The 57,671-nt window shown below is 32.3% G+C and carries 54 protein-coding genes (2 of these 54 cut by a window edge); 32 read left to right on the top strand and 22 right to left on the bottom strand.

Going from position 1 to position 57,671, the window contains the following annotated elements; translation table 11 throughout:
* Positions 1-1,133 carry the 3' portion of a threonine/serine exporter family protein gene (locus tag C3L50_RS11655; RefSeq protein ID WP_103806357.1) on the top strand. 244 nt of this gene lie to the left of the window's left edge, so 1,133 of the gene's 1,377 nt are visible here — the last part of the coding sequence; its start codon lies beyond the left edge, outside the window; the stop codon is at positions 1,131-1,133.
* Between the two features lie 91 nt (positions 1,134-1,224).
* Positions 1,225-2,877 carry a putative transporter gene (locus C3L50_RS11650; RefSeq protein WP_165784006.1) on the top strand — a complete coding sequence of 551 codons (1,653 nt, stop codon included), beginning with the start codon at positions 1,225-1,227 and terminating at the stop codon, positions 2,875-2,877.
* A 122-nt stretch (positions 2,878-2,999) separates the two neighbouring features.
* On the opposite strand, the gene C3L50_RS11645 is transcribed toward C3L50_RS11650, so the two are convergent.
* Genes C3L50_RS11645 through C3L50_RS11635 form a run of 3 tightly spaced genes read right to left on the bottom strand, consistent with a single transcriptional unit; the run spans position 3,000 to position 8,690 of the window.
* On the bottom strand, positions 3,000-4,367 hold the full coding sequence (locus tag C3L50_RS11645; protein WP_103806483.1) for an efflux transporter outer membrane subunit: 1,368 nt from the start codon (positions 4,365-4,367) through the stop codon (positions 3,000-3,002).
* A complete protein-coding gene (locus tag C3L50_RS11640; RefSeq protein WP_103806355.1) occupies positions 4,357-7,524 on the bottom strand; it encodes an efflux RND transporter permease subunit in 3,168 nt (1,055 codons plus the stop codon). The genes C3L50_RS11645 and C3L50_RS11640 overlap by 11 nt, the downstream gene beginning before the upstream one ends.
* A gap of 17 nt (positions 7,525-7,541) precedes the next feature.
* Entirely contained in the window at positions 7,542-8,690 is a 1,149-nt protein-coding gene (locus tag C3L50_RS11635; RefSeq protein WP_103806354.1) for an efflux RND transporter periplasmic adaptor subunit, read from the bottom strand.
* Positions 8,691-9,321: 631 nt separating this feature from the next.
* Between C3L50_RS11635 and C3L50_RS11630 the strand changes: the two genes are divergently transcribed.
* Positions 9,322-10,290 (top strand): polyphosphate kinase 2 family protein, encoded by a 969-nt coding sequence (locus tag C3L50_RS11630; protein ID WP_103806353.1) that lies wholly within the window; start codon positions 9,322-9,324, stop codon positions 10,288-10,290.
* Between the two features lie 17 nt (positions 10,291-10,307).
* Entirely contained in the window at positions 10,308-11,987 is a 1,680-nt protein-coding gene (locus C3L50_RS11625; RefSeq protein ID WP_103806352.1) for a SulP family inorganic anion transporter, read from the top strand.
* A 26-nt stretch (positions 11,988-12,013) separates the two neighbouring features.
* Here the strand turns inward: C3L50_RS11625 and C3L50_RS11620 are convergent, their stop codons facing one another.
* From C3L50_RS11620 to C3L50_RS11560, 13 genes are all read right to left on the bottom strand, one after another.
* On the bottom strand, positions 12,014-12,721 hold the full coding sequence (locus C3L50_RS11620) for an ion channel (protein ID WP_103806351.1): 708 nt from the start codon (positions 12,719-12,721) through the stop codon (positions 12,014-12,016).
* Positions 12,722-12,740: 19 nt separating this feature from the next.
* A complete protein-coding gene (locus C3L50_RS11615) occupies positions 12,741-13,190 on the bottom strand; it encodes a copper resistance protein NlpE (protein ID WP_103806350.1) in 450 nt (149 codons plus the stop codon).
* A gap of 19 nt (positions 13,191-13,209) precedes the next feature.
* The gene (locus C3L50_RS11610) at positions 13,210-13,641 is read right to left on the bottom strand and encodes an META domain-containing protein (protein WP_103806349.1); all 432 of its coding nucleotides are present in this window, start codon (positions 13,639-13,641) and stop codon (positions 13,210-13,212) included.
* Between the two features lie 111 nt (positions 13,642-13,752).
* Positions 13,753-14,235, bottom strand: a complete 483-nt coding sequence (locus C3L50_RS11605; RefSeq protein ID WP_103806348.1) for a hypothetical protein — start codon at positions 14,233-14,235, stop codon at positions 13,753-13,755.
* A gap of 160 nt (positions 14,236-14,395) precedes the next feature.
* Positions 14,396-15,646, bottom strand: coding sequence for a BamA/TamA family outer membrane protein (locus C3L50_RS11600; protein ID WP_103806347.1), 1,251 nt, complete (start codon positions 15,644-15,646; stop codon positions 14,396-14,398).
* Positions 15,647-15,817: 171 nt separating this feature from the next.
* Positions 15,818-16,459, bottom strand: a complete 642-nt coding sequence (locus tag C3L50_RS11595) for a DUF4136 domain-containing protein (RefSeq protein ID WP_103806346.1) — start codon at positions 16,457-16,459, stop codon at positions 15,818-15,820.
* Positions 16,460-16,504: 45 nt separating this feature from the next.
* Positions 16,505-17,290, bottom strand: a complete 786-nt coding sequence (locus C3L50_RS11590; protein WP_103806345.1) for a hypothetical protein — start codon at positions 17,288-17,290, stop codon at positions 16,505-16,507.
* Between the two features lie 147 nt (positions 17,291-17,437).
* Positions 17,438-19,675, bottom strand: coding sequence for a cytochrome c3 family protein (locus C3L50_RS11585; protein ID WP_103806344.1), 2,238 nt, complete (start codon positions 19,673-19,675; stop codon positions 17,438-17,440).
* Positions 19,676-19,736: 61 nt separating this feature from the next.
* Positions 19,737-20,273 carry a DUF4251 domain-containing protein gene (locus C3L50_RS11580; protein ID WP_103806343.1) on the bottom strand — a complete coding sequence of 179 codons (537 nt, stop codon included), beginning with the start codon at positions 20,271-20,273 and terminating at the stop codon, positions 19,737-19,739.
* A 157-nt stretch (positions 20,274-20,430) separates the two neighbouring features.
* On the bottom strand, positions 20,431-21,261 hold the full coding sequence (locus C3L50_RS11575) for a transporter (protein WP_165784005.1): 831 nt from the start codon (positions 21,259-21,261) through the stop codon (positions 20,431-20,433).
* 118 nt (positions 21,262-21,379) lie between these two features.
* Complete coding sequence (locus C3L50_RS11570) at positions 21,380-21,667, bottom strand: hypothetical protein (protein ID WP_103806341.1); 288 nt, start codon at positions 21,665-21,667, stop codon at positions 21,380-21,382.
* 90 nt (positions 21,668-21,757) lie between these two features.
* Positions 21,758-22,378: an outer membrane protein gene (locus C3L50_RS11565; RefSeq protein WP_103806340.1), complete on the bottom strand. Its 621-nt coding sequence runs from the start codon at positions 22,376-22,378 to the stop codon at positions 21,758-21,760.
* Positions 22,379-22,557: 179 nt separating this feature from the next.
* On the bottom strand, positions 22,558-24,813 hold the full coding sequence (locus tag C3L50_RS11560) for a patatin-like phospholipase family protein (RefSeq protein WP_103806339.1): 2,256 nt from the start codon (positions 24,811-24,813) through the stop codon (positions 22,558-22,560).
* A 486-nt stretch (positions 24,814-25,299) separates the two neighbouring features.
* Here C3L50_RS11560 and cobA point away from each other — a divergent pair, with 486 nt between their 5' ends.
* The 9 genes from cobA (at position 25,300) to C3L50_RS11515 (ending at position 35,967) form a co-directional block, all read left to right on the top strand.
* Positions 25,300-26,106, top strand: a complete 807-nt coding sequence (gene cobA, locus C3L50_RS11555; protein ID WP_103806338.1) for a uroporphyrinogen-III C-methyltransferase — start codon at positions 25,300-25,302, stop codon at positions 26,104-26,106.
* Positions 26,107-26,288: 182 nt separating this feature from the next.
* Positions 26,289-27,980, top strand: a complete 1,692-nt coding sequence (gene ilvD / locus C3L50_RS11550; RefSeq protein WP_103806337.1) for a dihydroxy-acid dehydratase — start codon at positions 26,289-26,291, stop codon at positions 27,978-27,980.
* 336 nt (positions 27,981-28,316) lie between these two features.
* Positions 28,317-28,973, top strand: a complete 657-nt coding sequence (locus C3L50_RS11545; RefSeq protein ID WP_103806336.1) for an HAD family hydrolase — start codon at positions 28,317-28,319, stop codon at positions 28,971-28,973.
* Positions 28,974-29,088: 115 nt separating this feature from the next.
* Complete coding sequence (locus C3L50_RS11540) at positions 29,089-29,958, top strand: DUF808 domain-containing protein (protein WP_103806335.1); 870 nt, start codon at positions 29,089-29,091, stop codon at positions 29,956-29,958.
* 182 nt (positions 29,959-30,140) lie between these two features.
* Positions 30,141-30,818, top strand: a complete 678-nt coding sequence (locus tag C3L50_RS11535) for a LamG domain-containing protein (protein WP_103806334.1) — start codon at positions 30,141-30,143, stop codon at positions 30,816-30,818.
* 155 nt (positions 30,819-30,973) lie between these two features.
* On the top strand, positions 30,974-32,662 hold the full coding sequence (locus tag C3L50_RS11530) for a glycoside hydrolase family 28 protein (protein ID WP_103806333.1): 1,689 nt from the start codon (positions 30,974-30,976) through the stop codon (positions 32,660-32,662).
* Between the two features lie 17 nt (positions 32,663-32,679).
* Entirely contained in the window at positions 32,680-33,864 is a 1,185-nt protein-coding gene (pelA, locus tag C3L50_RS11525) for a pectate lyase (protein ID WP_103806332.1), read from the top strand.
* A 171-nt stretch (positions 33,865-34,035) separates the two neighbouring features.
* Positions 34,036-34,923 carry a carbon-nitrogen hydrolase gene (locus tag C3L50_RS11520; RefSeq protein WP_103806331.1) on the top strand — a complete coding sequence of 296 codons (888 nt, stop codon included), beginning with the start codon at positions 34,036-34,038 and terminating at the stop codon, positions 34,921-34,923.
* 3 nt (positions 34,924-34,926) lie between these two features.
* Positions 34,927-35,967, top strand: coding sequence for an agmatine deiminase family protein (locus C3L50_RS11515; RefSeq protein ID WP_103806330.1), 1,041 nt, complete (start codon positions 34,927-34,929; stop codon positions 35,965-35,967).
* A 79-nt stretch (positions 35,968-36,046) separates the two neighbouring features.
* Here the strand turns inward: C3L50_RS11515 and C3L50_RS11510 are convergent, their stop codons facing one another.
* Positions 36,047-38,044: a M1 family metallopeptidase gene (locus tag C3L50_RS11510; RefSeq protein ID WP_165784004.1), complete on the bottom strand. Its 1,998-nt coding sequence runs from the start codon at positions 38,042-38,044 to the stop codon at positions 36,047-36,049.
* A gap of 174 nt (positions 38,045-38,218) precedes the next feature.
* Here C3L50_RS11510 and C3L50_RS11505 point away from each other — a divergent pair, with 174 nt between their 5' ends.
* The 3 genes from C3L50_RS11505 to C3L50_RS11495 all read left to right on the top strand — a co-directional run bounded on the left by C3L50_RS11505 (position 38,219) and on the right by C3L50_RS11495 (position 40,264).
* Positions 38,219-39,070, top strand: coding sequence for an aldose 1-epimerase family protein (locus C3L50_RS11505; protein ID WP_103806482.1), 852 nt, complete (start codon positions 38,219-38,221; stop codon positions 39,068-39,070).
* A 3-nt stretch (positions 39,071-39,073) separates the two neighbouring features.
* Positions 39,074-39,625 carry a GNAT family N-acetyltransferase gene (locus tag C3L50_RS11500; RefSeq protein WP_103806329.1) on the top strand — a complete coding sequence of 184 codons (552 nt, stop codon included), beginning with the start codon at positions 39,074-39,076 and terminating at the stop codon, positions 39,623-39,625.
* 81 nt (positions 39,626-39,706) lie between these two features.
* Positions 39,707-40,264, top strand: coding sequence for a DUF3575 domain-containing protein (locus tag C3L50_RS11495; protein WP_103806328.1), 558 nt, complete (start codon positions 39,707-39,709; stop codon positions 40,262-40,264).
* Here C3L50_RS11495 and C3L50_RS11490 read toward each other — a convergent pair.
* A complete protein-coding gene (locus C3L50_RS11490) occupies positions 40,261-40,491 on the bottom strand; it encodes a VF530 family protein (protein ID WP_103806327.1) in 231 nt (76 codons plus the stop codon). The two genes, C3L50_RS11495 and C3L50_RS11490, sit on opposite strands and share 4 nt — an antisense overlap.
* Before the next feature lie 70 nt (positions 40,492-40,561).
* Between C3L50_RS11490 and smpB the strand changes: the two genes are divergently transcribed.
* The 3 genes from smpB to C3L50_RS11475 all read left to right on the top strand — a co-directional run bounded on the left by smpB (position 40,562) and on the right by C3L50_RS11475 (position 42,913).
* Entirely contained in the window at positions 40,562-41,014 is a 453-nt protein-coding gene (smpB, locus tag C3L50_RS11485; RefSeq protein ID WP_103806326.1) for an SsrA-binding protein SmpB, read from the top strand.
* 87 nt (positions 41,015-41,101) lie between these two features.
* Complete coding sequence (locus C3L50_RS11480) at positions 41,102-41,743, top strand: hypothetical protein (RefSeq protein WP_103806325.1); 642 nt, start codon at positions 41,102-41,104, stop codon at positions 41,741-41,743.
* A gap of 120 nt (positions 41,744-41,863) precedes the next feature.
* Positions 41,864-42,913 (top strand): Fic family protein, encoded by a 1,050-nt coding sequence (locus C3L50_RS11475; RefSeq protein WP_103806481.1) that lies wholly within the window; start codon positions 41,864-41,866, stop codon positions 42,911-42,913.
* A 35-nt stretch (positions 42,914-42,948) separates the two neighbouring features.
* Here the strand turns inward: C3L50_RS11475 and C3L50_RS11470 are convergent, their stop codons facing one another.
* Positions 42,949-46,695 (bottom strand): transglutaminase domain-containing protein, encoded by a 3,747-nt coding sequence (locus C3L50_RS11470; protein WP_103806324.1) that lies wholly within the window; start codon positions 46,693-46,695, stop codon positions 42,949-42,951.
* Positions 46,696-46,781: 86 nt separating this feature from the next.
* Positions 46,782-47,423, bottom strand: coding sequence for a protein-L-isoaspartate(D-aspartate) O-methyltransferase (locus C3L50_RS11465; protein ID WP_103806323.1), 642 nt, complete (start codon positions 47,421-47,423; stop codon positions 46,782-46,784).
* 131 nt (positions 47,424-47,554) lie between these two features.
* Here C3L50_RS11465 and C3L50_RS11460 point away from each other — a divergent pair, with 131 nt between their 5' ends.
* The 7 genes from C3L50_RS11460 to C3L50_RS11430 all read left to right on the top strand — a co-directional run bounded on the left by C3L50_RS11460 (position 47,555) and on the right by C3L50_RS11430 (position 51,167).
* Positions 47,555-48,520, top strand: a complete 966-nt coding sequence (locus C3L50_RS11460; protein WP_103806322.1) for a Gfo/Idh/MocA family protein — start codon at positions 47,555-47,557, stop codon at positions 48,518-48,520.
* 6 nt (positions 48,521-48,526) lie between these two features.
* On the top strand, positions 48,527-49,129 hold the full coding sequence (locus tag C3L50_RS11455) for a hypothetical protein (RefSeq protein WP_103806321.1): 603 nt from the start codon (positions 48,527-48,529) through the stop codon (positions 49,127-49,129).
* An 85-nt stretch (positions 49,130-49,214) separates the two neighbouring features.
* A complete protein-coding gene (locus C3L50_RS11450) occupies positions 49,215-49,826 on the top strand; it encodes a hypothetical protein (protein WP_103806320.1) in 612 nt (203 codons plus the stop codon).
* 6 nt (positions 49,827-49,832) lie between these two features.
* Complete coding sequence (locus C3L50_RS11445) at positions 49,833-50,054, top strand: DNA adenine methylase (RefSeq protein ID WP_103806319.1); 222 nt, start codon at positions 49,833-49,835, stop codon at positions 50,052-50,054.
* Complete coding sequence (locus C3L50_RS11440) at positions 50,051-50,377, top strand: helix-turn-helix domain-containing protein (protein WP_103806318.1); 327 nt, start codon at positions 50,051-50,053, stop codon at positions 50,375-50,377. Before C3L50_RS11445 ends, C3L50_RS11440 begins: the two co-directional genes overlap by 4 nt.
* A complete protein-coding gene (gene dcm / locus C3L50_RS11435) occupies positions 50,367-50,846 on the top strand; it encodes a DNA (cytosine-5-)-methyltransferase (RefSeq protein WP_243400373.1) in 480 nt (159 codons plus the stop codon). The genes C3L50_RS11440 and dcm overlap by 11 nt, the downstream gene beginning before the upstream one ends.
* A 54-nt stretch (positions 50,847-50,900) precedes the next feature.
* Entirely contained in the window at positions 50,901-51,167 is a 267-nt protein-coding gene (locus tag C3L50_RS11430; protein ID WP_103806317.1) for a hypothetical protein, read from the top strand.
* On the opposite strand, the gene C3L50_RS11425 is transcribed toward C3L50_RS11430, so the two are convergent.
* Entirely contained in the window at positions 51,162-51,608 is a 447-nt protein-coding gene (locus tag C3L50_RS11425; RefSeq protein WP_133158880.1) for a hypothetical protein, read from the bottom strand. The genes C3L50_RS11430 and C3L50_RS11425 overlap by 6 nt on opposite strands.
* Positions 51,609-51,631: 23 nt before the next feature.
* Entirely contained in the window at positions 51,632-51,901 is a 270-nt protein-coding gene (locus tag C3L50_RS11420; protein ID WP_103806315.1) for a helix-turn-helix domain-containing protein, read from the bottom strand.
* A 167-nt stretch (positions 51,902-52,068) separates the two neighbouring features.
* On the opposite strand from C3L50_RS11420, the gene C3L50_RS11415 reads away from it, so the two are divergent.
* The 6 genes from C3L50_RS11415 to C3L50_RS11390 form a co-directional block, all read left to right on the top strand.
* Positions 52,069-52,632 (top strand): hypothetical protein, encoded by a 564-nt coding sequence (locus C3L50_RS11415; protein WP_207764328.1) that lies wholly within the window; start codon positions 52,069-52,071, stop codon positions 52,630-52,632.
* Positions 52,633-52,737: 105 nt separating this feature from the next.
* A complete protein-coding gene (locus C3L50_RS11410; protein ID WP_103806314.1) occupies positions 52,738-53,733 on the top strand; it encodes a DNA adenine methylase in 996 nt (331 codons plus the stop codon).
* Between the two features lie 13 nt (positions 53,734-53,746).
* Entirely contained in the window at positions 53,747-54,643 is an 897-nt protein-coding gene (locus C3L50_RS11405) for a 3-hydroxyacyl-CoA dehydrogenase family protein (RefSeq protein WP_103806313.1), read from the top strand.
* Positions 54,644-54,677: 34 nt separating this feature from the next.
* Positions 54,678-55,730, top strand: coding sequence for a DUF4062 domain-containing protein (locus C3L50_RS11400; RefSeq protein ID WP_207764327.1), 1,053 nt, complete (start codon positions 54,678-54,680; stop codon positions 55,728-55,730).
* Between the two features lie 2 nt (positions 55,731-55,732).
* A complete protein-coding gene (locus C3L50_RS11395) occupies positions 55,733-56,401 on the top strand; it encodes a YggS family pyridoxal phosphate-dependent enzyme (protein ID WP_103806312.1) in 669 nt (222 codons plus the stop codon).
* Positions 56,402-56,484: 83 nt separating this feature from the next.
* A protein-coding gene (locus C3L50_RS11390) for an exonuclease domain-containing protein (RefSeq protein WP_103806311.1) crosses the window boundary here: on the top strand, positions 56,485-57,671 show its 5' portion. The gene runs 175 nt beyond the window's last position; 1,187 of the gene's 1,362 nt are visible here — the first part of the coding sequence; its start codon is at positions 56,485-56,487; the stop codon falls past the right edge of the window.

Raw genomic sequence — 57,671 nt, 5'->3', positions numbered from 1 at the left:
AGGCTAAAGGATTGAATTTTGAAACTGTTTCAGAAATCAGCATTTTATCGTGGGATGTTTTTGAAAATAAAATTTCAATTGCCGAAATTAAAGCCATTTTAAAACAAATAAAAGCAAAGAAAGTCTATTCAAGTTTACAGTTATATGCTTTGGCTCCACTTGCTAGCGTTGCTCTTTGTTTGTTATTTGATGGAGATTGGCTGCAATCTTTAATAGTTTATTTTTCGACATTATTTGGCTATTATGTCAGAAGGGAGTTGATGTTAAAGCATCACAATCACATGGTTGCTTTTTTCATTGGCGCTACGATTTCTACATTATTTATTCATTTAACAGGTGTAATATTTAATATACAGATAAAAGAAGCTATGGTGGTATCAGTCTTATATCTTATTCCTGGCGCAGTAATGATTAATGCCTTTATTGATTATCTCGAAGGGTATTTTGAATCTGGAACATCGCGATTTATATACAGTTTTATGCTTGTATTGATGATTGCCTTTGGATTTTATGTTTCGAATTTAATTTTTAGCAATCCTTTTATTAATGATTTAAATGTATTTGATATGTCTCAACTACAAATTCAAATTAAAGAGGGATTAGAAATAACCAGTATGGGAGGCATTTATCTTTCTAAAATATTACTTGGAGGAGTAACTTCTGTTGGGTTTGCTTTGATGTTCAATACTCCTCGAAGAGCTCTTTGGACTGTATTTATTCTTGGTGGACTTGGTTATTTTATAAAATTTCTTTTGTTTAAGGAATTAGACGTCAATCTAATTTTATCCATTTTTGTTGCTTCATGTTTTGTAGGTCTCTCTGGAATGTATTTTGCACACAGAGCACATACTCCTCCTATCATTTTTATGATTCCAGCTGTAATTAATATGATTCCAGGTTTGATAAGTTATGAATTTATGATGGGAATGATTGATTGGATTAGTGGAGACAAAGGTCAAAAACCATCTGTTGAAGAAGTAATTCAAACTTTTTCTTATGGAATTTCTACCGTATTTATCCTATTTGCATTAGCCCTTGGAGTAGCATTTCCAGTTGTGGTTTTCAAATCATACACCGTTAAAGGAAAAGACTTGAATGTGATGATAAAAAAACTGTTTGCAAGAAATTCCTAAATATTAACTTTAACTCTTTTTCTAATTACTAAATATAAATATTATGTTCGAATGGTTTAGATTTTTATTCACTCCGACTGATGAGCCGGAGATGACACAGTCACTAATTGTATTATTTTTGGCTATAAGTGTCGGTTTTTTTGTTGGTAAAGTAAAGTTTGGAAATATTTCATTAGGAGTTTCTGCTGTAATGTTTGTTGGTCTTTTCTTAGGTCATTTAGGTTTTACAATGAATTCTGAATTGATTCAATTTGTTCGTGAATTTGGATTGATATTATTTGTTTATGGAATTGGTATTCAAGTAGGACCTACTTTCTTTTCATCCTTTAAAAAAGAAGGTTTGGTGTTTAATGCTTTAGGTGTTGGAACTGTATTTTTAGGGGGAATTATCACCTATCTTATTCATTTGTTGGCAAACATTAAAGTAGAAAATGCTGTTGGATTAATGTCAGGTTCGGTAACAAACACACCTGGTTTGGGGGCTGCAAAATCTACTCTTATTGAAATTCAGAAACAGTTAAACCTCCCAGCCGATCACTTTTCGGATCCAGCCATTGCTTATGCGATTACATATCCTGTTGGGGTTTTTGGAATTATTCTTATAATCATTTTAGCCAAAAACTTTTTGAAAATTGATTTAAATAAAGAAGTTAAGTTACTCCAAGAGAAAAATAAAGATTCTGAAAATAAAATTGTTCGTCAAAAATGTAGAGTGACAAATCCTGCTGTTTTTGGAAAAACTATTAAACAAATTTTGAAAGAATTCAAAATTGAAAATGTAATTATTTCGAGACAGAAACATAGCGGAACTACCATTGTATATTCTCCATCATTAGATGCTATTGTCAATCACAAAGACGTTTTGATGGTTGTAGCAAAACAAAAAGATATTGATAATTTTATTGAAAATGTTGGTAAAGTTTCAACCGATTTATTTATTGAGTCTGAAGATGATATTACAACAAAAATCATAAGTGTAACCCAAAAAACAGCTACTCATAAAACATTGGCACAATTGGATTTATATAATCAATATGATGTTAGAGTCACTCGTGTTATTCGTTCAGGATTAGAACTTCTAGCACAACCTTCACTAGAGTTGTTTTATGGAGATACTTTAATGGTTGTTGGAAATAGACAAGCCATTGAAGAAGCAGAAAAATTGATTGGAAATTCTAAAAAAATACTTTTGGAACCTGATTTTCTCTCTCTTTTTGGAGGTTTGATTTTTGGTGTGGTCATTGGTTCTATTCCATTTTTTATTCCTTCTTTGCCAGTTCCTCTAAAATTAGGATTGGCTGCAGGACCACTTTTAGCTGCTTTATTTATTAGTAGATATGGCGGTGTTGGGGTCATTCACTCTTATATCAATAATGGTGCTATTCACTTTATGAAAGATTTTGGTATCTGTTTATTTTTTGCTGCAGTAGGAATTAAAGCAGGTCATGGTTTTTATGATAGTTTTATTGAAAATAATGGCTGGATGTGGATTTATTATGGCTGTTTTATCACTTTCATTCCATTGACGATATTAGTATTGATTAGCCGATTTGTTTTTAAATTAAATTTCTATCAAATGGTCGGAATTATGAGTGGTTCTTATACCGATCCAGCTGCCTTAGCTTTTAGTACAAAATATTTGGATTCTGATATACCTAATCAATCCTATGCAACAGTTTACCCATTAGTGACTATCAGTAGAATTTTAGTGGCCCAATTACTCATCTTGCTTTTTGCGAGTTGATACTCTATATATTTCAACCCAAAGGGCTATTTCACTATTGGTGAGTAGCCCTTTTTTATTTGGATCACAAAAAAAACTTGCCAATAGAAGACAAGTTTTTAAAATATATTTTTGAAAATGAACTAATTCCAACCACCACCTAAAGCTCTATACAATTCGATAGTAGAACTTAATTGATTTTGTGCTAATTCCGAAAGTTTTAATTCAGCATCAAACAAAGAACGTTCAATATCAATAACTTCAAGATAAGAAACATAACCGTTATAATATCTGGCATTTGATAATTCTAAGTTCTTTCTGGCAGCGATTACTTGACGGTTTCGAGCTGTCCATTCTTCTTTGTAAGTTCTTACGTTTTGCAAAGCTTGCTCCACTTCGGCAACCGCCGTAATACAAGTTTTTTGGTAAGAAAGTCTTGATTCTTCAGCAATTTGACGGTAGATTTCTACTCTTCTTTTGTTTTTTCCAAAATTAAAAATCGGTCCAGTTACACCTGCACTAGCATTTTGCAAATAGGAAGAACCATCAAATAAATTGCTGACAGAACTATTAGCAAAACCAGCTAATGCTGCAATGTTAAACGATGGAAAACGCATTGCTTGCGCCACACCTATTCGCTCGTTGGCAGCCATATACAATCGTTCGGCTTGATTCACATCCGGTCTGTTTTTTAACAAAATAGATGGAATTGAAACCGGAATAGTACTAGCTATTTGAAGTTCTGAATTGGTTTTACCTCGTTCTATTGGTGCTGGTGCTTGACCAATTAGAATTGAAATTTTGTTTTCAAGAACAGTTATTTGGCGTTTAATAGCGGGAATAGTTGCTTCGGCAATGGCAACTTGTTGTTCAATTTGTACCAAATCAACTTCTGAAACATACCCTGATTTAAATCTTTGATTGATGATATCATAACCTTTTTGTCTTGATTCCAAGGTTTTCTCGGCAATCAACAATCGATTGTCAAAATCACGAAGTTGAAAATAGGAAACAGCAATATCACTTACAAGATTCGAAAGAATTACTTTTCGACCTTCTTCGCTAGCCAACAATTCATTTTGAACAGCTCTATTCTCGTGACGAATTTTCCCCCAAAAGTCCAATTCCCAAGAAAGTGAAGCCGAAGCATTAGAAACTGGAAATGCTTTTTCATTGCTGTTCACTTTTGCTCCATATCCAATAGCTGGCAACAAATCAGCTTTAGTATAACCAAGTTCTGCTCTGCTACGTTCAATACGAGCCATCGCAATTCTCATATCATAGTTATTAGCCAAGCCTTTGTTTATTAAGCCTTTTAGAACATCATCATTAAAAAGATCAAACCATTTTACATTGACAACAGAAGCTAATGTATCAATATTAGCAGCACCGTTTCTAAAATTCGTAGCATTTTGGTCTTCTGGTTTTTTATATTTAGATCCTACCAAACAACCAACTGGAAGAATGGCAAGTACAAGAATAATAACAACTATTTTTAATTTATTCCTCATGACTTGTTGTATTTGAATTAATTTCGTCATTTGTAACTACTTCTTTCTTTTTGCCAATATTTTCGATCATTACATAAAGTCCAGGTACAATTAATACCCCAAGAACTGTGGCTATTAACATTCCGCTAAATACTGCCATTCCCATTACAATACGTGCTTGAGATCCTGCTCCAGTAGCTGTAAGCAACGGAACAACTCCAAGAATGAAGGCAAATGCCGTCATCAAAATGGGTCGAAAACGAAGTTTGGCCGCTACCATTGCGGCTTCATAAAGTGGCACTCCTTTTTCATATTCTTCTTTGGCAAATTCTACAATAAGAATTGCATTTTTGGCGACGAGTCCAATTAGCAATACGAGTCCAATTTGCGCAAATACATTGTTGACATAAGCATCACTTCCTATTCGTGCTAAGAATAAGCCTAAAAATGCGCCAAATACGGCTAAAGGTGCGCCAAGCAATACACTAAATGGTAATTTCCAGCTTTCGTATTGTGCAGCAAGAATTAAAAAGACAAATATTAACGCCATTAAAAACACAGTTCCACCTCCTGGCGAGTGTTTTTCTTGGTAAGACAAGTTGATATAATCATAACTCATATCAGCTGGTAAGGTCTCTTTGGCAACTTCTTCCAAAGCTGTCAATGCTTGTGCACTACTATATCCATCATTTGGACTTCCTCCTATTTCGGCAGCACGAAATAAATTCAATCTATTAGTAAAATCAGGTCCTGTCACTTTTGTTGCTGTAACTAATGTTGATATAGGCAACATATCACCATTGCTGTTTTTTACATAAATCAGGTTCAAGTTTTCAGGCTTCACACGATCAACTGCTTCTCCTTGCAAATACACTTTGTACTGACGCCCAAAACGGTTAAAATCATTGACATAACTACCTCCTAAGAAAGCGCCTAAGGCTTCGGTAACTTTAGAAACAGGCACACCTAATTTCATTGCTTTGTCGTTATCAATCTCTAATTTTACTTGAGGAGTTCCGGCATTAAAAGTCGTGTAAATCCTTTTTATTTCAGGACGTTTTTGAGCTGCTGCAATAAAGGCTTGGGTTTGTTGTGCCAGATATTGTGGCGAATTTCCACCTCTATCCTGCAACATCAAACTGAAACCCGCAGATGCTCCCAATCCTTGAATAGCAGGTGGACCAAATGAAAATGCTGTAGCATTGGTAATTTGAGTTGATAGTTTTTTGTTTAACTTATCAATAAATTGTTTGGCCGTTTCTGATCTTTCTTCCCAAGGTTTTAAGGATATAAATATAAATGCGCTGTTGGGTTGATACGAACTGGTAAGCATACTAAATCCGTTGATTGTGGTGTAAGAAAGTATTGATTCCTCTTCCTTTAAGAAACCATCTACTTTCTTCGAGATTTCATTAGTTCGTTGTAGTGAAGATGCAGGAGGTAATGAAATATTAACCAATGCATATCCTTGATCTTCTTCAGGAATAAATCCTGGTGGTATTTTCTTTCCTAACAATACAACAGCCACTAAGATGATTCCAAGTAAGGCTACAATTCGCATTGATTTTTTGGCAAAAAAAGTAGCTCCTTTTAAATAACCACCCGTAACATTATTGAAAATTCTATTGAAACCAGCAAAAAATTTCGCCAGCCATCCTGTTTGTTCTTCAACTGGTTTTGTGGGTTTCAACAACATTGCACAAAGAGCGGGACTCAACGACAAGGCACTAAATGCCGAGAACGCTACAGAAACGGCAATGGTTATGGCAAATTGTTGGTAAAAACGGCCTGTAATTCCAGGAGTCATAGCAACAGGAATAAATACGGCACACAAAATTAAAGCAATGGCAATTACTGGACCTGAAACTTCTTTCATCGCTTGAATTGTGGCTTCTTTGGGTGTTTTTCCGTGTTCAATATGATGGATAACGGCCTCCACCACCACAATGGCATCATCAACCACAATACCAATAGCTAATACTAATCCCAATAAAGACAATGTATTGATTGAGAAACCTAACATTGGAAAAACAGCAATTGTTCCAATTAATGATACGGGGACTGTTATCAAAGGAATTAATGTCGCACGCCAATTTTGAAGAAAGATAAACACCACTAATATTACTAAAATAATGGCTTCAAAAAGAGTGTGAACAATATCTTCAACACCTGCTGTAATAGCGAGAGTTGTATCTAATGACTCTTGATATTCTATGTCTTTAGGAAATTTTTCAGCCATTTCCTTCATAGCCTTTTTTGCTATTTCGGCTACTTCAAGCGCATTACTGCCCGGCATTTGATACAAAGCAATTACAGCACTAGGCGACCCATTTCTTCTAGCGGTTGAACTGTAATTTTCTGTCCCTAATTCAATACGAGAGATGTCGCTTAACAAAACCTGAGCGCCATCGTCTTTACTTCGAACAACGATATTGGCAAATTGTTTTTCGGTAACCAATCGATCTTGTAACGTAACTCCATAGGTAAAATCAGTTCCCATTGGTGCTGGTTCTGCTCCAAATTTTCCTCCAGGACTAATCATATTTTGGGCATTCAAGGCATTTTTTACATCCTCAACTGTTACACCAAGTTTAGACATTACATCTGCCTTTAACCAAACACGCATCGAATAATCGCTTCCTCCAAATAAAGAAACTTCTCCAACTCCTTTGATTCGCGCCAATTGATCCACAATATTGATACTGGCATAGTTATTCAAAAACTTAGCATCGTATTTTGGATTTGTTGAAGTAACAGTAAACAACATCATCGGGAATGACAATGATTTTTTCACCACTACCCCTTGTTGTTTTACACTCGCTGGCATAAATGGTGACGATTGATTTTGCCTGTTTTGCGTCAACATATTGGCGTTATCCAAATTGGTTCCTACATCAAAAGTTACCTCAATTGTACAGGCTCCATCAGATGTATTGGTAGATTTCATATAAAGCATTTGCTCTACCCCATTTACTTTTTGCTCAATAGGAGTTGCAACGGCTTGCTCCACATTCAACGCATTGGCACCAGTGAAACTAGTAGTAATTTTTACAACTGGTGGGTTAATATCTGGATATTGTGAAACAGGTGTTTTCTGTAATGCTAACAATCCAAGTATCACAATGATGATACTGATTACCATAGCAACAATCGGTCTTCGAACGAAAAATTCTCCCATAATGATTATTCTCTAAATTATTTAGTTGCTGAAGTTGCTACCTGACCGGGTTGCCAAGGTGTGATTTTTGGAACGATAACACTTCCGTTTTTCAATAATGAAGTACCTCCCATAGCGATTTTGTCACCAGTTTTCAGACCATCTTCTATAACATAACCATCTTTATAAGAAGGACCTGGTTTGATAATTTGCATCTGTACTTTGCTGCTGTCTCCCAAAACATAGACTTGATAAATTCCTTGCATTTCGATTACAGCACGTTGAGGAATTACTAATGCGTCTTTGCGAACATCTGTAACCACGCCCACTTTTACATATTGTCCAGGTCGTAATAACTTATCAGGATTTGGAAATGCGGCTTCAAATGTAATCGCACCAGTAGTTGGATCAATTTGTCTGTCGGCAAAACTTACTTTTCCTATCTGCGGATATTGGGATCCATCGGATAATTTTAATGTAACGGACTGTCCAATTCCTTTTAAGTTTGAATCTGGTTTATTTATTTCTCTATAAATTCTAAGAAATTCTTGTTCGCTCAAAGTAAAACGAACCCTTACATCTCCCAAATCTGAAACTGTATTTAAAACCGATCCTGCTCCAGGTCGCACATAATCGCCGACTCTCACTTTAGAAATCCCAATCATTCCTGTAATTGGAGATACAATCCTACAATAGCCTAATTGTATTCTTGCAGCTTCTAAATTAGCTTTAGATGCTTTTATTGAAGCTATAGAAGCGTTGTAAGCTTCTTTGGCTGCAATCAATTCTCTTTGGCTTACAGCGTTCATTTTGGCCAAGGGTGCCATCATATCATAATCAGATTTAGTTCTGGCTAATTTGGCTTCCACCTCTGCCAATGCTCCTTCGGCTTGATGTACTTTTTCACGAAAAGGTAAGGGATCAATAGTGTATAGTAATTGTCCTTTGGTAACAACACTACCTTCTTTAAAATTTAAACTTTCTATCAAACCATCCACTCTTGGATTAATTTGAATGTCAGATTGCCCGAAGGTTTGCCCAGTATATTCAGATTCTAGTCGAACATCTTGTTCTACCACTTGAGTGACAGCAATTTCAAGAGGCTTCATCTCTGGAGCGGCTTCTTTTTTGCAGGATGACATTATAAAAACTGATAATAATGCTGGTAAAAAGTATGCTTGTTTCATATTCAATTTTTAATTTTGATGTATAAATAGTTTACTTATAATGGTTAGAATATTAGATTTAATTTACTAAGTATGCTCTTACTTTCTGTAAAAACAAATCTAATTAAATTTTTCTTAACATTCTTTATTTAACTTAATAAATTCAATTTTCAAACTAATATCTATCAAAATAAATTAGCTAGTCTTCAAATACATGTAAAATTCCCCACTATTACTGCAACAAAAAACACCAAGCACCATAACCCCTTTTCATCATCGTATAATTCAGTAATTACTAATTTACAAAGCATCTTCAAGATTGTACTATTCGCAAAATACTGTATAAGAGAGTTCGATCAAATTTATTTTTAACAATATATCGTCACTTGTCATATTTTTTTCTGATTCATTCCAAAACTAAAATTAAAAAACAATCTTAGATTATTGATATTAAGTATCACTAATTGCATTTTATGAGCAACAATAATGCACAAGGAACTTCGTTAAATTTATAAAAAAAATCACTATTTTTGAAGTAACAATTCGTAATACATTGGCTTTTCATACATTAAAATTACAGCATATCTGATTCGTGTTTACACATTTTTTATAACGAAATATTTCACTCAAAAAAATAAAAAATTTTAAAATTATGGCAAAATCAAATAACAAAAAATCAAACAACTTTGAGAAAAATGCCAAAGAATTAAACACTTTAAGCAAAAAGGAACTCATAAAAAGAGCTAAAAATTTCTCCAAACAATATTGTGTAGGAAAAGGCGAAGATTTTAAACTGAAAGAATACGAAACCAAAGCTAGTTTTGATTTGGGTGAAGAAGGTAAAACATTGGTAAACGAAACTTTACAACTAGGAGTTGATGCATTAGCAGCAATGCAAGATATTTTGTATGCTCAAGACAAATGGTCTCTTTTACTTATTTTTCAAGCGATGGATGCTGCAGGCAAAGATGGTGCTATCAAACATGTGATGTCTGGAGTAAATCCTCAGGGGTGTCAAGTATCCTCATTCAAAGCGCCAAGTTCTGAAGAATTGGATCACGATTTTTTATGGCGTTGTCAAAAACATTTGCCAGAACGAGGTCGCATCGGTATTTTTAATCGTTCCTACTATGAAGAAGTATTAGTGGTTAGAGTTCACGAACAAATTTTGAAAGGACAAAAACTTCCCGAAAAATTAATTACCAAGGACATATGGGAAGATCGGTTTCAGGATATTCGTAATTTCGAAAAATATTTAAATAGAAATGGAACTGTTGTCATCAAATTTTTTCTAAATGTATCCAAAAAAGAACAAAAAGAACGCTTTATAGAACGCGTTGATGATCCAGATAAAAATTGGAAATTTAGTGCCGCCGATGCCAAAGAACGAGGTTTTTGGGATGATTACATGTTTGCCTATGAAGAGTTAATCAAAAATACCTCGACCGAAAAATCGCCTTGGTATGTGATTCCAGCCGATAACAAATCCTATGCTAGAATTGCTATCGCATCGGCTATTATTAACGCATTAGACGAAATGGAATTAGAGTATCCTACTGTGAGTGCTGAAAAATTAGCTGAATTACAAACTGTAAAAAAAGCTTTATTAGAGGAAAAATAATTTTACTCATTTCATTTATGAAATTATCAAGTGATCTATTCCCTCCTATTGACTGGCTCAAAGGATATTCTAAATCATTAGCAAAAAAAGATTTAATCGCTGGAATAACTTTAGCGGCCTATGGAATTCCTGTCTCATTGGCCTATGCAACACTAGCAGGATTGCCCCCACAATATGGAGTTTACGGCTACCTTATTGGTGGACTAATTTATGCGATGCTGGGCACTAGTAAACAATTGGCGATTGGTCCCACTTCGGCAATTTCTTTAGTTATTGGAACTACAATTGCTGGTATGGCAAACGGAGATGTGCAGCGATGGGCTGATATTGCTTCATTAACGGCATTAGTCTTTGCGGGTCTAGCCATTCTTGCTTATTTATTGAGATTGAATGGCATAATTAATTTTATTAGCGAAACCGTTTTGGTAGGCTTCAAAGCGGGTGCAGCATTGACCATTGGATTAACCCAATTACCCAAATTATTTGGTGTGAAAGGTGGAGGCGAAAATTTCATAGACCGCATTATTACACTCCTACAGCAACTTTCAGAAACCAATATTACTGTGCTAATTTTTGGAATTGTTGCCATTATAATTCTAATTTTTGGCGAAAAAATGATGCCTGGAAAACCCATTGCTATTTTGATAGTAATTGTTTCTATAGTACTCATACTTTCAACATCATTGGGTGCTCAAAACATTACAACCGTTGGAATAATCCCTTCTGGCCTTCCCGAATTTCATTTACCTACCCTTCGTATTAGAGATGTTGATGGCGTACTTCCCCTTGCGACTGCTTGTTTTCTTTTGTCTTATATCGAAAGTGTTTCGGCAGCAAGAACACTGGCGCAAAAAAATGGTTATTTCATTAACAACCGACAGGAATTACTAGCTCTTGGTGTTGCCAATGCAGCCGTTGCCTTAGGTCAAGGATACCCTGTTGCAGGAGGATTATCACAATCTGCTGTTAATGATGCAGCAGGAGCCAAAACGCCTTTATCCTTAGTATTTGCATCAGCCACAATTGCTTGTTGCCTTCTGTTTTTGACTGAAATGTTGCAATACTTGCCATCAGTAATTCTTGCCTCAATTGTGCTCGTGGCCATTCGAGGATTATTCGATTTAAAAGAAATGAAGCATTTATATAAAATCAATAAACAAGAATTTTATATTGCAATGATTGCTCTTGTTGGTGTACTCATTTGGGGAATCTTGACAGGAGTATTACTAGCAGCAATATTCACTTTATTGATATTGCTAAAAGCTACTTCAAAACCCAATGTGGCCTTTTTAGGAAGAATACCAGGAACCAAACGGTATTCTGATTTAGAACGCCACCCAGATAATGAAAACATCAAGGGGGTTTTGATTGTTAGAATTGAATCTTCTATCCTTTATTTTAATGTTGAAAACATCAAAGAACAGATTTGGGCAAAAATTAATGGAGAAACTAATGCTATAAAAACTGTAATAATAGATTTGAATTCCTCTCCGCTTGTTGATATTTCAGGAACACGGTTTTTAAAAAATCTATTTAACGATTTGAAAGCAAAAAACATAGCTTTGAAAATTGCCGAAGCCCGTTCTGAAGTACGTGATATAATACGCTCTGAGAATTTAGAAGAGCTACTCGGACACATTAGTCGCTTTATTTCGGTTGATGATTTGGTGACGGAATCCACAAAAAATAATTCTTAAAACTGTCAGAAATTAGAAAGAACTCATTATTTTGACTTTGAAGGAGCACTAGCATACTTCCCTATTAACATCGCAATGATTATAGCAACATAAAGTTGTCCAGAAGCACTAATCAAAACAGCTAATGATTTTGACACAGGATGAGTAGGAACAACATCGCCATAGCCTGTTGTGGTAAAAGTCATAAAAGTATAATAAATATTATCCTGTATGGGCTCTACCATTCCTGAATCTAATCGTTCAGAAAAACTCACATTATAAGCATTTGGAAAAGTAACTGAAACAAGTACTACAACAAGACTAAAAGCAAAACCTAATAAAAAATAACCCGTTATAGAATCTACAATTACTTTGACAGTTACCGTAGCTGTAGATGAAATTTGACCTATTAAACTAGCAACAAGGAATAACAGAAATATGAAATTGAGAAATCGAAATCCAATTTTCAATAAATTGTAATTACTAATGAATGAAATCCAAACCAAAAAAGAGAGAAAAAAAGCACTATATACAAAAAAAAGATGATGTTTTTTAAGCGCAAAAACAGCAAATACAAAAATTCCAGTTATAGTCACATTGTAAAAAAAGTTGATACTTTCTCTAGGAAAAATAGGGAGTATAAAAATGGCAATTAAGGTAAAAACCAAAAGAATACCATTAGCTACAGCTGATTTATTTTTTCTACCATCCGCAGAGAATACATCTTTTAACTTGGATAAAAAAGGTTTTTTCATAATTTTAAATAAAAGGTTCTTATTTTTTTAAAATATATTTCTCAGCCAAACTTCCACTTATCACATGTCCTTCCATATCCAGTTGAATTAGTTGATTTTCTCCAACTTTGTACTGATTTGGTCTGTTTTTCAAACCATCCAAATAAATTATTCCTCCTGTTTTGTCCCAAGAAAAAACACCTTTTTCCTCAAATACTTTTCCATCATCTTTGCCAAGATATTTGGTTTTGAGTGTAAATGTTAAGTCAGCATTCAAAACTATTTCTGTTTCAATTCCTTCACAATCGGCACAAGGAGTTACGCCTTTGTAAGTTCCTTGCCAGTCTAAAGAATTTTGAGAATTATGAGAATCTGCTGGAACTTTTACAGGAACATTTGCAATTTTATCGGTATTGATTTCTGATTGTTTTACTTCTTTTTTACAAGAAAGAAAGAGTAAAGAAGCACAAAGTAATAGCACTATTTTCATTTTAAAATTGAATTATATGTTATTTTTTTTCAAAGCGCATCATGGCAATGTCTCCCATAATAAAATTTAATATTTTCCCATCTTCAGAAATAGAATAGGAATCAATTTTTTCTAAAGTATTCATAAAAACCTGATCGCCATTGCCTTGACAAGCCATCATTGACATTCCCATTTTTGAATGTTTAAAATTAATCTTATTACCATCAACTTGAAGTGTTCCAAAATATTGATTACATCCATTGTTCCCAGAAACTTTATTTTCTTTCAAATCGAAAGAAATTGTGGGCTTTTTATTGGGATATAATCCATTAAAGGCTATTCTTGGCCCCGAAATATAATTCAATTCCCAATTTCCTTCTAAAGATTTTGAGGTTTTCATTGCTGATTGATTTGATTTGCAAGCTATAAAAGTCAAGCCTGTAAGGATTAGAATTGAAACTATTTTTTTCATAATAAAAATGTTTTGTGGTTTGAATAATAATGAAATACCAAATATTCAATTACTATATAAAAAAAACGTAGTAAACTAAATTCACTACGTTTTATATTTATTGAAATCTAATTATTTTGTTTTTATTGCTTCCATTTCACCAATAAATGGAATTGCTTCCTGCATTTCAGAATTAACTGTGGTTTGCATGTAATTTTCAAACTGAATTATTTTTGCAGCACTAACAGCTCCAACTACTTTTTTGTATTTACCATAATATTTTGATAGTAATTTTTGGTAGTCAGCATTGTTTTTTAGGCTTTCCTTTGCAATTTTATCAGCACTTTCATCAGTAAGTCCCGCATAATTGCTCGCATAATCATTGATGATGGCTACTTTAGCTTTACCTAATGCTTTGCGTTCCATTTCGAATTCATCATATGTTTTCCAAAATGCAACACTTTGTGCTTCTGGAATTGCCATATAAGCTACAGCTAATTCTTTTTTAGATTTTCCGTAAATGCCTTGAATTACTTCAAGATCTTCTTTGTCAGATGTTTGAGAAAAAACACCCGTTGTAACAGCCACTAATAAGATTAAAAATACTTTTTTCATAATGATATCTTTTGTAATTATTATTTTGTTAATTTACTTCAAAAATAATTATTTTTTCTATACAAATATACAATTTAGCCTTTATATTTATCAACTATTAGTATTTATAATTAGAAGTAACCGGAGTGTTTAAATCACTAAAAACAAGAATGTTTTAATTTTAAAAAGATTCACCAGCATTTAGATAAAAAGCTTTAGAATGGCGTCCCCAAGCATAGTTAAAAATTAGATTGGTTCTAGTGGCTTTGTCAATTAAAATTCGCAGCCCAACTCCAACGGCAGGCTGAATATATTGAAACAATTTAATGTCACGATCTTTATCGCTAGCCGAAGTGAAATTGGCAAATAAAGTTCCACTAATTAGCTGATTGCAAGTGATTGGAAAACGATATTCGGTTTCAAGATACACCATTTTTTGTCCACGAAATAGTCCTTGAGTATAACCTTTTCCGCTCCTACTCCTTTGATCCCAGCCGATTGATGGTAAATTTAAATAAGGGACATTGCCCGTGGTTACAAACTGACCTGTGGCCCATAAACTAAAGACATGTTGCTCATTATACTTGCTTAAAGGCAAAAAATAGCGATATTCCATAAACAACACACTACTAGCATATTGACTTTTGGTTAATGCAGGATTAAATCTATAATTGATATTGGCAAACATACCTCGATTGGTATTTATTTGATTGTCTCTAGAGTCGTATAATAAATTCAAGCTTGCTCCATTTACTACATATTCTTTATCATTAAATCCATATTTTTGACTGTAATTATAATGATTGGTAAACTGACCGTTTGCAATATCTAAGTTTTCGTCAGTAATAGTGGTGTACCAGTCTAAATGAACTCCGGCTCCAACATAATAATTATTTTTAACCTCCCAAGAGGCAGTTTGATGGAACTTAAAATAATTATAATTCATAGGCTCTTTCAGCGCATTCAAATCAAAATCGTCATCTTTTGAAGCGCGAGGAATAATATCTGTTCCTAAACCATAATTGGGTTGTGAAAAAATATAAAAACGCCAATCACCACTAAGATAAATATTATTATTTTTTAGCATCACACTATTTTTGAAATTGAGAAGCAGCTGCTTTTTTTCGGTGAATGTTGCTCCGAGATTAATAGACGAATATTTGTCATCTATTTTTTTTCCTTTGAAAGTATATTGAGTCACAAATCCGTATGAAAATCCCGTTGCAGGTTGCGAACCAATTATTGGAATAATAAGAAAAAAGTTGTTTTTTTGAGGTTTTACTATAAGAACCGAATCTTTTTTTTTAAAAAGTTCGGGTAATGATTTTATAGGGCATGGTTTTATTGAATCACCAAAATTTTGGGCTTTGATGCTAAATTGTGCCCAAACAATAAATATTAGACTAAAACTAATTATTCCTTTTTTATTCATACTGCAAATTTATAATTTTAAAGCTAAAAAACAGGTATAGTTCATAAAGGAAAGTTTCTTTATTTTTTCATAAAATACTTTTGAAAATTGAATGAATTATTACAAAAGAAAACAGATTATAAAGCAACAATTGTTGCTTTATAATCTGTTTATTCAAGTTAGAAAAGGGAATTATTTTTTAACTTCTTCCTTTTTAATAAGTCCTTTGTTATTCAATTCCGTTTTAACTGCAGCAATAATTCCGTCTATAGCTTCATTTGTTTTACTAGGATTCAGTGTTGAAGTTGTTCCTGACCATAGTAATTTATTCGATTTTACGTCATAAATATTGGTTTCAACATAATACGTTTTATTTTCTTCATAATATCCTGGAGTACCATAAATACTACCTCCGTATCCCCAGCCTCTATAACCTCCATAATATCCACCACCATAGCCCCAACCACCATAATAAGCGGTGCCTTGAACATAATCAGTAGTTTTAGTAATATCTGTCAAACGCATTAAAATAATGGCTTCAATACCATCTTTCAATAAATCAGCAACTACTAATTTTTGGTCTTGTTGATCTGGTTTTAAATAATTGTAGGAAGCTATAAAGTTACCTTTAGGCGAAGAGGCAACAATTTTATCTTCGGCAATTCTTCTAGAAGAATCATCTTTTAATTGAGCAATTACTAAAACTTTGTCATATGCCTTAACAGATCCTGCATTCAAGGATGGATCAGACCAAGTTTTAACAATTTGAGTTGATGGACTACATCCAACTAATAAACTAATTGCCAATGCGGATAATAATAATTTGATTTTCATAATTGTTTTAATGTTTGTTAGTAACTATTTATTGTTTCTATTTATTTAAAATCTATACCCTATTTGAATCATATATCTATAACCAAAACTTGTGGTCGAAACAGTTCCTTTCTTTTGAAATTCACCATCTAAATCAAGACCATCATAGCCTGGAAATTTATCTTTTAATGCTTCATTCAATTTATCTAAGAATTTTTGTCGGTCTTCGTCTGATAAATTTCCTCCAATATCTGCTTTAATTTTATAGGTTGCAATTCCTGGGCCAATTAGAATCATATCGACTGAAAATCGTTTCCAAAAAACAAATTGATATCCTAATTGAAAACCAATTTGATTTATTTTAATATTCATATCTGATTCAACCGTTGTAAGACTTGCAGCATCATCAGGTTGATATTGCCAAGAATGCTTTTTATCAAATGTATTGTGCGAAATATAAGGGCCAATATAAACGCCTCTTGGAGCATTATATTTGTTTAATTTAGACAAATAAAAACGATAATCTCCTGAAAGATGAAATCCTCCTTCGCTTAGAATTGTATTGGATTTGAACTCAGCATCGTTAACAAAATTAAATGATGGAAGCCCAGCCTGACCAATATTAATAGAAAAAGTTTGATTGTTTTTCAACACTCTTTCGTAACCAAAAATTAACGATTTACCCCCAAAAATTAATGGGTTTGTTATGTTGAAATGTATCGTGTTTTTAAACTCTTTTTCTGGTTTTTCAATGCTTTCCGATGTTTGTGCATTTGCGTTTAATGAAAATAGTACAAAAACAAACGAAAAAAATAATAGCCTTTTAATCTGTTGTAAGTAAGTTTTTTTCATAAGAGTTTATTTATGTTAATAATGAATAAATGTATAAATCCAAATTCACAAAAAAAAACTATCCTTTTGAAATTCAGAAAAAAAATAGTCAACACTGCCTCTTTGGCATTGATTATCATAAAATTAATAAAAAAAATCAACTTTCTATTATATTCCAAAGTTTTTAAACATTTCTTGGTAATTTGGATTATTAGGATCTAACTGTTTCAATTTCATACCTGTTTGCAGCGCTTTCAGCTTATTATTAGTTTGTATATAGACATAAGTTAGCGCATAATACAAATCAGGAAATGATGGGTTTATAGCGATTCCTTTAAGCAAAACAGCTTCAGCTTCTTTATTTTTTTTGCTTTGGCTCAATAGTAATCCATAATTATAATAGACTCTTGGATTTGATGATTTCAATTCAACTGCTTTTGAAAAAGCCTTTTCAGCAGCTGGAATATTATTCATTTCATTCTGCAACAAAGCCATATTGTAATATATTCGATCATTTTTAGAATCATTTTTCAAAGCTAATTCTAATGTTTGCAATGCTTGTATATTTTTACCTTGCGAATTATATGCAGCCGATAAATTGAGCAAAGCATAATTCATATTGCTGTCTTTTTTTAGACCTCGCAAATAAAATTTTTCGGCATTATCGTAATCTTTCAATTTTAAATAATAATCAGCTAACATCACATTTCCAGTCGAAAAATCGGTTTGATACCGCAATGATTTTTCTAATTCGATTTGCGCTAACGAAAATGCTTTTTCATATTGTGAGGGCAGTTGTTCTTTTGGAATTATAATATAAAGATCGGCAGCAGCAATTCGAACTGATCTCACTTTGTCTGAAAGTAACGGACCAACTGCTTCAATCCAACGATCTGAAGGAAAGGATGCTAAACTTCTTAGAGCACGATACCTAATTTGAGCTTCCTTACTTGCTAATCGAGCCAAAAGTGTATTCAAACTTGTTTCTGTTTGAATATTGGCTAAATAAAAAGTGGCTGTAGCTTTGATTATTTTAGGTACAAATTTATTGTTAATCAGTTTGGTTAAATGTTTTTCACTATTGGCATCCAACTTACTTCCAGGAATCAAATCTTCGGCAAAATGATATTTTCTTTTAGGACCATACCATTTTACAATTGCATCGGCCAAAACTTTCTCTGATTTGTCTTTATGACAGTTGCTACAAGCATTTGGAGTTCCATATTTTACAGACAAATCGGGTCTAGGCACTCTAAAACTATGATCGTGACGATAATCATTTCCCATATAATATTTGCCTGGCATATGACAGTTTTTACATTCGGCAGCTGGAGTTCCTTTTTTGTGAAAAGTATGCTTAGGAACATCATATTTTGTAGGAACATGGCACAGCGTACAAGTTTGATTACCCGTGCGTTTCAGTTTTGCAGAATGTGGATTATGACAAGTGCTGCAAGTAACACCTTTGTGAAACATTCTACTTTGCAAAAAAGAGGTATAAATATAATCTTCATCATCTACCTGGCCATCAGCATGATAGTTTTCGGTGTCAGGAATTTGGGGGATATAATTATCCATAATTTCCTTACTATCAATGTGAGAACCACTCAATTCTGAAACTCTTGCATGACAAGGTGCGCAAGTATTTAGCTCTTCTGTTTGTTTGGAATTTTTGGCCAATTTCATGAAACTTCCAGCTACTTTCGTTCCAGTTTTATAATCACCATTTATAAAATCGATATGGTTTTTTCCGCCTCCGTGACAGCTTTCGCAACTTACATTGATGATGCTGTAACTTGTTTTATACGTATCGGTTTTAATATCATAATTCTTCCTAAGATTTGTAGAATGGCAAGAAGCACACATTGTATTCCAGTTTTGTGCATTTCCAGTCCAATGCAACCAATCGTGCGAAGGAATTTTTTGTCCTGCATATTGGTTGAACCATTTCTTTTTATTGACATCCCAACTCAATCTCGGAACTTGCATTTTACCTCCCGGAAATTGAACTAAATATTGCTGTAAGGGTTTGTAACCAAAAATGTATTTTACTTCAAAATCGTGATTTTTACCATCATCACCTTCGGTATTGATATAGAATTTAGCTCCTTTTTTATAGAAACGACTATTGACTCCGTCTGCTGAAAAAGTAACATTGTTAAAATCTCCTTTAACGGTCGAATCGTTTGGAGGCAACATAGACATATAATGGTCTGAATGTTTCCAATCTTTAAATTCAACAGCGTGACATTTCTTGCAAGATTGATCGCCAACATAAGCTGAAGATTGCGATGTGATGTCTGAATATTTAATATATTTTGAGGTGCAACTATCTACAATAAATACTCTAAATACAACAAGTAGTACTATGGAGATCAATACTAAAACAAAGGATTTTTTATACATTTTAATTCTTTTATGCCAAAATTTTAATTAGTATTTACTGTCTTATTAATAAAAATTTAAATTATTTTTCTGTATTTGTGACTTTCTTAAACACCTGAATATCTCCATCATAAGATATTGAACTTCTATGATTACTGTTGATAGACAGAGTTGCTGAGCCCTCAAAATAAACAGTCAACATCATAGAAAACGAATCCTGTTTTCCTTTAACATCTGTTTTAATGACATAGGCTTTTTTTGTTTTTTCGACAGTATAAACGGTAGGTTTCCCTTCAAATTTCATTCCATCATCTCCTCCATATCCAATTCCACCATAGCCTCTACCTGCAAAAGGTAAATAACTCTTAATTAAATCAGGATGATATTCAACAGTATAATCTGATGTTAAATTTACGATCCTCGCTCCTTGTGGAGACATTTTAGTAGCCGAAAAAACAAATTCTTTAGATTCGATTAAAAGCGCAATTTGCTTTTGCTTTTCTAATTTTTGTTCTTCCTTTATTTGTTTTTTAGTTTTCTCTTGTGTAAATCCAGTGGCAAAAGAAAATAGAGTAATACATAAAATACTAATTAAGCTGCAATTGAATTTAGTTTTCATATTCTATAATATTTAAAATTGTTAACAGTACTTTTTAATCATTTAACAAATGTAAAAATAGTATCTAAAATTGAATTCAAGTTATAATATAAAATCAAACTGAAAATTATTTTTTTAAAAGAATATATATTGATAAGCTAGTGTAATTGAATCATAATTAAGTCCTAAAATTAGACATTAGCCCTGTGTGAAATTGCAATCTCAAAGCGTGAGCTTTTGCAATTGGAACCGAATAAGTTGCACCAACTCTCCAATCATTCAATACATCATTTGAAACTTGTCCGTCAATGGTTGTTTTTCCAACTTTATACCAATTGGTGTTTAAACCAACCCACATTTGGTTTTTAAAATAATAGCTAGCATGGGCTTGTAAAGTTAGGGTCGGGTTTTGTTTTAATACTTTATTGGTCAAATATTCTGTATTATTAGCATAAAACCAAGTACCTAAATAAGCTTCTGCATAGACATTTTTGAACTTTCTTGAAACACCAATTTCGGGTTTAAATGCCCAACGATTACTGCCAAGATTAATTTTTTTATCTTCATAGTAACGTCCTGTTGGAATAGAAGTTACAAAACTTACTCCTAAAACAGCTTTTTCCTTATTGGGTTTAAAATCTTTTCTTTCTTGAGCTGGCAGCCCCGTTAAATTAATTCCAAAACGAATGCGCATATCCGCCATACCAGACCTAGAGCCAGTGATTTCTTCTCCATTTTGCATCATTCTTCCCCTCATATCAGCAAACGGTAGTGATACTTGCACTCTGGCTAGTTTTTTTGAAATAGCAAAACTGTGAATATAATTTACCCCTAAACTTTGAGTATTAATTATAAAATCATTAATTGGCAATGATGGATCTGTAAGTACATTTCCTTTAATAAAACCATATCCAACAGCTAAGACATTCATTCCTTTAGGAACGCTGGCATATGCTCGTGGTTCTAGATCTTGGCTAAAAACAGAAATACAATAAAAACTGATGAACATTGTCAGCCAATTTTTGGTATTACTAAAGAATTGATTTGTATTTTTTATCCCCATTTATTTTACTATTTGATACTATTCATTTTTAAAATCAAAAAAAAACTCTAATAATTGAACCTATTTACTTAACCCAATTTGTTCCAAAAACGATATAATATGCCCATTCCTCTGGACCTCTGGCAACATCAATTCCTGCTCTAAGTTTCAGTTTTCTAGCTAATAAATACCTCCAACCAGCTCCGCCTGAAACTCTCCAAGATGAATTTCTAAATGTATCACCACTATCAAATGCTTTGGCTGTACCCGAAAATGTAACTAAACTATGACGATTGGTAAAATCCCATCTCCACTCTGTTTCTGCCAAAGCAGTAATATCGCCCTGATATCGCATGGTTGGAATTTCCCTCATTGAAATAATAAATTCTACAGCAGAAGAAACTAGGAACAAAAAAAAACCGCATATCAAGTAGATAATGCGGTTTTAATTTGTTTGATTATATTAGTGTTTGAAATCAAAAGAAATGGCAGCTCCCAATCCGAATTGGTAAAGTGAAGCATCGCTAGGATAATAAACCGTTCCATAACCTGGATAGAAAACAGCATCAGAACCATAGCTAGCCCAGATTGTTTGGAAATAAGCTTGTAATTTTAAAGAAACTGAATCCGAAGTTTTAATTTTAACACCTGCTTTTAAATCCCAAGCAAATCGTGCAGAAGTACTTTGATCTCCAGATGCCCATCCTACTCCTAAACCTAAACCTGCAAAAGGAAGAACTTTAGGATTTCCTGTTGGAAAATAATTATTTCCAGCAATCAAAACATAATTTATAGCTGAACTATCATCACCTGAATTGAGTTGTGTTTCATTAAATCTATAGATAGGCGTTTTAGTGTCCATTCTAAGATATTTCAATTCAATTGATTTAGTACTTCTTGCATAAAACTCAATACCAGCACCATATTGAAAAGCATCCTTAACTGCTACATAAGCTGCATCTGCATAAATCTTGTCTTGAAAAGTATAACCACCATACAAATCTAGACTAATATCTCCTTGGTTTTGGGCTTTTGCTCCAAACGCACATAAAAAGATTCCAGCAATAAGTACTAATTTTTTCATAATTTTTGTTTTTAGGTTAAAGTTAGTTTTTTATAAAAAATATATCAAAAGTAAGAAATTTTGTTTAACAAAATACAATTTAAGTTCCTTTTTCATAACAAATGAAATGTTTTTCGTAAATTATATTGGACAAAATACATAATTTAATTATAATAAAAATAGTTAAAAATCCTTAGTTTTTAAAACACGAATCCCATTTTTATGTGAGTATAAAATTTTCCGATTTCTGGAGAATACATGGCATTTAATTCTATAGGCATCATACTTAAATTATACCCTATTCCCAAAGAAAAACCATTAATATTTTTCACAGCATTAGAATCCCATGTTTTATTTTTATTACTAAAATCATAGATACCTGTATTTGCTCTTCCTGTTAAAAACAAATTACTAACAAAATTATATTGCAATCCGAGTAATGCAGTTGCTATAGATGTTGAATTTATTTGCTCTTCTTTTAGTCCAGTAAAAGCTACCTGCTGTCTAAATAATTGTTGAATCCCTCCTAGATAAAAATTATCAACAATAAAACCATTAGATTCAGGTGCAATACTAGTTTGCAGATTGTAAAACAACACCATTTTTTTGCTTAAAGAATTAAACTTTGAAAAATTTATAATAAATCTGTAAAACTGTTGCTGTCTTATAAGAAAAGAAACATCCTGAGAGGAACCATCTAGATTTGTCAAATCTACATTTGCTTTTCTATCAAAAACAATTCCTGCTTGAGCAAAAAACAAATGACCTTGAGTTGGAAAATTTACCCTATCGGTCGTATTTGATTCTGCTGATAAATAAGCAAAAAAGTGCTTTATTTTTCCTTTATAAGACTCAGATTCTACCACTACTGGTCCAAAATTATTACTTTGGTAATTCATTCCAGAAGTTAAGCTCCAATTATTAAAGGCTCTGGAATAATTGATATCGATTTGACCATATCCAATTTCATATTCGTTTAAAATTCTACTTCCATCATATATGTACAAAGGAAGATTTTGTTTTTCTAAACTAAGATTAAAAAAATTATTGGCTTTTGGTCCAAAAATTTGTTTGTGTTCTAGTAAAACTCTAAAATTTTCACCTATAGCTAATTTGGCCATAGTTCTAGATTTATTTAACAACAAATCTCTAGCAGTAAAATTGAATAAAAGAGCTGCTCCTGTGAAGGAATGGAATGATAACCCTACTTTTATTTGGTTTACAGCTTTTTCTTTTACTATACAAATCAACTTGGCGTGCCCTTCTGATGTAGGTTCTAATGAATAATGAATATTATCATAATATCGACTAGCGAATGCTTTACGAAATCCATCATTAATTTGTTTTGGAGAATATGATTTTCCCAATTGAATACCCAGTTTTTGAAGCAATAAGTTTTCACTTGTTTTTTCAATTCCAACATATCCAATATCATCAATAATAATGTTTTCTACTTTTGGCAATCTGTTGTAAGGGTCGTATTTTACAGGATATTTTGCATTTAATGAATCGGCCAATTTCTTAAAATAGGGATAATATAATTTTCCAACAGCATTTCCAATATCCATAATCGAATCTGTAGCATCAAAACTACCTGCGCTATATTTATCTAAATTAGGTTCAATAACAAGATTACACAATTTTTTTTCTTCGACTAAATCATCGGCATCGCGATATTGCGTTATTTGATAAAAAACATCTAATACATTTTCGAGTTTTTCAATATCTGGAAGCCCTGTAAAAAGGTTTACTCCAATTACAATATTGGCTCCCATCTCTTTAATATCTTTGACTGGAAAGTTCCTAACAATTCCACCATCCACGAGTTTTGTCTTTTGATGGTCAACGGCTGTAAAAACACTAGGAATTGCCATACTTGAACGTACCGCTTTTACAATATCGCCATCTGAAATCACTACCGCTTTTCCATTAGATAAATCAGTTGCAATACATTTAAACGGAATATTGAATTTAGAGAAATCTTTGATGTTATAGGCTGGTAAAAAAATCCTGTTTAAAACAAGCATTAATTCTTGAGAATCAATCAATCCTGTACCAATTTGTAACTTTCCTTTTTTTATACCTACTTCGGCTGAATACTGCCCAAATTCGTCTTTTTCGTCAATTCCAACATATTTATAAATGGGTTTTCCGCTCAATAATTCATCCCAATTTAGTTTTTTGGTGATTTTTTCTATCTCATTTCCAGAGTAACCAATAGAATACATACCTCCAATGATACTACCCATACTAGTTCCAGTGACATAATCAATTTTTAGTCCTGCACTATCGATAGCTTTCAGAACTCCAATATGTGCAATACCTTTTGCTCCACCACCGCTTAAAACTAAACCAATCTTAGGACGTTGTTGTGACCACAAAAAATTTGTATAAAAAAATAGTAAGAAAATAGTAAATAGAAATACTTTTGGAAATGAAAAGGTAATTTTCGTCATATTGTCTCATGTTTAATTATAAAACTAAAAAACAGATTACAGTAAAGAATCTGATTTTATACTATTGACAACTTTATCAGTATAGACTTGAGCAAAAGTTTGAGCGCTTAAAAAAATTATAATCAGTAGATGTAATGACTTATTTTTCATTGCGAATATATTTATATTATTAAACTCTTTATTTACTGGATTTAAAAATCTAAGCATCAACCTTTAAGTTTTATTCTGTTAAAAAAAAACTAAAAGTATTGATTTACTTTGCAAATTTAAAAATTTACAACCATAAAAAAATTAATACAAACTGTTTTTATTTTGAATTTGTATCTTTTAATTCGTTTTTAAATTGCAATTAACTTTATTTAATTTTTATGCCAAACTACGTATTTTTTAATTATATTTGCATAAGTATTTTTACTTAATTTTAAATCATATTAAAATTATTTATTTACCAAACATCAAAATAATCTTAATTTAAACGAGAAAATTATGCAAACGAATAATTCAAAATTAACCGTTGTGGGAGCTGGTCCTGGAGATGTAGAATTAATTACTCTCAAAGCCATCAAAGCCCTTGAAAGTGCTGATGTAGTCTTGTATGATGCACTCGTAAATGAAGAATTATTACACTACGCTACCAAAGCAACATGCATTTTTGTTGGCAAACGATTGGGTTGTCACGCTTATAGCCAAGACCAAATCAATCAACTTATTGTTTCACAAGCCAAACGTTTTGGACACGTAGTAAGGCTAAAAGGTGGCGACCCTTTTGTTTTCGGTCGAGGAAGTGAAGAAATTGAATATGCTCAACGTTTTGGAATACAAACGGCAATTGTTCCGGGAATTTCATCAGCTTTAGGTGTTCCTGCATCCAACGGAATTAGTTTGACACAAAGAGGAATTTCAGAAAGTTTTTGGGTAATAACGGGTACTACTTCTGACCATAAATTATCCAAAGATGTAACTTTGGCTTCAAAATCTTCGGCAACAGTGGTTATTCTGATGGGAATGAACAAATTAGACGAAATCATCTCCATTTATCAAAACAACCGAACCGATAATTTGCCCATAGCTATCATTCAAAACGGAACAAAAAACAGTCAGAAAAAAGTAGTTGGAACCATAAACTCAATAACCAAAATAGTTGCTAATCAACAAATTTCTTCCCCAGCCATTATAGTTATTGGCGAAGTGGTAAATCACATTTCAAATTTAACGAAATCCTTTCAAGAAGATAATTTCCTTGAAGACGAATTTATTTTCCAAAATTTGAACCTTACTGAAATTTTATCCTAAAAAACACTTGAAACTCCCCTTTCAATAAAAAAAAATCTTTTTGCAATTCTAAATTTGCAACCTGAATACAATTATTATTTTATCCCCTAAGGATTTTATGTACTTTTGCAGTTATTCTAGAAGATTGTCTAATCTTTTAACAAAAACAAGTCGTACATATATTAAAAAATAAAAACAACAACATGAGAAGTGATGAAGTAAAAAAAGGGTATCAAAGAGCACCCCATAGATCATTATTTAGAGCAACAGGATTGACCGATGCCGATTTTGACAAACCGTTTATTGGTGTGGCCAATTCATTTATTGAAATCATTCCGGGTCACTTTTTTTTAGACAGAGTAGCCAAAATTATAAAAGAAGAAATCAAAGCAAACGGCTGTGTTCCTTTTGAATTCAACACTATTGGTGTAGATGATGGTATTGCCATGGGACATGACGGAATGCTATTTTCATTACCTTCAAGAGAACTGATAGCCAGCTCGATCGAAACCGTAATGAATGCACACAAATTGGACGCCATGATTGCCATTCCAAACTGTGATAAAATTGTTCCGGGTATGATTATGGGAGCCTTAAGAGTTAATGTTCCTACTGTATTTGTAAGCGGTGGTCCAATGAAAAAAGGATATACCAAAGACGGAACACCTATTGACTTAGCCACAGCTTTTGAAGCGGTTGGAAAATTTGAAGCAGGTCAAATCAATGAAGCCGAACTTAAAGACATTGAGTGCAATGCTTGTCCAAGTGGCGGAAGTTGCTCTGGAATGTTTACCGCAAACTCCATGAATACTCTTATGGAAGCCATGGGAATTGCACTTCCTGGAAATGGAACTATTTTAGCACTGACCAAAGAGCGTGAACAATTGTATAGAAGTGCTGCCAGAAGAATTTGCGAAATAGCAAAAGACGAAGCGCAATCTAAAAAATTCAAACTCAAAAATATCTTAAACGAAAATGCTGTACGAAATGCATTTGCAGTAGATATGGCAATGGGTGGAAGTTCGAATACCGTTTTACACATGCTAGCTATTGCAAAAGAAGCCGATGTGAATTTCAATCTTGAAGATATCAATAGCATCTCTAAAAAAGTGTCACATATTGCTAAAATTTCACCATCTCTTTCTACTGTTCACATGGAAGATATTAATACTGCTGGTGGCGTAAATGCTGTAATGAAAGAAATGACCAAAAGAGGAGATTCTATTCTTATAGATAACCTTACCATAAGCGGAGAAACAATTTTAGAAAAAATAAAAGACGCTTTCATAAAAGATACTTCAATTATTCACACCATCGATAATCCCTATTCTCAAGTGGGAGGTTTAGCTATTTTGTATGGAAATCTTGCCGAACAAGGTGCTGTTATCAAAACTGCTGGAATTACTGGAGACCGCGTTTTTACAGGAACTGCAGTCTGTTTTGATGGTCAACAAGAAGCTGTTAACGGAATTACTAGCGGAAAGGTAAAAGCTGGTGATGTAGTTGTGATTCGTTATGAAGGGCCAAAAGGTGGTCCAGGAATGCAAGAAATGCTAGCTCCAACTTCCTTGATTATGGGAATGGGACTAGGCTCAAAAGTAGCCTTAATCACCGATGGTAGATTTAGTGGAGCAACCCGTGGAGCAAGTATTGGACACGTAAGCCCAGAAGCTGCCGAAGGTGGAATGATTGGATTACTAAAAGACGGTGATGAAATTCATATTGATGTAGATCAATACATTCTTTCTGTGAATTTAAGCGAGGAAGAAATCGCTAAAAGAAAATCCGAGTTTGTTCCTTTGAAAAAAGTAATCACATCAAAATGGTTGGGACAATACAGAAGTTTAGTTACCAATGCTAGTAGCGGCGCTGTATTAAAAACCGATTTGTTTTAGAATATTATAAACTAAACAAAATTTTACTTTTATCCTTTTAAAAAATATTGTGATTGAGATACAACTCGAAAGTCGAGTAAAAAATCCAGTAAAATTTATGTGTTTTTAGTAAAATCTTAATAGACTACCCCAAATAGTGTTTAACTTTTTGAGGGTAGTTTATTATTTTATGGCTTTTCTTCAACTAAAAAAAACAGATTATTTACAAGCTACAACCATTTTACTCTCTCAATTTTTAACTAATTTTACTGCACGGAAATTGGTTCAATTCTTAAGAATTTAATCAAAAATTATAAAAACATATCCAAGATATAAACCCCAACTCAAAAAATAAAAATGAAGTATAAAGGAATTATTTTTGATTTAGACGGAACATTAGTCAATTCGGTTGAAGATATTGCAAATGCTATGAATAGCGTGCTGAAAAGTCACAATTTCCCAACTCATAGTTATGAAGATTATCAATATTTTGTTGGAAGCGGACTCCGAAATCTAGTTAGTAAAGCACTCCCCTCTTCTCATAACGACGAAACACAAATAGATCATTGTTTCCAATTGATGATTGAAGTGTATCGTGAGAATTGTACCCACCAAACAAAATATTATGAAGGCATTATCGAATTATTAGATTATCTGAAGGCTCACAACATAAAACTGAGTGTTTTCTCTAATAAAGCCGATGAACTCAGCAAGAAAATTGTTGCCGTTTTATTTCCAAACTATTTTATTGAAGTTGTAGGTTTGAGTATCGAATCACTTAAAAAACCCAACCCGTTTGAAGCTTTAGAAATTTGTAAAAAATTAGAATTAAAGCCCGAAGAAATGATTTTTGTTGGCGATTCTGGAATTGATATGCAAACAGCAACTAATGCTAATATATTGGCAGTTGGTGTTTTATGGGGCTATAGACCAGAATCAGAATTATTTGCCACTGGAGCAAAATATATTTTAAACCATCCTTTAGATTTAATTCAAATATTAGAATCAAGGTAAAAAACGGAAAATATTAAGCATTTAAACTACTAAAATTCCATACTGTTTCCCATCAAAAAATAGTATTTTCGCACCATCAAAAATTCAAAAATCAATCAATTTCTAAAACAATTATATGGCATCAGGTTTTTTCGCGCTTTTAGATGATATTGCAGCCATTATGGATGATGTGGCAATAATGAGTAAGGTTGCAGCCAAAAAAACGGCTGGAATTTTGGGTGATGATTTGGCTGTAAATGCCGAAAAAGCATCTGGATTTATTTCCTCAAGAGAAATTCCAGTGTTGTTAGCCATTGCCAAAGGTTCATTAATCAATAAATTAATCATTTTGCCCATTGCCTTCCTTCTGAGTGCTTTTTTTCCTTTGGCAATTAGTATCATTTTAGTATTGGGTGGACTTTTCTTGGCCTACGAAGGAGCCGAAAAAATATACGAATATTTCTTTCCTCATAAACACATTTCAACCGAAATAAAGATTCAAGAATACACCGAAGAAGAAATTTTGGCACTCGAAAAAGACAAAATAAAATCGGCTATAGTGACTGATTTTATTTTATCAGTAGAAATAGTTATCATTGCTCTTGGCACAGTAATTGAACAACCCATTAGCTCGCAAATCGTGGTTGTTTCTATTATTGCCATACTCGCAACCATTGGTGTTTACGGTATTGTAGCTCTAATTGTTAGAATGGACGAATTGGGATACAAACTTATTGGACTGAATTCTAAAGAGCGTAGTATAAACAAATTTATAGGAAACATACTAGTTCAAGCCTTACCAAAAGTAATCAAAAGTCTAGCCGTAATTGGTACTATTGCGCTGATTTTAGTAGCTGGCGGCATCTTTGCACACAATATCGATTTTCTGCATCATTTATTCAATCAATGGCCTTCAACAGTTAGAGAGTTTAGCTTTGGACTTGTGATTGGATTCCTAGTTTTTGGAATTGTAACCCTAATCAAACTGCTTTTTGAAAAAAAATAAATCTACATAAAAATCATAATCTACAACTCTAAATACAGCAGTTGACTAAGAATTTTACACTATTTTGAATACTAAATTTACTAATTAATAATTTATCTAATAATAATTGGAAAATACTCATTTTTTAAATACTTTTGAGTAATCGATTGCATTATTTAAAATTCAAATGGTATGGCCAATAAATGAGAACAAATTCACGACTATTTGCATTGCTTTTTATAGGTTGTTCCATCGTTTTGAAGGGACAAAGTCAAGAATTAAATAACAATTCAAACAAAAAAACCGAATGGATAATCGCTGATTTGCTTCGACAAAAATCAAATACTATCGAAATTAGTGGCAATCCTAAAATTGTTTCTTCCCCTTTTGGAGATGCCGTTTCTTTTAACGGAACAGACGATGCCATTTTTCTGAATGAACTTCCGCTACAATCACTTCAAGAATTTACGGTAGAAATGCTATTCAAACCTGAACTTAACGGTCAATTTGAACAAAGAATTCTACATATTGGCGAAAGCAAAGGCGATCGAATGCTACTCGAAATTAGAGCTTTAGAAAACAATTGGTATTTTGATGGTTATGCAGCTTCTGGAACTAATAAAAAAACACTAATCGACGAAAAATTAATTCATCCCTTAGAAAAATGGTATCATGTTGCCTTTATTGTAACCTCAAAAAATCGCGCCACTTTTGTTGATGGCAAACAAGAATTACGCGAAGATTTCCCTTTCTCACCGATTCAAACAGGACAAACCTCTATTGGAGTTCGAATGAGTAAAATAAACTGGTTTAAAGGTGCAATTTATAAAATTCGAATTACCCAAAAAGAAGTAAATCCAAAAGATTTTATTCAATCTTAAAAATGTAAAATATCAAAAGTAATAACAAAATCAAGATTCAATCAACTTGAAGTTAAATATCAAAAACGGTCTGGTTATTGTTAAGGAACTAATAAATTTAAAATAGCAACAAATTCAAATTAAAAGTAAATTATAATATTAATCAAAAAATAAGAATGAAAACAAACCCAATTAACTTATTATGCATCGCCTTGACAGTAGTTGTAACAAGCTGGTCTAATAACAGTTTAGCTCAAAATTCAAAGGCTAACGAAACTTACCAAGGCATTGAATTTAAAATGTCTAAAGTTAAAGAACCCATAATACCCAAAAATACTGTCAATATCAAAGATTTTGGTGCTGTAAATGGTGGAAAAGTTTTAAACACAAAAGCTTTTGCCGATGCCATCGCAGCTGTATCTAAAAAAGGTGGTGGAAAAGTAGTAATCCCCGCAGGAATTTGGCTTACAGGTCCCATTATTTTGAAAAGCAACATCGAATTGCACGCTGAAACTGGTGCTTTAATAAAATTTTCAACCGATAAAAGTTTGTATCCACTTGTTGAAACCAGTTTTGAAGGACTAAATACCTGGCGTTGCATCTCTCCTATTTACGGGAAAAATCTAGAAAATATAGCTTTTACTGGAAAAGGTGTTTGGGACGGTTCAGGCGAAGTTTGGAGACAAGTCAAAAAAAGCAAACTTACAGAAAGCCAATGGAAAAAATTTGTGGCTTCTGGAGGAGTACTTAATGACAAAAAAGACAGTTGGTATCCCTCAGAAACATTTATGAAAGCTTCTATTGGTGCAGACCAAAATGTGCGTTTGGATTTAAAAACCAAAGAAGATTTTGAAGCCATTCACGATTTTCTTCGTCCAGTATTGGTTAGCATTCAAAACAGTAAAAGAGTCCTGTTTGACGGGCCAGTTTTTCAAAATTCTCCAGCTTGGAATATTCATCCTCTGCTAATTGAAGATTTAATTATTCGAAATCTAACCGTTCGTAATCCTTGGTTTTCACAAAATGGTGACGGTCTAGACGTAGAATCTTGCAAAAATGTATTGGTCGAAAATTCTACTTTTGACGTGGGTGACGATGCTATTTGTATCAAATCAGGAAAAGACAAAGACGGTCGTGATCGTGGAGTTCCTTGCGAAAATGTAATTGTTAGAAATAATATTGTTTACCACGGACATGGAGGTGTTACTGTAGGGAGTGAAATGTCTGGAGGTGTAAAAAATTTACACGTTTCCAATTGTTCTTTTATGGGAACTGACGTTGGTTTGCGTTTCAAAAGTAACCGTGGACGCGGTGGTGTTGTAGAAAATATTTTTATCTCTGACATTTTTATGACCGATATTCCATCGCAAGCCATTTCTTTCGATCTTTATTATGGAGGAAAATCCATAGCCGAAACTTTGGCCGAAGGTGGAAATACTGTGAGTACTAAATTTGTACCTGTGGATGAAAAAACACCACAATTCAAAAATATTTCTATTAAAAACATAACCATTTTAGGTGCTTATCAAGCGGTGTTTTTACAAGGTCTGCCTGAAATGAATCTAGAAAACATAGAAATCACTAACTTGATTGGAACTGCTGACAAAGGATTTTCAATTATTGATGCCAACGGAATCAAATTGAGCAACATCAAATTGGATATCAAAGAGAGCACTATTTTTGACATATATAATGGTAAAAATGTATCCTTAAAAAACATTGATTTTAATTCGACTTCGCCAAAAGCAGTGAACATTAATGGAGCAGCTTGCGAGAAAATTGAATTGGTTTCATCACCAAAATTGGATTTTTTTCAAAAAACTACCATTGGAGACACTGTTTCTAAAGGTGCTGTAAAATTATAACGCATAAATAAATTATAATGCAAAGTTTTTCAATAAATTATAGAATTCTTGCCTTTATTCTAGCTGTTTTTTCTTCAGTTTTGACAAATGCTCAGTCTAATGCAATCATTAACACAAAGCCATTTCAAGACGGTGTTAATCATTGGTATCACATAAAAGACGAAACCAATATTGTAAACCCGGTTCCCAACCAGCCACAATATCCAGAATCCGAATACCAAAAAATAGCGGATAACATTTTATATTTTCAGCGTGACAATGGTGGATGGCCCAAAAATTATGATATGCGAGCTGTGTTAACTCAAGATCAAATAAACGATGTCGTTAAAACAAAATCAGTCTTGCACACTACTTTTGACAATTCAACCACCTATACCCATATCGATTATTTAGCTCAAGTTTACACGCTAACTAAAAACGATAAATATAAAGTAGGTTGTCTAAAAGGAATCGATTTTATTCTCAAGGCACAATTTTCGAATGGCGGATGGCCACAATATTTTCCTTTAGAAAAAGGATATAGTCGCCACATTACCTTCAACGATGGAGCGTATATAGGCGTTATGAATTTGCTAAAAAAAATAATAAATAAGAATCCTAATTATGAATTCATAGATGCCAAAACCCAAAGAAAAGTATCTGAAGGGTATCAAAAAGGAATTGACTGCATCCTGAAAATGCAAATTGTCGATCAAGGAAAACTGACCGCTTGGTGCCAACAACATGACGAAATAACTTTATTGCCAGCTTGGGCTAGAAAATTTGAACCGCCAAGTATTTGTAATGGAGAAAGTGCCGAAATCGTTTTATTTTTAATGGACATTAAAAACCCAGATGAAAAAATAATCCAATCTATTCAAGGGGCTGTAAAATGGTTTTCAGATTCAAAAATTTACAATACCCGAGTTGAAACTTTTCAAGCTCCTGAATTTGAATCCAAATACAAAAAAGTTACCGATGATTGTAGAGTTGTAATCGATACAACTGCTCCCCCAATTTGGACACGTTATTACGAATTAGAAACTGAAAAACCTTTGTTTTGCGACCGCGATAGCAAATATTTATATTCATTGGCCGAAGTGAGTCGCGAAAGACGCAGCGGATATGCTTGGTACACCTACAACCCTGCAAAGGTTTTGAAAAAATATCCCGAATGGCAGAAAAAATGGGCTCCTAATGAAGATGTTTTAAAGCAAAAATAGCATATATATAAAAGCGTGGATTATACAAAATTCACGCTTTTTAGTTTTAATTATCTTCCTTTGATAACTCTAACTTTAGTATGGGGCTATTTGAAGAGACAAAAAATCCAATCGGTATTCCTTCTTACTTCTTTATAAAATAACTATTTTTGCAGTCAAAATTTTTCTCTTATGCCAAAGAATAAATACAAAATAGCGGTCATTCAATTGAATCTGAATGATGTTGCCGAAAATAATTTAAAAAAATGTTTGTCGTGGGTTCGCGATGCTGCCAGTCAAGGTGCCGAAGTGATTTCGTTGCCCGAATTATACAGCAGCCACTATTTTTGTCAAAGTGAAGACGTAGATAATTTTGCCTTGGCAGAACCTTTGTACAGCACTTCGTTTATTGCTTTTAGTGCTTTGGCAAAAGAATTGGGCGTGGTCATCATTGTTCCTTTCTTCGAAAAAAGAATGGCGGGAATTTACCACAACAGCGCCTACATCATCGACACCGATGGTTCGGAAGCGGGATTGTATCGTAAAATGCACATTCCGGACGACCCTGCTTTTTACGAAAAATTCTATTTTACTCCAGGAGATTTAGGTTTTAAAAACAATCCAACTAAAAAAGGAAATATTGGAACACTGATTTGTTGGGATCAATGGTATCCCGAAGCGGCTCGTATAACTGCTTTAAAAGGTGCCGAAGTGTTGTTTTACCCAACAGCCATTGGTTGGCATCCTTTAGAAAAAGAACAATATGGCGAAAACCAACACGGTGCCTGGATGAACGTAATGAAAGGTCACGCTGTCGCCAATGGCGTTTATGTAGCTGCTGCCAATAGAATTGGATTGGAACAATATATTGAAGGAACTGCAGGAATTCAATTTTGGGGTTCTTCGTTTATAGCTGGACCACAAGGCGAAATCTTGGCACAAGCCTCTCACGATAAAGAAGAAATCCTGATTGCCGAAGTGGATTTGGATTTACAAGAAAATGTGCGCCAAAACTGGCCTTTCTTTAGAGACAGACGCATCGATGCTTTTGGAGATATTACTAAAAGAGCAATCGACTAATCTATGAGTGCATCTAACAGACGTTTTCCTGCTGAATGGGAAAAACAATCAGGCATTTTATTGTGTTTTCCGCATAATGGCAACGATTGGCCCGGAAAATACGAAGCCATTCAATGGACTTTTGTGGAATTCATCAAAAAAGTGGCCACATTCGAAAAAGTTTTTTTGGTTGTAGCCGACGAAAAACTAAAATTGAAAGTTTCGGAAATACTCGAAACTGCAACTGTTCAAATGAGCAATGTTTCTTTCATCATTCATAAAACCAATAGAAGTTGGATGCGCGATTCGGGGCCAATTATTGTTCAAAACGGAACGGAAAGAGAAGCCTTGAATTTCAATTTTAACGGTTGGGCAAAATATAAAAACATCAATCTGGACAAACACGTGCCTGCGAAAGTGAGTGAGTTTCTAAATCTTCCTCTTACGCAAGTCGTGTATAACGGAAAACCCGTAATTGTAGAAGGCGGAGCCATTGACAGCAACGGAAAAGGAACGTTACTAACATCCGAAGAATGCTTGATGCATCCTGATATTCAGGTTCGGAATCCTGGTTTTACAAAAGCCGATTATGAAGCGGTTTTCAAGGAATATTTGGGGATTACCAACGTGATTTGGCTAGGTGACGGAGTTGAAGGCGATGATACTCACGGTCATATCGACGATTTATGCCGATTCGTGAACGAAGACACCATCATTACCATTGTAGAAAAAGACCCAAAAGACAATAACTACAAACCTTTGCAAGACAATTTGAAACGCCTGCAAAACGCGAAGTTGGAAAACGGAAAATCTCCCAAAATTGTGGAATTGCCAATGCCGAAACGTATCGATTTTGACGGTTTGCGCTTGCCGGCCAGTTATGCTAATTTCCTGATTTTGAATAATTGTGTTTTGGTGCCTACTTTCAATGATTCAAACGATAGAATTGCCTTGAACATCATAGCCGATTGTTTCCCCAATAGAGAAATTATTGGAATCAACGCCATTGATTTGATTTGGGGTTTTGGAACTTTGCATTGTTTGAGTCAACAAATTCCAGAATAAGAGTTTAACCTTTTATAAAAAAGACCGCAGATTCGCAGATTAAAATGATAATCTTCGAATCTGCGGTTTATTTTTAGTGTTATTTGACTGATTTCCAAGTATTATTACTTTCGTTAGAATCTGGAAAAACGTGATCTGGGTCAATAACAATACTTTCAATTTCTTCGGTAGAATTGTATTTAAAAGTCCAATTCACGTTTTTTTGCCATATTTCTACGGGTAATTTGAGGCGTGAAACTTTTCCGCTTTTGGTTTTAATGTCCATAATTACAGGCATCGCCATTTTCTCGAAATTTTCAATCATAATGAAAGCGCCCAATTGGGGATTGCCGTTTACATAACTTACAGAATTAATTCCTTGATCCAAACGCCAATTATTAACAAACCATCCTCTCCAAAACCAACTTAAATCTTCGCCAGCAGCATTCTCAATCGTTCTAAAAAAATCATCAGGTGTAGGATGTTTATAAGCCCAACGCTCTACATAAGTGCGTAGAGCAAAATCAAATCGTTCAGGCCCCAAAATATGCTCACGCAAAATAACCAAGGCCGCACCAGGTTTTCTATATCCAAGAGTTCCGATATTAATTTCTTTCATATTATCAGGTGAAGCCATCAATGTTTCTAGATTTGGATTTGTAAATCTTTCTGAAAAAACATGCATATCCAAAGGTTTTTCATCGTATTCTCCTTGGTTAAAATCTTCTTCACTAATTGAATTGATAAATGTATTTAAACCTTCGTCCATCCAAGCGAATAAACGTTCATTAGACCCCACAATCATTGGAAACCAAATGTGCCCAAATTCGTGATCGGTAACGCCCCACAAATCTTTCCCTTTGTCTTTATATTCACAAAAAACAATCCCTGGATACTCCATACCACCAGGAATTCCTGCTACATTTATAGCTGCTGGATATGGATATTCGAACCATCTCTTGGAATAATTTTCAATAGAAGTTTTAGTATATTCAGTAGATCGGCTCCAAGCACCTTTACCATTACTTTCGATTGGGTAAGCAGAAATTGCTATCGATTTTTTTCCACTTGGTAAATTAATTCTAGCAGCATCTAAAATAAATGAAGCAGACGAAGCCCAAGCCACATCACGAGAGTTTTTAATTTTAAAATGCCAAGTTTTAGTAGATGTAGAAACAGCATTTGAGTTTTTTTTTAATTCATCAGCCGATCGAATTATAACAGTTTGATCGCTATTCGATGCTTGTTCCCAACGCTTTTGTTGTTCAATAGAATATACCTCTTTTGGGTTGATTAATTCACCTGAACATACCACAAAATGATGGCTTGGCACAGTAATATTCACATCAAAATCGCCGTATTCCAAATAAAATTCAGAGGCTCCTTGATAGGGATGAGTATTCCATCCCACAATATCGTCATAAACACACATTCTAGGATACCATTGGGCAATGCTAAAAATCTTGCCATTGGAAGTTCCCAAAATTCCCATACGATCTGAACCTTCATTGGGAATTATAAATGAAAAATCGATTTTTATTTTAACATTCCCTCCTTTTGAATTTAATTCATGAGGAAGAAAAACCTGCATTCTGGTATCTGTAATTAAATATTTAATTTCTTTTTCAGTAGCAACACCTTTGTTTGAAACTATAATCTTAACAGATTTAATTTTAAAACCACCATCAAATATCTGACCTTGAGCACCATTTCTACTACCTGTTATAGGAATTACAGCATTTCCTCGAGAATCATCTTTAAATAAATTTTGATCTAAAGTCAACCATAAAAAAGATAATTTGTCTGGACTATTATTAGTATAAGATATACTACTGGTTCCTGAAATTTCATTATTTGCCTCATCTAATTTTGCAGATAATTGATAATCAGCTCTGTTTTGCCAATATTCAAATCCAGGTTGCCCGCTTGCTGAACGCGTGTTTGTACCGTTTTTTGTATAGAAAAATGGACCAAAAGCATCTTGATAATTATATTTTGAAACTTGATTTGCTGAAGAAGAAGCTTGTTGTGACCATACAGTTGAAACAGCAATCAAAAACACAAATTGAACGAGGACTTTGAAAGAAATATTTTTCATTTATTAAATTTTATAGTGCAAATTAATGAAAAATAAACGTAGCACTTAGAAACAATACTTAAATATTGGTTAAAAATTTCATCTTTAGAATTGAATACTTTTTATTATTTAAATCTAATTTTATAGAATATATTTACAGCTCAGTAAAAAATATTAATCTAATTGGCAACTATTTTGACTACAACAATTTCTAATGCGAATCTAACAGTTCAAATAAAACACATGGGAGCTGAATTATTTTCTTTAAAAAACAACCAAAATACCGAATATATTTGGGAAGGAAATCCAGCCTTTTGGGGAAAACATTCTCCGATTTTGTTTCCAATTGTGGGAACTTTAAAAAACAATACTTACAAGTACAACCAAAAACAATTTCAATTGAGCAGACACGGTTTTGCTAGAGAAATGGAATTTGAATTAGTTGAAAAATCAGAAGAAAGTGCTACGTTTTCTTTAATTTCAACATTAGAAACTAAGAAAGTATATCCTTTTGACTTTGAATTGCAAATTTGTTATTCATTGGATGAAAATAAATTAAACATTGATTATAAGGTTATTAACAAATCTGAAACAACATTGCCATTTGCCATTGGAGCGCATCCTGCATTTGCATTGCCTGGAAATTTTGAAGAATATAGTCTTGAATTTCAACAAGCTGAAACACTAAAATATTATCTTCTGGAAGAAGGTTTAATTTCAAACAACTCGAATGAAATTCAGTTAGATAATAAAAAACTTGGTTTAAATTATCAGTGGTTCGAAAAAGACGCTTTAGTATTTAAAACATTAGAATCCAAATCAATAACCATTCTAAAAAACGAAAAATCGATACTTAAAGTCAATTTTAATGATTTTCCAAATTTAGGTATTTGGACGGTTCAAAATGCTCCTTTTTTATGTATCGAACCGTGGTTTGGTTATTCTGATACTTTAAACGAATATGATGACTTTTTGAAAAAAGAAGGCATTCAGCTTTTGAGAAAAAATGAAACATTCAAATCTAATTATAGTGTTGAAATTTTATAAATTATGATAAACCTAATTTTCAATCCTTTTCCGAATCTTGAAACCGAACGTTTGCTGCTAAGACGTGTTGTAAACAAAGATGTAGAACAAATTTTTGCACTTAGATCTGATAAGGAAGTGATGAAATACATTCCGAGACCATTAGTAAAAACCAAAGATGATGCTTTGGCACATATTACAATGATTGATGAAAAAATTGACACTAATGAAGGAATTAATTGGGCTATAACATTAAAAAACAACGATAAACTGATTGGAATTATTGGGCTTTACAGAATACAACCTGAACATTTTCGAGCAGAAATTGGCTATATGCTACTTCCAGAATATCACGGAAAAGGGATTGTTTCAGAGGCGATAAATGAAGTCGTTAATTATGGTTTTGCTTCAATTAAATTGCATTCAATTGAAGCAATTATTGATCCCAAAAATTTTGCTTCGGAAAAAGTATTGCAAAAAAATGGGTTTGTAAAGGAAGCTCATTTAAAAGAAAATGAATATTATGAAGGGCGATTCTTGGATACTGTGATTTACTCGATTATAAATAATATGTAATTTTTTAAAAACCTTTAAATCTATTTCTACTATATTTGCCGAGACTAGTTTGTAAATGATATACTAGTAAATTTTATTTTTATGAAAAAAATCTTCATTTTTACATTAGTATTCTTTTCAATTTGTTCTCATTCTCAAACCTATATAAAAGCAAATGCTGTAACTGCTTTATTATTAGTGCCCAATATTGGAGTAGAAACCAGTATTGGAAAAAAATTCACTTTTCAGGCTGATGTCATGGCTTCTTTTTGGGAATCCTTTAATGGACATCACCCAATGAAATTTTATTCTTTAGTAACTGAAGTTCGCTATCATTTTCAGGAAAAATACAATGGCTTTTATTTTGGGGGACACGCTGGAGCTGACAGATATCAACTCCAAAAATGGAACTATTGGGGTACCAATAAATATGAAGATGGATTTGGGTACAAATTGGGAGCAACAATTGGTTATGAAAAAAAATTAAATGACAGATGGTTGCTGGATTTCTTTGTTGGAGGAGGTTGGCATCAAGGTTATTATAAAGGTCACTATAACGACGGAACTCCAGGTAGGTATGAAAATGTCAAAAATTGGAATCGTAGCGGAGATTGGTTGCCTTACCGAGGTGGAATTATGGTTTCTTATAGATTAAATTAGATCTTAAATTTAGGAATTGTTCTTACATACAAATCTTCTACTTTTTTTCTTGCCCAATCTGTTTTTCTTAAAAAGGTTAAACTCGATTTTATACTTGGATTATCAGTAAAACATTTAATTTTTATCAATTCACCCAAAGTATCAAACCCATAATAATCGACGAGTTGTTCCAAAATTCTTTGTAATGTAATTCCGTGAAGCGGATCTTTTGATTGTTGTTTTTCCATTTGGCAAATTTACGGCATTTTTACCAATTTGTTTGGCGTTTCGTACATTTGTATTTACATTTGCTGACCTATGCTAAAAACGATAAACATACTCAACAAAAGAGCCCGATTTGATTATGAAATAATCGAAAAATTTACTGCTGGAATTGTTTTGGCAGGTACTGAAATAAAATCTATTCGATTAGGAAAAGCCAATATTACCGAAAGTTTTTGCGAATTTAATGGTACAGAACTTTTTGCTATTAACACTTACATCGAAGAATATGCTTTTGGAAATCAATTCAATCACAAAGCCAGAAGTGAACGCAAACTATTGCTAAACAAACGTGAACTCAAAGGATTGGCAAGAAGTGTTCAAGCAAAGGGACTTACAATCGTTCCCTTGAAATTATTTACCAATGAAAAAGGGATGGCAAAACTAGAAATTGGGCTTTGCAAAGGAAAGAAAACCTATGACAAACGCGAATCTCTAAAAGAACAAGACACTAAAAGAGATCTAGATAGAATTAAAAAATCTTTCTAAATTAATTTATTGATAAATTACTTTATTTCGCAATCATTTTCTGATTTAATTCCTATTTTTACCTCGAACTAAAAATAAAAAAATAATATGAAAAAGTTTTTAATTGGATTATCATTAATTTTTCTTGCTAGTTGTAGCAGTGGAACAGCAATTGTTAGCAGTTGGAGAGACCCAGACACATCAACAGCTAATACAGAATTCAAAAAAATATTGGTAGTTGCTTTAGTAAAAAATGAAGCTACAAGAAGAGTTACCGAAAATAGAATTGCTTCTATTGGACCAAAATTTCATTCTTCTTATGCCATTTTAAATGGAACTAGTTTGGATTTGACCAAAGATCAAAAATTAAAAATCCTTAAAGATGAAAATTATGATGCCGTAGTAACAATGCGTCTTGTTGACACTGTTAAAGAAACAAATTATGTTCCTGGAACAAATACTTCTATGTATTATGGTGGATATGGTGGAATGTATGGCGGATACGGAGTTTATGGCGGTTTTGGCGGTTGGTACGGAATGTATTCTCCAATTTATTATGATCCAGGATATTACCAAGAATCTACTTCGTATTTAATTGAAACCAATGTGTTTTCGTTGAAATCTGACAAATTAGTTTGGACTGGAACAACAAAATCATCTAATGGTTCGGATGTTGGACTTTTAGTTGATAGCGTTATTGCAACTGTTATGCAAGAAATGAAAAAAGATGGATTTATTCCAAAAAAATAATTAAATCTTTAAACAGATTTATCCCCAAAAAAAAATAATACTTAATCTTTTTTATGTATTATTTTTTTTATCTAATAAATTATGACTAATTTTGTCAAGACAATTTTTAACAAATTTAAAATGAAAACGCTACTCAAAAATGCAAGAGAACAAAAAGGGTTAAAAACCAGAGAAGTGGCTCAAATTTTAGGAATCGATCAAGCATTAATCAGTAAGTTCGAAAATGGCACACGAAAACCAACCAAAGAGCAAGTGCTTAAATTAGCTTCATTGTTAGGAATAGATTTTGAAACATTGATGGTTGCTTGGCTCAAAGAGAAAATTCTTTATGAAATTGGTCAGGATGAATTTGCTCTGAAAGCAATGAATATGGTTCGTGAAGAAATAGAGAACAGTTATACGAGTAGTAAAAAATCACTTTCTAAAAACTTGTCGGCTATTCTTGGAGAAATTGACATTTTGAAATCAAAATTAGACCAATTTCGCAAATTTGATAGTTATAGAATAGCTCAAGCATTAGAACTTGAATATACTTTTGAAAGCAATCGCATCGAAGGAAACACTATGACACTTCGCGAAACCGATTTAGTCGTAAACGAAGGTTTGACCATTTCTGGAAAAAGTATGCGTGAACATCTTGAAGTTATCAATCATCAAGAAGCTATTGCTTATATCAAACATTTGATGGACAAAAACACTCCTCTGAACGAGCGCGAAGTATTGTCTATTCACAATTTGATTTTGCGAGGCATAAATCCAGAAGATGCTGGTCGTTATCGTCAGGTTCAAGTAATGATAAAAGGGAGCTCGTTTATGCCGCCTCAACCTTTTTTGGTTGCAAAGGAAATGGAAGATTTTTTTATTTGGTATGAAACTCATAAAAACACTTTACATCCTATAGTTTTAGCTGCTGAACTTCACGAACGTTTGGTTACTATTCATCCATTCATAGATGGGAACGGCAGAACTTCGCGTTTGGTTATGAATCTTATTTTGCTTCAAAACGGTTATGTAATTGCCAATATCAAAGGTGATTATGACTCTAGAATACAATATTATAATGCGCTAGAAACTGCTCAAACCAAAAACAATAAAGAAGATTTTCTTTTCTTCATTGCTCAAATCGAGAAAGAAAGTTTAGAACGTTATCTTGAAATTATTGGTCAATAAAAAAATCCCATTCGTAGTAATGAATGGGATAGTTTTTATTTAAATCCTACTATTTGTTCTTCAGTTTCAACGATTTTTTCAACAAATTTTTTAAATTCTACATACTGAGTTGTAGAAATATTATCCCAAGGAATTGTTACTTTCCTGTTAACTTTTAATGAATTATTATTTATTAATTGATATGTTATTGAATAATTATGATTAAGGAAATTGAATGATTTGTTTTCTGGAATTTCAGAGAATGTTTTATCTGAAGGAATATTTAAAATCACTTCCGAATCATATTGATTACTATTTTCATAATCTATATATTGTATATCAAATTTTCTAGTATCGGTGGCTATTATATCTCTTGTGTATACATTATCAATAAATGGAATTTCAGTAATTTTTAAACTTCCCACTTTTTGTAAGCTTTCAGAAATTGAAAATTTTGATTCAAAAGTAATCTCCTTATCAAAGACTTCATTGGAGACCAATTTAACAGATTGCAACGAAACTACCTTCTTTAATTGATTATTGAAATTCTTTTCAAAATCTTTTGAACGAACATCATCAGTAGTCGAAGATGAAAATAATTCGTTATAGTACGATTTATTTGCTCCTTGAATAGTATGCGTATTTACAAACGATTTCAATTTATCATCTATGGTAACTACAGAATAAGTTTTAACACTATTTTGAATAGCATTTTCAAAAGGAATATTAATCAATGATGAATTTTCGTTTATTGCTTTGTCAAAAGAGATTACAAGAGCCTGAGCTTTATATAAAGTTATTGGCAATGCTTTGAAAGGTAAAAACTTATCTGTAAGTTCAAGAAATACTTCTTTATTATCGATTGTTACTCTTACGATACAATGATTAAAATCTCTTGATGGCAATTTTAATGAATTTGAACTATTGTCATTGGTTAAAACCAAAACTAAATTAGCTTTTAATCCAGCTTGCTGTGCTAAGACAACAAACAAAGTTGAAACATCCTTACAATCTCCTAATCTTGTTGTAATTGTTTTGGAAGGTTTTTGCGGAACATAACCGCTTTGTCTAAAATCTAAAGAACTATAATTAATGTTCGTTTCTATGTAGGAGTAAATTTTTTTGGCTATTTCTTCTTGTGAAAAAATTTGTGAGCCTTCTGGAAAAATTTGATCAAATACAGTTTTTGTAGTTTTATCAACTTTCAAATTTTTCTTAACTAAATCAGCATACCAGTTTGATATATCTTTCCACGATTTAATCGTACTTACTCTTACTTTATTAGTTAGATCATTAAAATTTATAGAGTAATTTTCTAACAAAGGAATTGCTGGTATATTATTTCGTTTCCAAACTGTGCCTATTTTATTTCCTATTTTTTTTGTAGTTGATTCTACCAAACCGTTACTATAATCTGTACTATAATTTACATTCGGCTCGTGAATAAGTCCAAAAATAGATTCTACAGATGGATATTTACTATCAAAATAACAGGAAATATTAAAATCTTTGTAAAATCTCCCAGTTGTATTTTCTTGCACTTCGTATTGAATATAAATAACATCTCCTATTTTTAAATTTGAAAATACAAGTGTGTCATCGCCCTTTTCGGCTGGGACTAATGTACCATCTGATTTAATAATTTCGGATTTTAAAATTGTATTACTCAAGTCAAGTGAATATTCTTTCATTTCTTCTATTCCGCTTTCGGATGTTATTTCATATAAATAAGTGCATTTAGACTTTCTACCACCCTCTGGCAAAATATTCACAATATATTCGTCTAATAAAACTACAACTCCATAATCGCTTTTTAGTTTTGAATTTTTTCTTTCATTTGCTAATTTGTAGCAATTTTTAGTTGCAACCTCTTCTATTTCATCCGGTGTTTTTGTAATGTCGTATAGTTGTTTTCTTAAATTTCCATTTTCTGAATTGTGTTCTAAAGACAATCTGATATATTTTTCAGCTTCTTTATCTTTTTTCATCAAACTATAAATATTGGCCTTTTTTTCTAAATTAGTAAATGAATAGGGAAAATAACTTAGATTTTCATTTATTAATTCCAGTGCTTTTTGATATTGGTTTTCATCAGTTAGGATGGAGATATAATCATTTCTAAATGAATTAAGACAAGGGAATTTGTCTATTCTATTGGTAATGATATTTTTAGCTTCTTCTTTTCTATTTATATCATTATAATAATTAATCAACAAATTTTCTACTTCGTTAATACTTTTTTCTTTCGAAATCTCTTCTAATAAAGTTATTGATTTCGCCTTGTCATTCTTCAATTTAGAATACAAATTGGCTGTAAGTATCTTAAACTTTTCATTATTATACGAATTCTCATTTAAATCATTGAGATACTTGAACATCCCATCAATATCAGCTTTTCTTGAGGCCAACATAAAATCAAACATCAACTCTCCATATCTTTGTTTATATTGTTTGGATATATCTCTATATTTTTCTAACTCTTGCACAGAAGTATTTGTTAACCAAGCAGTATCAGTAAATTTGGAAAATGTATTTAAATAATAATCAATATCGTTGTTTTCTATATTTTTTAGTATTTCTTGTCTTTTTGCAGCTTCATCTCCTAGTAAATCATAATATCTCAAAAAATAATTCGCTATAAACGAGCTATTTGGATATTTCTTATCTAATCCTTCTATTGATTCAAATGCTTCGTTTTTTTTAAAATTTGATTCGTATGCTGTAAACTGAAATAAACGATACAATAAATTATCAGGATTTTTTTTGACTAACTCATCAAAATATTGTTCATAATTAAGTTTTATTTCTTCAGCATTACTATTCTCGAATATTGATACTTCATAGGGCTGAAAAGTGTTCAAAAACTTTAAATCCCTAGCAATTGTAGTGTCTAAATTCTTAATTTGAGCCGAAAAATAATCCCCTCCATTTTGCATTTCTAATTTAAACAATAATCTATTGTTCCCTTTTTTCAATGCGATTTTTATATTATATGCGTCTAAATTAGTTCGCTTAACATCCTGATTTACATATATTTCTTTATCATTCAAAAATATTTTTAGACCAGAATTTGCTCCAAAACTCAAGACATAATCTTTTTTTTCATTTGCTTGAATAAAGGTTTGTGCATAAATTATTCCGTTTCCATATTCGCCTTCATTTGCAAAAAAATGATACCCTTCTGCCAAAGCTTCTTTAGGGTTATACCACCCTATTTTTCCATTACTATTTGCATCAAAAAGTTTGTCATTTTTGGCATACAATTCTGGTTCATATTCAATATCTAAACCGCTACTGTTTAAGTTTTCGAATACTCCACAAAACTGCCATTGAGTTATAGCTCCAAGTTCATCAAATAATTTTAACGAACTATCATATCTCATTCTTATTCGATCTAAAATAGCTTTGCGATATATTACAATAGGCAATTTTCCAAACTTTGGCGAAGATGCCAAGAAATCAATTTTTTTATAGGTCAAATCGTTGCAAAGACCATTAGAAATATTAGCAAGAACCATATTTCTATTAATAAAAGGAGCAATATAATTTTCTGAATTAGGGAGTTTTTCTAAATTTCGGATTAATGTATCATCAAAATCTATTTTACCCGATTCTTCATCAATAAAAGCATCTAAAAACAATAAATCAATATTTGTTGTTTTCGTTTTATCAAATTGTTTGTCAAATAACTTTCTAGCTTCTTCTCTTTTATTATTAATTAATAAATTAATAACATTGGTGTAATCTTGAGAGTAAATAAAGTTGGCACATAGTAGTAAAACTATATAAAATGTTTTTCTCATTAAGTAAAGTATAAATTTAATGAGTAAATGTAATAATTTCTGTCAATTTTTAATGTAAAAAGATATTTTATTTGTAAGTTTTACTTTTATTTTTTATTTTCTAACAAAGGCACAAATTTAAAATCACCAAATTCATGTTTCTCAAATTGAGTTTCATTTTTCCGGATCAGAAGTGTCATAATTTGTGTGTCTTCCCCCACCGGAATCACAATCCTTCCTCCTATTTTTAATTGAGCCATCAAAGCTTGTGGAATTATTGGCGCACCAGCCGTTACAATTATACTATCAAAAGGAGCGTGATTAGGCAAACCTTTGTAACCATCACCAAAAGAAAGATGTTTAGGTCTAACACCTAATTTGGGTAATAATGCCGATGTTTGTTTGAATAATTCTTTTTGTCTTTCGACACTGTAAACCTTGGCTCCCATCAAACACAAAACAGCAGTTTGATAACCTGAACCAGTTCCAATTTCCAAAATTTTATCGTCTTTTTTTACTTCTAACAACTGACTTTGAAAAGCCACAGTATAAGGTTGCGAAATAGTTTGCCCTGCTCCTATCGGAAATGCTTTATCTTGATAAGCATAATCTGAAAAGCTAGAATTTAAAAACAGATGTCTCGGAATTTTATTTATGGCTTCCAAAACCGCTTTATCTGTAATTCCTTTTTCTTTCAAAAGGCTTACTAATTGATTGCGAAGCCCTTGATGTTTGGCAGTATCTTTCAAAATTTGGAGTTAATTGTTTCGGTAAAATTAAACTTAAAAAACTCAAAAATCAAGTAAGATTTTCCAAAAACTTTAAACCCAAAATTCAAACAATAAACAAATAAATTATACATTTGTTAAAAATCATTTTTATGTTAAAAGTTGGGGTTTTAGGTGCTGGGCATCTTGGAAAAATACATTTAAGATTATTACAACAATCTGAAAAATATGAATTAGTTGGTTTTTATGACGAAAATCAAGAAAACGGAGCAAAAGTAGCCAACGAATTTGGCTATAAACAATTCTCCACAATTGCTACTCTTATTCACGCTGTTGATGTTATCGATATTGTAACACCTACACTTTCTCACTTCAAATGTGCTAAAGTGGCTATCAAATCGGGTAAACATGTCTTTATAGAAAAACCAATTTCAAATACGGTTGCCGAAGCCGAAGAAATTATAGCACTAGCCAAAGAATACAATGTAAAAGGTCAAGTAGGTCACGTCGAAAGATTTAATCCTGCGTTCAAAGCGACCAAGAATATGATTGAAAATCCGATGTTTATTGAAACGCATCGTTTGGCAGAATTCAATCCTCGTGGTACTGATGTTCCCGTAGTTTTAGACTTAATGATTCACGATATTGATGCGATTTTGAGCGTTGTCAAATCAAAAGTGAAAGACATTCACGCCAGTGGAGTTTCGGTAATTAGTGAAACTCCTGATATTGCCAATGCTCGAATTGAATTCGAAAATGGCTGTGTTGCTAATCTAACAGCAAGTCGAATTTCCCTGAAAAATATGCGTAAATCACGCTTTTTCCAGAAAGATGCTTATATCTCGGTGGACTTTTTGGAAAAAAAATGTGAGGTGGTAAAAATGAAAGACGCTCCCGAAATTCCTGGAGATTTTGATATTATTCTACAAAATGCCGAAGGTGTAAAAAAACAAATCTACTTTTCCAATCCCGATGTGGAGCAAAACAACGCCATTCTCGACGAATTGGAATCTTTTGCCGATGCCATCAATAATGACACTACTCCTATTGTAACTTTGGAACAAGCTACAGAAGCTTTGAGAGTGGCATATCAAATTATTGATTGTTTTAAGAAGTAGTAATAAATGGATAATAAACTAGAGATTAAATATCGAAGTCAAAAGCAATTATTTGAGATCTTAGATGATGAGATAATTGTAGATTTAAATACAGCAAAACATAAACTAAAATATAATATTCCGTTAGAAGAAATAAAAAACACTCATTTTATTACTAAAACAAAACAAAATGGTTTTACTTTAATTGCTTATTTGTCAATTGTTTTAAATTTTGTTTTTGCAATTTATATCTCATCTGAATATTTAAAACTCTCAAAAAATTTACTTTTAAGTCTGTTTTTTTCAATTGCATTTGGTTCCATATTCTTATTAAAATCATTGTTTGAGGATTATGATGAAAAGCATATTGATTCTTCAAAACTTTTCTATTTTATATATACAAAAAAGAATGCGTTGGAAGTTGACAGATTCATCGAACTGGTTTACAAAAAACAAATTGAATTTTACAGAAAAAAATATTTTATAATTGATCCAATATTACCATATACTGTTCAGTATGAAAGATATATTTGGCTATATAGCAACAAATATATCAACGAAAATGAATATGAAGTTATTAAAGAAGATTTAGATAAATACTTCAATTTTAATATTAATCTTAAGGAATAAAGCTAATAAATAGCAAGATAAAAATAACCTTTCGATCACAGTATTTTTTAATCACAATTTGAATTCAAAAAACAAATTTTAAATTATGGATTTATTACGAGTTGAAACTGAATTAAAAAAAAGATTGGCTCATCCCTACAAATGGGGCCGAAAACAGTCTGACGATTGGGATGCAAAAACAAGTTTTATTTACACAACCTATTCTTTTGAAAAATTATTAGAAAAAACAGCTTCATTTGATGAAAAAGTTCGCGATTATGCCTTGAATAGATGGTTCAATTTTTGGTCGGCCGAAGCCGTTGAAAACCTATTTTCCTTGCACGAAAAAGTAACACCCAACATAAATAAATTCGACAAACTAATTGATTTTACTATAAATACAACTTGCTTTGACCACAAAACAACCGTTTTTCCAATTGGTTTTAACCAAACCGTAGCTTACGCTAAAAACAATCCTGCCGAATTGATTCAATGGTTGTATTCAAACCAAAGTCAGGAAAGTAGAAAGCATTTGAAAAACAGATTATTCATCGTTTTGGTCGAAAAAAACAAGGAACATTGGAAATTAAAATCTGAAATTAAACTCTTGAAATCTGAGATTGATAAGTATGTCGAAAATTTCAATTCTGAAAATTTATTTCAACTCAATTTAGAAAACAACACCATTTTATCAGACCTGATTTGGGTTGAAAATTAATACTTTATGAACTACATAGGCTCCAAACAAAAATTATCTTCCTTCATCCAAACCACTGTAAATTCAATAGTTGGAGATGATTTGTCTCAAAAAACCTTTTGCGATTTATTTGCCGGAACCGGAATTGTGGGCAGAACTTTTAAAATTGAACTTTTCTTAAAAAATAACTGGACTTTATTTGTCCATTTTTTAAATATTTGTATTTTTGGACAAAATATGACCAAATGACAATAGAAAAAAAACATCCTTCTTTTGGTGAACATTTAAGAAGTTTAAGAGAGGAAACAGGACAGACTTTAAAAACTGTAGCAGATAATTTTGGAATGGACGCTTCATTACTTGCGAAAATTGAACGAAACGAAAGACAACCAACAAAACAAATTATTAACCAAGTAGCTGTGTATTTTCAAGTTGACAAAAAAGAATTAAAATCGGAATTTTTAAGTGATCAAATTGCTTACAAAATCCTTGAGGAGGAAGCAGATTTGAGTATATTAAAAGTTGCCGAAGAAAAAGTTAAATACCTAAAAACAGTAAACAATGCAAAATAAAATAAAAGTTATTGAATTATTTGCTGGAGTTGGTGGATTTCGACTTGGATTAGAAGGATGGAATAACAAATCTGCATCTTCTAATTACAAAGAAAATTTTGAAAGTCCTTACGAAGTTGTTTGGAGCAATCAATGGGACCCATCAACCAAAGTACAACACGCTTCAATGGTATATGAAACTCGTTGGGACAAAAAAAATCATTCAAATAAAGACATTTCAACTGTAGAAATATCTGAAATTCCTGATCACGACTTGTTGGTTGGCGGTTTTCCTTGCCAAGATTATTCAGTTGCAACAACGCTAAAAAATTCAAAAGGATTAATTGGAAAAAAAGGTGTTTTGTGGTGGTCAATTCATAAAATCTTAAGCGAAAAAGAAAACAAACCAAAATATTTGTTTTTTAGAAAATGTAGATATTTTGGGCGTTCCCCAAGGTCGGGCTTTCCGTTCCAATCTTTTGTTTTTTAAAGAAAAAAACAAAAGGATTTCCTCTTCAATCCCTAACGCAAAGCCGCAATAAATATGAACATTATCGATAAAATAAATAACAAAAAAGATTTGATTATTTCAGAATTATATCAATGGTCAGAAACTTTTAATCCTGAAAACATAATTTATAATGTTAATAATATTGATGAAGAAGATGAAAACGAAATGCATCAATCATACAATTCTGTAAAAAGTTTAGCTGAAAAATTAGAGAAAAATGATTGTAATGAAAAAGATTATGAAAATATTATTTTTCATATTGACCAAATAAATTACAACAAAACAATTATTAAATTATAAATTAATTTGATATTGAATTCTTCTGTTTTTTATTCTTTCTTCTAATTCTTCCAAAGTTAAAAATGCAAACGAAGAACCTTTTTCATTTAAACTTACAAAGCAAAATCTAAATCTTGAACCAAGAATTTTACCAAAATTAAATTCATTTTCAGTTGCACCAAAAAAGAAACCTTTGGGATTTTCAGGCAAATATTTTTTTGTGGTTTTTAATTCAACTAGAATTATATCTTCTAAATAAGTTTGAATAAATCCAGTATCTGCAATCTTTCCAACCATTTCAGGAACATAAATTAAGTCAAAAGCTTGTAAAAATCTATGTTCAATTTTAAGTAAATCTAATAATTCCTTTTTTGTTGCTAAATCGATTTTGAAAAATCCTGTATAATTTTCAATTAGAAAATTTACACCTTCTTTTTCTGTAACATTATTTGATAATGTCAATACAAATGAGTGTTTTCTTGACATTATTTTTCAGATTTTATTTCATAATTCTTGTAATTATGATTTGGGTTTATCGTTTTTAAATCTAATAGTTCAGAAATATTTATCTCAAAAACTTTAGCAAACACTGCCATATTTGAAAGTGAAATATTTCTCTCTCCTCTTTCTATCATTCCAATATATGTTCTGTGGAAACCAGTCAAAAAGGATAATTTTTCTTGGCTAATGTTTTTTTGAAGGCGCAATTGCTTAATTCTACCTCCAAATTCGTTTAAAAGAAATTTGTTTATCATAAAACAAAACTATACATATTGTATGTTTTGATCAACAGACAATATGTATCATAAATGAATGCGGATTATGCTAAATATTCAATTAAAAGCTGTATTTTTGAAATTATATTTAAGAAGAAATTTTAAAAATCAAAATCAATACAAAAGCTAAAAGTTTTTACGCTAATTTGACAAAAGCAATTCTCGGAATTGAACTTGATAAAGAAATTGAAGAATTTGAAAAAGCAGAAATTATTGTAAAAACAGTTCGCTTAAAAGAAAATGATTTACCAAAAGAAGATATTTCATTTCCGAATTTTAAGTACGAAGAAATTGTAAATCAAAATTGGGAAGATTCAGATTTTAAAGATGTTTTGGAGCATAAATTCCTTTTTGTTTTCTTTCAATTCGAGAACGAAAAACTAATTCTACGAAAAGTGAAATTTTGGAATATGTCATATTTGGACTTAATTGAAGTTGAAAAAGTTTGGACAAAAACAAAACAAATTGTTGCAAAAGGCGAAATCGTAAAAGAAATAAAAACTAATAAAAAAGGCAAGGAAATTCGTTTCACGAATTTTCCTAACAAGAAATTTAGTTCTATTTCTCACGTTCGTCCTCACGCAACAAATGCTTTAGATACTTATGAATTGCCAAAAAAAGACAAATTAACAAAACAAATGGAATATACAAAACATTGTTTTTGGCTGAATAATACTTATGTTAAAGACCAAATATATTTAAAGAAATAAACAAAAAAAATTAAGTGGATTCTAAATTTAAAATTGAATCCACCAAATTAAATTATAAATAACACCATTTTATCCGACCTGTTTTGGGTTGAAAATTAATACTTTATGAATTACATCGGCTCAAAAAAAAAGTTATCTTTTTTTATTCAAGACACAATAAATTCAGTAGCTGGGGACAATTTATCCCAAAAAACATTTTGTGATTTATTTGCTGGAACCGGAATTGTGGGCAGAACTTTTAAACCCAATGTAAAAAAAGTTATCAGCAATGATTTAGAATATTACAGCTATGTTTTGAATAAAAATTATATAGAAAATCACGAGATATTAGATTCCCATTCCATTATAGAAGAACTCAATCATCTCAACGGAATTGAAGGCTTTATTTTTAATGAATATTCCGAAAACGGAGCAAAAGAAAGACTCTATTTTTCTGAAGAAAACGGAAAAAAAATAGATGCCATTCGGCAACAAATAGAAAGTTGGAAAAATGATAAAATCATAAATTCAAAAACCTATTTTTTCCTTTTGGCTTCCTTATTAGAAAGTGCCGATAAAGTAGCTAATATCGCTTCGGTTTATGGTGCTTATTTAAAAAAAATTAAGAAATCGGCTCAGAAAAACCTTGTTTTGGAACCTGCCATTTTCTCTATAAACGACAACGAACACGAAGTTTTCAATGAAGATAGCAATCTTTTAATAAAGAAAATCGAAGGCGATATTTTATATTTGGATCCACCGTATAATGCTCGTCAATACGGTTCTAATTATCACTTATTGAACACTATAGCAAAATACGACATCTTTCTTCCAAAAGGAAAAACAGGTCTTAGAGATTATAATCGTTCGGATTATTGTAGCAAAACAAATGTTAGAAAATCCTTTGAAGAGTTAGTAAAAAACGCTAATTTCAATTATACTTTTTTGAGTTATAATAACGAAGGTTTAATGTCCGAAGACGAAATTAGAACTATTATGTCCAAATACGGAAAATACGATTTGGTGACCACCAATTACCAACGTTTTAAAGCCGACAAGACCGAAAATAGAAATCATATAGCAAGCAGTACAACTGAATTTTTGCACATTTTAGAAAAATAAACAGAGATAAAATATGAAAATAATAGCCGTAATTGGAGCAGGAACAATGGGTAACGGAATTGCGCATACTTTTGCTCAAAGTGGTTTTGCCGTAAAATTAATCGATGTTTCCGAAAAATCATTGGATAAAGGAATGGCAACTATTTTTGCCAATTTAGACCGAATGGTTGCCAAAGGAACTATAACCGAGGAAGAAAAGTTTAAAACCATCAACAATATCATTACCTATACCGACATCAAAGACGGTGTTGTTGGCGTTGATTTGGTTGTCGAAGCTGCAACTGAAAACGTGGAATTAAAACTCAACATTTTCAAACAATTAAACGAAGTTTGTTCGCACAATACGATTTTTGCAACCAATACTTCTTCCATTTCCATCACGCAAATCGCTGCTGTTGTAGCTCATCCAGAACGAGTGATCGGGATGCACTTTATGAATCCTGTGCCTATTATGAAATTGGTCGAAATTATTCGAGGCTATAATACAAGCGATGAAGTGACGAAAATCATTATGGCTTTAGCCCAAAAACTGGGTAAAACTCCCGTTGAAGTCAACGATTATCCAGGTTTTGTTGCCAATAGAATTTTGATGCCTATGATTAACGAAGCAATCGAAACGCTTTACAATAAAGTAGCTGGCGCTTATGAAATTGATACTGTAATGAAACTTGGAATGGGACATCCAATGGGACCTTTGCAATTAGCTGATTTTATTGGGATTGACGTTTGTTTGGCTATTTTGAACGTGATGTATGACGGTTTCAAAAACCCGAAATATGCTCCTTGTCCTTTATTGGTTAACATGGTTCGTGCTGGAAAATTGGGTGTGAAATCAGGTGAAGGATTTTATGATTATGGTGAAAGTAAAAAAGCGGAAAAAGTAGCGAAACAGTTTAGTAATAAAAACTAAATTTGTTTTTAAATTTCTAAAAAAAACATATTAAATGACAAATCACGTTCATAAAGACTTAAAACCATTATCAGCAAATCTTAAAAGACTAGAAATGGGTAAGCATTTTTCTCAAAAGGAATTTGATTTTACTATAGAAGAAAATAATTTAGACGCTTTTTGGAGTTTTTGTAAAAAAGAAATTTTATCTCAAAAAAGAGGGTATTTACTTTTAAAAAATGAAGATTATACAGAAGTCTTCATTTTTGGGCTTAATTATACATATGAAAAATACATCCATTCATTTGAAGCCAATAAAATACAAATTAAAAAACATTTCAATTACTTTTTCAATATTTGTTTTAAATTTTTCATAGAAAAAAATAAACTTAAAAAAGATTTTTCAAAAATCATTGATGCTATTAAAAGTCTTGAAATTTTTGAAAAAGATATTATTTCATTCATTCCAATAGAAAATGAAGAATCCAAAGAATATTTAGACGCTGAAATCATATTTGATAAAGATCCTTTTATAAAAAAATTTCATAGTACAAAAAAATATCAAATATTTATTTCTTCAACATTTACAGATTTAATAAATGAAAGACAGGCAGCGGTAGAAGCAATATTAAAAAAAGGCCATATTCCTGCTGGAATGGAACTTTTCTCTGCAAACAATAAATCGCAATGGGAAGTTATTAAAAAATGGATTGATGATTCTGATATTTATGTTTTAATTCTAGGAGGAAGATATGGGAGTATTGATAATAGCACGGGATTATCTTATACTGAAATGGAATACAATTATGCCATTGAAAAAGGTAAACCTTTTTTTGCTTTAATTTTAGGAAAAGAGCTTTTAGATAATAAAGATGTCGATATTATTAAAGATTATGATTTGAAAGACCCAAAATATATAGCATTTAAAAAATTTGTAACATCTAAAATGTGTTCTTTTCCAAAAAATTTAGACCAAATAAAATTAGAAATTGTCAATTCTCTTGATACAATAATATCTGACAACAAGAATAAAATGAAAGGTTGGATGAAAGGATATATTGATGATGAAATTGATTTTGTACAAGTTTATAATAATGAAAAAAAATAAAAATGTCAATAGCACAAAACCTCCTCAAAATAAAATCCTCTTTACCATCAACCGTAACCCTTGTTGCCGTTTCTAAAACCAAACCTATCTCTGATTTGATGGAAGCTTACGATGCGGGTCAACGCATTTTTGGCGAAAACAAAATCCAGGAAATGGCCGATAAATGGGAAGCAATGCCAAAAGACATCGAATGGCATATGATTGGTCACGTCCAAACGAATAAAGTCAAATTTATGGCGCCGTTCGTAAGCTTGATTCACGGCGTGGACAGCTTGAAATTATTGGAGGAAATCAACAAACAAGCCAAAAAAAACAATAGAATTATCGATTGTTTGCTTCAAATATATATTGCCGAAGAAGAAACTAAATTTGGACTTGATGAAGAAGAACTCAACGAGATTCTTCACTTCGTTCAGAATGACAAAGAAGGATTGGAAAACATTCGAATCGTTGGATTAATGGGAATGGCGACTTTCACGGACAATCAAGAACAAATCAAGAAAGAATTCACTCATTTGAAATCCATTTTTGATTATTTAGATACAAAACCTAAAACCTTAAACCTAGAACCCAAAACCCTTTCTATGGGAATGTCCGGCGATTATCCACTCGCAATTGAATGCGGAAGTACGATGGTTCGGATAGGAAGTAGTATCTTTGGAGGGCGATAAATTGATTTTTGATTGAAGATTAACGATTTTTTTACTTCAGATTTGACAACTGAGCACTAAAAACTGAACACCGAACACTGATTTTGTACGCAATACTCGACATAGAAACCACCGGAGGACAATTCAACGAAGAAGGAATTACGGAAATTGCCATCTATAAATTTGACGGTCACGAAATAGTGGACCAGTTCATCAGTTTGGTCAATCCCGAAATTCCGATTCAGCCTTTTGTGGTGAAATTGACGGGTATCAATAATGCGATGTTGCGCTCGGCACCCAAGTTTTTTGAAATAGCCAAACGCATTATCGAAATGACTAATGATTGTGTTCTCGTGGCACACAATGCCGATTTTGATTATCGAATTCTTCGCACGGAATTTCGTCGTTTGGGTTATGATTTCAACATCAAAACCCTTTGCACGGTCGAATTATCCAAAAGATTATTACCCGAACAACCTTCGCACAGCTTAGGAAAATTGGTTCGTGCCTTGGGAATTCCGATGGCCGACAGACATCGCGCGAGTGGCGATGCAATGGCAACTGTGAAATTATTCAAAATGCTTTTGGACAAAGATTTGGACAAAGAAATTGTAAAAGACCTTATCAAATTTGAAATTCAAAAAGGCATTGCGCCCAAATTGAGGGACATTGTAGAAAGTTTGCCATCCAAAACAGGCCTTTATTACATCCATAAAGAAGACGGAAAAATCATATTTATTGGTAAAAGCCGAAACATTCGAAAAAGGGTCAACCAACATTTTACGGGAATTACCAAAAGTGCCAAAAAAATCCAAAACGAAGTGTTTACCGTAACGTATGAAGAAACGGGAAGCGAATTGATTGCTCTTTTGAAGGAAGCCGAAGAAATCAAAATTCACAAACCCATTTACAACCGAATGTCGCCAAAAACCAACTTTTCTTGGGCGATTTACGTCGAAAAAGATGCTGATGGTTACCTGAATTTGAAATTACAAAAGGCCGACAGGAGAAAGAAAGAACTCAAATCATACACTTCACAGCAGGAAGGAAAAGATGCCTTGTTTCGCATCAGTTCCCACTACCAATTGTGTCCAAAATTGGCTGGTTTGCACGAAATCAAAACGCCTTGTTTTCAACATACGACCAACGAATGTGACGGAACCTGCGTCAGGGAAATACCACTATCCGAATACAACGAAAGGGTTCAAGCCTTTATCGACAAAAACTTGTTTGACAACAAAACTTTCGCCCTTTTGGATCGTGGCCGAACCGTTTCGGAACGCAGCGTGAT

Origin of the sequence: Flavobacterium alvei, assembly GCF_002920895.1 — a bacterium.
Classification (GTDB): domain Bacteria; phylum Bacteroidota; class Bacteroidia; order Flavobacteriales; family Flavobacteriaceae; genus Flavobacterium; species Flavobacterium alvei.
This window is presented reverse-complemented; position numbering and strand designations above follow the sequence as displayed.

Excerpts from the sequence above, each read along its gene's own strand:
- C3L50_RS11650 (WP_165784006.1), top strand. The coding sequence starts at position 1,225 with ATGACACAGTCACTAATTGTATTATTTTTGGCTATAAGTGTCGGTTTT.
- C3L50_RS11645 (WP_103806483.1), bottom strand. The coding sequence starts at position 4,367 with ATGAGGAATAAATTAAAAATAGTTGTTATTATTCTTGTACTTGCCATT.
- C3L50_RS11640 (WP_103806355.1), bottom strand. The coding sequence starts at position 7,524 with ATGGGAGAATTTTTCGTTCGAAGACCGATTGTTGCTATGGTAATCAGT.
- C3L50_RS11635 (WP_103806354.1), bottom strand. The coding sequence starts at position 8,690 with ATGAAACAAGCATACTTTTTACCAGCATTATTATCAGTTTTTATAATG.
- C3L50_RS11630 (WP_103806353.1), top strand. The coding sequence starts at position 9,322 with ATGGCAAAATCAAATAACAAAAAATCAAACAACTTTGAGAAAAATGCC.
- C3L50_RS11625 (WP_103806352.1), top strand. The coding sequence starts at position 10,308 with ATGAAATTATCAAGTGATCTATTCCCTCCTATTGACTGGCTCAAAGGA.
- C3L50_RS11620 (WP_103806351.1), bottom strand. The coding sequence starts at position 12,721 with ATGAAAAAACCTTTTTTATCCAAGTTAAAAGATGTATTCTCTGCGGAT.
- C3L50_RS11615 (WP_103806350.1), bottom strand. The coding sequence starts at position 13,190 with ATGAAAATAGTGCTATTACTTTGTGCTTCTTTACTCTTTCTTTCTTGT.
- C3L50_RS11610 (WP_103806349.1), bottom strand. The coding sequence starts at position 13,641 with ATGAAAAAAATAGTTTCAATTCTAATCCTTACAGGCTTGACTTTTATA.
- C3L50_RS11605 (WP_103806348.1), bottom strand. The coding sequence starts at position 14,235 with ATGAAAAAAGTATTTTTAATCTTATTAGTGGCTGTTACAACGGGTGTT.
- C3L50_RS11600 (WP_103806347.1), bottom strand. The coding sequence starts at position 15,646 with ATGAATAAAAAAGGAATAATTAGTTTTAGTCTAATATTTATTGTTTGG.
- C3L50_RS11595 (WP_103806346.1), bottom strand. The coding sequence starts at position 16,459 with ATGAAAATCAAATTATTATTATCCGCATTGGCAATTAGTTTATTAGTT.
- C3L50_RS11590 (WP_103806345.1), bottom strand. The coding sequence starts at position 17,290 with ATGAAAAAAACTTACTTACAACAGATTAAAAGGCTATTATTTTTTTCG.
- C3L50_RS11585 (WP_103806344.1), bottom strand. The coding sequence starts at position 19,675 with ATGTATAAAAAATCCTTTGTTTTAGTATTGATCTCCATAGTACTACTT.
- C3L50_RS11580 (WP_103806343.1), bottom strand. The coding sequence starts at position 20,273 with ATGAAAACTAAATTCAATTGCAGCTTAATTAGTATTTTATGTATTACT.
- C3L50_RS11575 (WP_165784005.1), bottom strand. The coding sequence starts at position 21,261 with ATGTTCATCAGTTTTTATTGTATTTCTGTTTTTAGCCAAGATCTAGAA.
- C3L50_RS11570 (WP_103806341.1), bottom strand. The coding sequence starts at position 21,667 with ATGAGGGAAATTCCAACCATGCGATATCAGGGCGATATTACTGCTTTG.
- C3L50_RS11565 (WP_103806340.1), bottom strand. The coding sequence starts at position 22,378 with ATGAAAAAATTAGTACTTATTGCTGGAATCTTTTTATGTGCGTTTGGA.
- C3L50_RS11560 (WP_103806339.1), bottom strand. The coding sequence starts at position 24,813 with ATGACGAAAATTACCTTTTCATTTCCAAAAGTATTTCTATTTACTATT.
- cobA (WP_103806338.1), top strand. The coding sequence starts at position 25,300 with ATGCAAACGAATAATTCAAAATTAACCGTTGTGGGAGCTGGTCCTGGA.
- ilvD (WP_103806337.1), top strand. The coding sequence starts at position 26,289 with ATGAGAAGTGATGAAGTAAAAAAAGGGTATCAAAGAGCACCCCATAGA.
- C3L50_RS11545 (WP_103806336.1), top strand. The coding sequence starts at position 28,317 with ATGAAGTATAAAGGAATTATTTTTGATTTAGACGGAACATTAGTCAAT.
- C3L50_RS11540 (WP_103806335.1), top strand. The coding sequence starts at position 29,089 with ATGGCATCAGGTTTTTTCGCGCTTTTAGATGATATTGCAGCCATTATG.
- C3L50_RS11535 (WP_103806334.1), top strand. The coding sequence starts at position 30,141 with ATGAGAACAAATTCACGACTATTTGCATTGCTTTTTATAGGTTGTTCC.
- C3L50_RS11530 (WP_103806333.1), top strand. The coding sequence starts at position 30,974 with ATGAAAACAAACCCAATTAACTTATTATGCATCGCCTTGACAGTAGTT.
- pelA (WP_103806332.1), top strand. The coding sequence starts at position 32,680 with ATGCAAAGTTTTTCAATAAATTATAGAATTCTTGCCTTTATTCTAGCT.
- C3L50_RS11520 (WP_103806331.1), top strand. The coding sequence starts at position 34,036 with ATGCCAAAGAATAAATACAAAATAGCGGTCATTCAATTGAATCTGAAT.
- C3L50_RS11515 (WP_103806330.1), top strand. The coding sequence starts at position 34,927 with ATGAGTGCATCTAACAGACGTTTTCCTGCTGAATGGGAAAAACAATCA.
- C3L50_RS11510 (WP_165784004.1), bottom strand. The coding sequence starts at position 38,044 with ATGAAAAATATTTCTTTCAAAGTCCTCGTTCAATTTGTGTTTTTGATT.
- C3L50_RS11500 (WP_103806329.1), top strand. The coding sequence starts at position 39,074 with ATGATAAACCTAATTTTCAATCCTTTTCCGAATCTTGAAACCGAACGT.
- C3L50_RS11495 (WP_103806328.1), top strand. The coding sequence starts at position 39,707 with ATGAAAAAAATCTTCATTTTTACATTAGTATTCTTTTCAATTTGTTCT.
- C3L50_RS11490 (WP_103806327.1), bottom strand. The coding sequence starts at position 40,491 with ATGGAAAAACAACAATCAAAAGATCCGCTTCACGGAATTACATTACAA.
- smpB (WP_103806326.1), top strand. The coding sequence starts at position 40,562 with ATGCTAAAAACGATAAACATACTCAACAAAAGAGCCCGATTTGATTAT.
- C3L50_RS11480 (WP_103806325.1), top strand. The coding sequence starts at position 41,102 with ATGAAAAAGTTTTTAATTGGATTATCATTAATTTTTCTTGCTAGTTGT.
- C3L50_RS11475 (WP_103806481.1), top strand. The coding sequence starts at position 41,864 with ATGAAAACGCTACTCAAAAATGCAAGAGAACAAAAAGGGTTAAAAACC.
- C3L50_RS11470 (WP_103806324.1), bottom strand. The coding sequence starts at position 46,695 with ATGAGAAAAACATTTTATATAGTTTTACTACTATGTGCCAACTTTATT.
- C3L50_RS11460 (WP_103806322.1), top strand. The coding sequence starts at position 47,555 with ATGTTAAAAGTTGGGGTTTTAGGTGCTGGGCATCTTGGAAAAATACAT.
- C3L50_RS11455 (WP_103806321.1), top strand. The coding sequence starts at position 48,527 with ATGGATAATAAACTAGAGATTAAATATCGAAGTCAAAAGCAATTATTT.
- C3L50_RS11450 (WP_103806320.1), top strand. The coding sequence starts at position 49,215 with ATGGATTTATTACGAGTTGAAACTGAATTAAAAAAAAGATTGGCTCAT.
- C3L50_RS11445 (WP_103806319.1), top strand. The coding sequence starts at position 49,833 with ATGAACTACATAGGCTCCAAACAAAAATTATCTTCCTTCATCCAAACC.
- C3L50_RS11440 (WP_103806318.1), top strand. The coding sequence starts at position 50,051 with ATGACAATAGAAAAAAAACATCCTTCTTTTGGTGAACATTTAAGAAGT.
- dcm (WP_243400373.1), top strand. The coding sequence starts at position 50,367 with ATGCAAAATAAAATAAAAGTTATTGAATTATTTGCTGGAGTTGGTGGA.
- C3L50_RS11430 (WP_103806317.1), top strand. The coding sequence starts at position 50,901 with ATGAACATTATCGATAAAATAAATAACAAAAAAGATTTGATTATTTCA.
- C3L50_RS11420 (WP_103806315.1), bottom strand. The coding sequence starts at position 51,901 with ATGATAAACAAATTTCTTTTAAACGAATTTGGAGGTAGAATTAAGCAA.
- C3L50_RS11410 (WP_103806314.1), top strand. The coding sequence starts at position 52,738 with ATGAATTACATCGGCTCAAAAAAAAAGTTATCTTTTTTTATTCAAGAC.
- C3L50_RS11405 (WP_103806313.1), top strand. The coding sequence starts at position 53,747 with ATGAAAATAATAGCCGTAATTGGAGCAGGAACAATGGGTAACGGAATT.
- C3L50_RS11400 (WP_207764327.1), top strand. The coding sequence starts at position 54,678 with ATGACAAATCACGTTCATAAAGACTTAAAACCATTATCAGCAAATCTT.
- C3L50_RS11395 (WP_103806312.1), top strand. The coding sequence starts at position 55,733 with ATGTCAATAGCACAAAACCTCCTCAAAATAAAATCCTCTTTACCATCA.